Annotated in this window: 54 protein-coding genes and 1 tRNA gene; 40 read left to right on the top strand and 15 right to left on the bottom strand. The window is 72.8% G+C overall.

The window, feature by feature from the left end:
* The first annotated feature begins 59 nt into the window (after positions 1-59).
* Together ACWCYY_RS29285 and ACWCYY_RS29280 are read left to right on the top strand one after the other, a co-directional pair.
* Positions 60-2,369, top strand: coding sequence for an outer membrane protein assembly factor BamB family protein (locus ACWCYY_RS29285; protein ID WP_449797752.1), 2,310 nt, complete (start codon positions 60-62; stop codon positions 2,367-2,369).
* A gap of 17 nt (positions 2,370-2,386) precedes the next feature.
* On the top strand, positions 2,387-3,013 hold the full coding sequence (locus tag ACWCYY_RS29280; protein ID WP_449797751.1) for a hypothetical protein: 627 nt from the start codon (positions 2,387-2,389) through the stop codon (positions 3,011-3,013).
* Positions 3,014-3,020: 7 nt separating this feature from the next.
* Here the strand turns inward: ACWCYY_RS29280 and galE are convergent, their stop codons facing one another.
* The gene (gene galE / locus ACWCYY_RS29275) at positions 3,021-3,986 is read right to left on the bottom strand and encodes a UDP-glucose 4-epimerase GalE (RefSeq protein WP_449797750.1); all 966 of its coding nucleotides are present in this window, start codon (positions 3,984-3,986) and stop codon (positions 3,021-3,023) included.
* Between the two features lie 227 nt (positions 3,987-4,213).
* On the opposite strand from galE, the gene ACWCYY_RS29270 reads away from it, so the two are divergent.
* Complete coding sequence (locus ACWCYY_RS29270; RefSeq protein WP_345278956.1) at positions 4,214-5,272, top strand: S1C family serine protease; 1,059 nt, start codon at positions 4,214-4,216, stop codon at positions 5,270-5,272.
* Positions 5,273-5,345: 73 nt separating this feature from the next.
* Here ACWCYY_RS29270 and ACWCYY_RS29265 read toward each other — a convergent pair whose 3' ends face one another.
* Complete coding sequence (locus ACWCYY_RS29265) at positions 5,346-6,497, bottom strand: sensor histidine kinase (protein WP_449797749.1); 1,152 nt, start codon at positions 6,495-6,497, stop codon at positions 5,346-5,348.
* Between the two features lie 227 nt (positions 6,498-6,724).
* Here ACWCYY_RS29265 and ACWCYY_RS29260 point away from each other — a divergent pair, with 227 nt between their 5' ends.
* From ACWCYY_RS29260 to lpdA, 12 genes are all read left to right on the top strand, one after another.
* Complete coding sequence (locus tag ACWCYY_RS29260; RefSeq protein ID WP_345278880.1) at positions 6,725-7,132, top strand: NADH-quinone oxidoreductase subunit A; 408 nt, start codon at positions 6,725-6,727, stop codon at positions 7,130-7,132.
* A complete protein-coding gene (locus tag ACWCYY_RS29255) occupies positions 7,123-7,737 on the top strand; it encodes an NADH-quinone oxidoreductase subunit B (RefSeq protein WP_345278878.1) in 615 nt (204 codons plus the stop codon). The genes ACWCYY_RS29260 and ACWCYY_RS29255 overlap by 10 nt, the downstream gene beginning before the upstream one ends.
* Entirely contained in the window at positions 7,734-8,915 is a 1,182-nt protein-coding gene (locus ACWCYY_RS29250) for an NADH-quinone oxidoreductase subunit C (protein WP_449797748.1), read from the top strand. Before ACWCYY_RS29255 ends, ACWCYY_RS29250 begins: the two co-directional genes overlap by 4 nt.
* Positions 8,916-8,926: 11 nt before the next feature.
* Positions 8,927-9,871, top strand: coding sequence for a complex I subunit 1/NuoH family protein (locus ACWCYY_RS29245; protein ID WP_345278954.1), 945 nt, complete (start codon positions 8,927-8,929; stop codon positions 9,869-9,871).
* A complete protein-coding gene (locus ACWCYY_RS29240; RefSeq protein ID WP_345278874.1) occupies positions 9,871-10,416 on the top strand; it encodes a NuoI/complex I 23 kDa subunit family protein in 546 nt (181 codons plus the stop codon). The genes ACWCYY_RS29245 and ACWCYY_RS29240 overlap by 1 nt, the downstream gene beginning before the upstream one ends.
* Positions 10,413-11,051 carry an NADH-quinone oxidoreductase subunit J family protein gene (locus ACWCYY_RS29235; protein WP_449797747.1) on the top strand — a complete coding sequence of 213 codons (639 nt, stop codon included), beginning with the start codon at positions 10,413-10,415 and terminating at the stop codon, positions 11,049-11,051. The genes ACWCYY_RS29240 and ACWCYY_RS29235 overlap by 4 nt, the downstream gene beginning before the upstream one ends.
* A 4-nt stretch (positions 11,052-11,055) precedes the next feature.
* Entirely contained in the window at positions 11,056-11,403 is a 348-nt protein-coding gene (nuoK, locus tag ACWCYY_RS29230; RefSeq protein WP_345278870.1) for an NADH-quinone oxidoreductase subunit NuoK, read from the top strand.
* Positions 11,400-13,424: an NADH-quinone oxidoreductase subunit 5 family protein gene (locus tag ACWCYY_RS29225; RefSeq protein WP_345278868.1), complete on the top strand. Its 2,025-nt coding sequence runs from the start codon at positions 11,400-11,402 to the stop codon at positions 13,422-13,424. Before nuoK ends, ACWCYY_RS29225 begins: the two co-directional genes overlap by 4 nt.
* 31 nt (positions 13,425-13,455) lie before the next feature.
* A complete protein-coding gene (locus tag ACWCYY_RS29220; protein WP_449797746.1) occupies positions 13,456-14,976 on the top strand; it encodes a complex I subunit 4 family protein in 1,521 nt (506 codons plus the stop codon).
* Between the two features lie 39 nt (positions 14,977-15,015).
* A complete protein-coding gene (locus ACWCYY_RS29215; RefSeq protein WP_345278864.1) occupies positions 15,016-16,506 on the top strand; it encodes an NADH-quinone oxidoreductase subunit N in 1,491 nt (496 codons plus the stop codon).
* A gap of 104 nt (positions 16,507-16,610) precedes the next feature.
* Positions 16,611-17,474 carry a zinc metalloprotease HtpX gene (htpX, locus tag ACWCYY_RS29210; protein WP_345278862.1) on the top strand — a complete coding sequence of 288 codons (864 nt, stop codon included), beginning with the start codon at positions 16,611-16,613 and terminating at the stop codon, positions 17,472-17,474.
* A gap of 47 nt (positions 17,475-17,521) precedes the next feature.
* Positions 17,522-18,934, top strand: coding sequence for a dihydrolipoyl dehydrogenase (lpdA, locus tag ACWCYY_RS29205; RefSeq protein WP_345278860.1), 1,413 nt, complete (start codon positions 17,522-17,524; stop codon positions 18,932-18,934).
* 40 nt (positions 18,935-18,974) lie between these two features.
* Here lpdA and ACWCYY_RS29200 read toward each other — a convergent pair whose 3' ends face one another.
* A complete protein-coding gene (locus tag ACWCYY_RS29200) occupies positions 18,975-19,415 on the bottom strand; it encodes a DUF7144 family membrane protein (protein WP_345278858.1) in 441 nt (146 codons plus the stop codon).
* Positions 19,416-19,560: 145 nt separating this feature from the next.
* Between ACWCYY_RS29200 and ACWCYY_RS29195 the strand changes: the two genes are divergently transcribed.
* Positions 19,561-19,836, top strand: coding sequence for a hypothetical protein (locus ACWCYY_RS29195; RefSeq protein ID WP_345278856.1), 276 nt, complete (start codon positions 19,561-19,563; stop codon positions 19,834-19,836).
* Here the strand turns inward: ACWCYY_RS29195 and ACWCYY_RS29190 are convergent.
* Positions 19,825-20,736, bottom strand: coding sequence for a carbohydrate kinase family protein (locus ACWCYY_RS29190; protein WP_449797745.1), 912 nt, complete (start codon positions 20,734-20,736; stop codon positions 19,825-19,827). The genes ACWCYY_RS29195 and ACWCYY_RS29190 overlap by 12 nt on opposite strands.
* Positions 20,737-21,152: 416 nt before the next feature.
* Between ACWCYY_RS29190 and ACWCYY_RS29185 the strand changes: the two genes are divergently transcribed.
* From ACWCYY_RS29185 to ACWCYY_RS29155, 7 genes are all read left to right on the top strand, one after another.
* Positions 21,153-22,019, top strand: coding sequence for a helix-turn-helix domain-containing protein (locus ACWCYY_RS29185; protein ID WP_449797744.1), 867 nt, complete (start codon positions 21,153-21,155; stop codon positions 22,017-22,019).
* A 205-nt stretch (positions 22,020-22,224) separates the two neighbouring features.
* Positions 22,225-23,436, top strand: coding sequence for a L,D-transpeptidase (locus ACWCYY_RS29180; protein WP_345278850.1), 1,212 nt, complete (start codon positions 22,225-22,227; stop codon positions 23,434-23,436).
* Between the two features lie 291 nt (positions 23,437-23,727).
* Positions 23,728-24,201: a DoxX family membrane protein gene (locus tag ACWCYY_RS29175; protein ID WP_449797743.1), complete on the top strand. Its 474-nt coding sequence runs from the start codon at positions 23,728-23,730 to the stop codon at positions 24,199-24,201.
* 212 nt (positions 24,202-24,413) lie between these two features.
* On the top strand, positions 24,414-26,294 hold the full coding sequence (locus ACWCYY_RS29170) for an FAD/NAD(P)-binding protein (RefSeq protein ID WP_449797742.1): 1,881 nt from the start codon (positions 24,414-24,416) through the stop codon (positions 26,292-26,294).
* A 158-nt stretch (positions 26,295-26,452) separates the two neighbouring features.
* Positions 26,453-27,988 carry a vanadium-dependent haloperoxidase gene (locus ACWCYY_RS29165; protein ID WP_449797741.1) on the top strand — a complete coding sequence of 512 codons (1,536 nt, stop codon included), beginning with the start codon at positions 26,453-26,455 and terminating at the stop codon, positions 27,986-27,988.
* A gap of 93 nt (positions 27,989-28,081) precedes the next feature.
* The gene (locus ACWCYY_RS29160; RefSeq protein ID WP_449797740.1) at positions 28,082-28,486 is read left to right on the top strand and encodes an SHOCT domain-containing protein; all 405 of its coding nucleotides are present in this window, start codon (positions 28,082-28,084) and stop codon (positions 28,484-28,486) included.
* A 90-nt stretch (positions 28,487-28,576) separates the two neighbouring features.
* Positions 28,577-30,169 carry an alpha/beta hydrolase gene (locus ACWCYY_RS29155; protein ID WP_345278840.1) on the top strand — a complete coding sequence of 531 codons (1,593 nt, stop codon included), beginning with the start codon at positions 28,577-28,579 and terminating at the stop codon, positions 30,167-30,169.
* 59 nt (positions 30,170-30,228) lie between these two features.
* On the opposite strand, the gene ACWCYY_RS29150 is transcribed toward ACWCYY_RS29155, so the two are convergent.
* Positions 30,229-30,747: a hypothetical protein gene (locus ACWCYY_RS29150; protein WP_449797739.1), complete on the bottom strand. Its 519-nt coding sequence runs from the start codon at positions 30,745-30,747 to the stop codon at positions 30,229-30,231.
* Positions 30,748-30,905: 158 nt separating this feature from the next.
* Complete coding sequence (locus tag ACWCYY_RS29145) at positions 30,906-32,450, bottom strand: alkaline phosphatase (RefSeq protein WP_449797738.1); 1,545 nt, start codon at positions 32,448-32,450, stop codon at positions 30,906-30,908.
* Between the two features lie 206 nt (positions 32,451-32,656).
* Between ACWCYY_RS29145 and ACWCYY_RS29140 the strand changes: the two genes are divergently transcribed.
* From ACWCYY_RS29140 to ACWCYY_RS29130, 3 genes are all read left to right on the top strand, one after another.
* Complete coding sequence (locus ACWCYY_RS29140) at positions 32,657-32,785, top strand: hypothetical protein (RefSeq protein ID WP_449797737.1); 129 nt, start codon at positions 32,657-32,659, stop codon at positions 32,783-32,785.
* A 6-nt stretch (positions 32,786-32,791) separates the two neighbouring features.
* On the top strand, positions 32,792-33,040 hold the full coding sequence (locus ACWCYY_RS29135) for a hypothetical protein (RefSeq protein WP_449797736.1): 249 nt from the start codon (positions 32,792-32,794) through the stop codon (positions 33,038-33,040).
* A 102-nt stretch (positions 33,041-33,142) separates the two neighbouring features.
* Positions 33,143-33,616: a carboxymuconolactone decarboxylase family protein gene (locus ACWCYY_RS29130; RefSeq protein WP_449797735.1), complete on the top strand. Its 474-nt coding sequence runs from the start codon at positions 33,143-33,145 to the stop codon at positions 33,614-33,616.
* Between the two features lie 105 nt (positions 33,617-33,721).
* Here ACWCYY_RS29130 and ACWCYY_RS29125 read toward each other — a convergent pair whose 3' ends face one another.
* Positions 33,722-34,210, bottom strand: coding sequence for a ricin-type beta-trefoil lectin domain protein (locus ACWCYY_RS29125; RefSeq protein ID WP_449797734.1), 489 nt, complete (start codon positions 34,208-34,210; stop codon positions 33,722-33,724).
* A gap of 206 nt (positions 34,211-34,416) precedes the next feature.
* On the opposite strand from ACWCYY_RS29125, the gene ACWCYY_RS29120 reads away from it, so the two are divergent.
* A complete protein-coding gene (locus ACWCYY_RS29120; protein WP_449797733.1) occupies positions 34,417-34,818 on the top strand; it encodes a YccF domain-containing protein in 402 nt (133 codons plus the stop codon).
* Positions 34,819-34,822: 4 nt separating this feature from the next.
* Here the strand turns inward: ACWCYY_RS29120 and ACWCYY_RS29115 are convergent, their stop codons facing one another.
* On the bottom strand, positions 34,823-35,614 hold the full coding sequence (locus ACWCYY_RS29115; protein ID WP_449797732.1) for a helix-turn-helix domain-containing protein: 792 nt from the start codon (positions 35,612-35,614) through the stop codon (positions 34,823-34,825).
* Between the two features lie 128 nt (positions 35,615-35,742).
* Here ACWCYY_RS29115 and ACWCYY_RS29110 point away from each other — a divergent pair, with 128 nt between their 5' ends.
* From ACWCYY_RS29110 to ACWCYY_RS29070, 9 genes are all read left to right on the top strand, one after another.
* Positions 35,743-36,747, top strand: a complete 1,005-nt coding sequence (locus ACWCYY_RS29110) for a zinc-dependent alcohol dehydrogenase family protein (RefSeq protein ID WP_449797731.1) — start codon at positions 35,743-35,745, stop codon at positions 36,745-36,747.
* Between the two features lie 100 nt (positions 36,748-36,847).
* Positions 36,848-38,023 carry a branched-chain amino acid ABC transporter substrate-binding protein gene (locus ACWCYY_RS29105; RefSeq protein WP_380149583.1) on the top strand — a complete coding sequence of 392 codons (1,176 nt, stop codon included), beginning with the start codon at positions 36,848-36,850 and terminating at the stop codon, positions 38,021-38,023.
* A 19-nt stretch (positions 38,024-38,042) separates the two neighbouring features.
* Positions 38,043-38,963, top strand: coding sequence for a branched-chain amino acid ABC transporter permease (locus ACWCYY_RS29100; protein WP_380149584.1), 921 nt, complete (start codon positions 38,043-38,045; stop codon positions 38,961-38,963).
* Positions 38,960-40,237 (top strand): branched-chain amino acid ABC transporter permease, encoded by a 1,278-nt coding sequence (locus tag ACWCYY_RS29095; RefSeq protein ID WP_449797730.1) that lies wholly within the window; start codon positions 38,960-38,962, stop codon positions 40,235-40,237. Before ACWCYY_RS29100 ends, ACWCYY_RS29095 begins: the two co-directional genes overlap by 4 nt.
* Positions 40,234-41,022 (top strand): ABC transporter ATP-binding protein, encoded by a 789-nt coding sequence (locus tag ACWCYY_RS29090; protein WP_345286335.1) that lies wholly within the window; start codon positions 40,234-40,236, stop codon positions 41,020-41,022. The genes ACWCYY_RS29095 and ACWCYY_RS29090 overlap by 4 nt, the downstream gene beginning before the upstream one ends.
* The gene (locus ACWCYY_RS29085) at positions 41,019-41,786 is read left to right on the top strand and encodes an ABC transporter ATP-binding protein (protein ID WP_345286333.1); all 768 of its coding nucleotides are present in this window, start codon (positions 41,019-41,021) and stop codon (positions 41,784-41,786) included. The genes ACWCYY_RS29090 and ACWCYY_RS29085 overlap by 4 nt, the downstream gene beginning before the upstream one ends.
* Before the next feature lie 246 nt (positions 41,787-42,032).
* Complete coding sequence (locus tag ACWCYY_RS29080; protein WP_449797729.1) at positions 42,033-43,436, top strand: sulfatase family protein; 1,404 nt, start codon at positions 42,033-42,035, stop codon at positions 43,434-43,436.
* Positions 43,437-43,543: 107 nt separating this feature from the next.
* On the top strand, positions 43,544-44,473 hold the full coding sequence (locus tag ACWCYY_RS29075; protein ID WP_449797728.1) for a formylglycine-generating enzyme family protein: 930 nt from the start codon (positions 43,544-43,546) through the stop codon (positions 44,471-44,473).
* A 129-nt stretch (positions 44,474-44,602) separates the two neighbouring features.
* Positions 44,603-45,187 (top strand): GNAT family N-acetyltransferase, encoded by a 585-nt coding sequence (locus ACWCYY_RS29070; RefSeq protein WP_345286327.1) that lies wholly within the window; start codon positions 44,603-44,605, stop codon positions 45,185-45,187.
* A 66-nt stretch (positions 45,188-45,253) separates the two neighbouring features.
* Here ACWCYY_RS29070 and ACWCYY_RS29065 read toward each other — a convergent pair whose 3' ends face one another.
* Together ACWCYY_RS29065 and ACWCYY_RS29060 are read right to left on the bottom strand one after the other, a co-directional pair.
* Complete coding sequence (locus ACWCYY_RS29065) at positions 45,254-45,889, bottom strand: DUF4232 domain-containing protein (protein WP_449797727.1); 636 nt, start codon at positions 45,887-45,889, stop codon at positions 45,254-45,256.
* A 114-nt stretch (positions 45,890-46,003) separates the two neighbouring features.
* On the bottom strand, positions 46,004-47,044 hold the full coding sequence (locus ACWCYY_RS29060; protein ID WP_449797726.1) for an NADP-dependent oxidoreductase: 1,041 nt from the start codon (positions 47,042-47,044) through the stop codon (positions 46,004-46,006).
* A 139-nt stretch (positions 47,045-47,183) separates the two neighbouring features.
* On the opposite strand from ACWCYY_RS29060, the gene ACWCYY_RS29055 reads away from it, so the two are divergent.
* Entirely contained in the window at positions 47,184-48,116 is a 933-nt protein-coding gene (locus tag ACWCYY_RS29055) for a LysR family transcriptional regulator (protein WP_345286321.1), read from the top strand.
* 7 nt (positions 48,117-48,123) lie between these two features.
* On the opposite strand, the gene mug is transcribed toward ACWCYY_RS29055, so the two are convergent.
* Positions 48,124-48,687, bottom strand: a complete 564-nt coding sequence (gene mug, locus ACWCYY_RS29050; RefSeq protein WP_449797725.1) for a G/U mismatch-specific DNA glycosylase — start codon at positions 48,685-48,687, stop codon at positions 48,124-48,126.
* A gap of 118 nt (positions 48,688-48,805) precedes the next feature.
* Here mug and ACWCYY_RS29045 point away from each other — a divergent pair, with 118 nt between their 5' ends.
* Both ACWCYY_RS29045 and ACWCYY_RS29040 read left to right on the top strand, forming a co-directional pair.
* A complete protein-coding gene (locus ACWCYY_RS29045; protein WP_345286317.1) occupies positions 48,806-49,276 on the top strand; it encodes a hypothetical protein in 471 nt (156 codons plus the stop codon).
* Positions 49,277-49,585: 309 nt separating this feature from the next.
* On the top strand, positions 49,586-50,377 hold the full coding sequence (locus tag ACWCYY_RS29040; protein ID WP_345286315.1) for a hypothetical protein: 792 nt from the start codon (positions 49,586-49,588) through the stop codon (positions 50,375-50,377).
* A gap of 359 nt (positions 50,378-50,736) precedes the next feature.
* On the opposite strand, the gene ACWCYY_RS29035 is transcribed toward ACWCYY_RS29040, so the two are convergent.
* A complete protein-coding gene (locus tag ACWCYY_RS29035) occupies positions 50,737-51,225 on the bottom strand; it encodes a YajQ family cyclic di-GMP-binding protein (RefSeq protein WP_345286313.1) in 489 nt (162 codons plus the stop codon).
* A 218-nt stretch (positions 51,226-51,443) separates the two neighbouring features.
* Between ACWCYY_RS29035 and ACWCYY_RS29030 the strand changes: the two genes are divergently transcribed.
* Positions 51,444-51,524: transfer RNA gene (locus ACWCYY_RS29030), tRNA-Tyr, on the top strand.
* 54 nt (positions 51,525-51,578) lie between these two features.
* Here ACWCYY_RS29030 and ACWCYY_RS29025 read toward each other — a convergent pair.
* The 3 genes from ACWCYY_RS29025 to ACWCYY_RS29015 all read right to left on the bottom strand — a co-directional run.
* The gene (locus ACWCYY_RS29025) at positions 51,579-53,465 is read right to left on the bottom strand and encodes a DNA/RNA helicase domain-containing protein (RefSeq protein WP_449797724.1); all 1,887 of its coding nucleotides are present in this window, start codon (positions 53,463-53,465) and stop codon (positions 51,579-51,581) included.
* Complete coding sequence (locus ACWCYY_RS29020) at positions 53,462-54,544, bottom strand: hypothetical protein (protein ID WP_449797723.1); 1,083 nt, start codon at positions 54,542-54,544, stop codon at positions 53,462-53,464. Before ACWCYY_RS29020 ends, ACWCYY_RS29025 begins: the two co-directional genes overlap by 4 nt.
* Positions 54,545-54,678: 134 nt before the next feature.
* On the bottom strand, positions 54,679-55,025 hold a 347-nt coding region (locus ACWCYY_RS29015), incomplete at its 5' end, for a superoxide dismutase (RefSeq protein ID WP_449797722.1).

Here is a 55,025-nt window from a genome sequence, read left to right as displayed (position 1 = left end):
AGAATCGGGGGCGTCGCGCCCCCGACCGGGTGGCGGCAGGACGGGGAGGTGGCTGCGGAGTGGACCAGCTTTCGGCGCACGATCCGAGGCGGATCGGGCCCTTCGAGGTGCTCGGGCGGCTCGGCGCGGGCGGGATGGGTCTGGTCTACCTGGCACGCTCCGCCTCGGGCCGCCGGGTGGCGATCAAGACGGTGCGGGCGGAACTGGCCGAGGACGACCTGTTCCGGGTCCGGTTCGCCCGGGAGATCGCGGCGGCCAAGACGGTCGGCGGCTTCTACACCGCCGCCGTGGTGGACGCCGACGCCGACGCGCGGGTGCCCTGGCTGGCCACCGCGTACGTCCCGGCGCCCTCCCTGGAGGACCTGGTCGCCCACTGCGGGCCGCTGCCGGTGGACGCCGTCCGCTGGCTGATCGCGGGCATCGCCGAGGCCCTGCAGTCCATCCACGCGGCCGGGCTGGTCCACCGCGACCTCAAGCCCTCCAACGTGCTGGTGGTCGAGGACGGCCCGCGGGTGATCGACTTCGGCATCGCCGCCGGGGTCTCCAGCTCCCGCCTCACCATGACCAACGTCGCGGTCGGCACCCCCGCCTACATGTCGCCGGAGCAGGCCAAGGACAGCCGCAGCGTGACCGGCGCCAGCGACGTCTACTCGCTCGGCTCGCTGCTGGTTTTCTGCGCCACCGGCCACGCCCCCTACCGGGGCGCCAACCCGGTCGAGACCGTCTTCCAACTGCTGCGCGACCAGGCCGACCTGACCGGCCTTCCGGCCGAGCTGCACGACCTGGTCCGGGCCTGCATGCGGCAGGAGGCCGACCAGCGCCCGACCCCGGCCCAGATCCAGGCCGAGCTGGCCCCGCACCTGTTCTCGCGGGACGACGCGGCCGGGGAGGCGGGGGACTGGCTGCCCGTCAACGCGATCGACCTGATCGAGCAGAAGCGCAACCGGCGGCCCACCCCGCCGCCGCCCGTCCCGCAGCCCCAGCCCCAGCCCCAGCCGCACCCCCAGCCGCACGGGCAGCCCCAGCCGCAGGGGCAGCCGTACGAGCGGGCGACCGAGAAGATCGCGGGACGTCCGCCGCAGGGCGTCCCCGGCCAGGGGGCTCCGGACCACGGCGCGCCGGCCCAGGGGGCCGTCCGGCTGGCCGGGGCGGCGGTGCCGATAGGGCCCGGCCCCCGGGCCGAGGCGGCGCCCGGCGGCATGGCCGGACCGGGCACCGACTGGGTGCGCCGCGCGACGCCCGCAGGGGCCGGGCAGCCCGCCGAGGCCGAGCCGCCGGCTCCGCGCTGGCGTCCCTGGCGGTTCCGGATGTCCAACGACGTCTGGGGCACCCCGGTGGTCGCCGAGGGCACCCTGTTCGTCTCCAGCTTCGAGGTGCACGCCCTCGACATCGGCTCCGGCCAGCGCCGCTACAAGACCCGCGACGTGGCCTGGGCGCTCGCCGTGGACTCCGGCCGGGTGCACGCCGCCGACGGCCCGCACCTGTACACCGTGGACGTCCGGGACGGCACGGAGCGCTGGCGCAACTCGCTGGACGGCTGGATCTACTCCCTGGACGCCGCCGACGGCGTGCTCTGCTGCGGTGTCAGGGGCGGTGGCGTCCAGCTCCGTTCGGCCGCCAGCGGGGCCGAGCTCTGGCGCGCCGACGACGCCCAGCAGGACTACGAGAACCCGCAGTCCGGTCCGGCCCTGGTGGCCGGGGCGATGTACTACCACGGCGGCGGACGGCTGCGCTGCGTCGACCCGCGCGGCGGCGGCATCCGCTGGGCCATCCCGGTCGGCGAGGGCGTGCCCTCCCGCCCGGTCGAGCACGCCGGCACCCTCTACCTGACCTCCGGCACCCGGGTCTTCGCCCTGGACGCGGCCACCGGTGCCGAGCGCTGGCGGTTCGAGGCCGCCGTGGTGCTCTTCACCCCGCCCGCGGTGGACAACGGCGCGGTCTACGTCGCCGACTACCTCGGCACCGTCTACTCGCTGGACGCCGCCACCGGCCGCGACCGCTGGCGCGGGCGCACCGGCAGCCGCCAGGGCGCCGAGCCCGTGGTGGTCGCGGGCGGCACCGCCCTGGTCGGCGCGGGGGACACCCTGCACGCCTTCGACACCGCCTCCGGCCACGAGCGCTGGCGCTACCGCGCCCGGGGCGACCTGGTGGGCACCCCGGCCGTCGCCGACGGCCTGGTCCACCTCGGCAGCCGGGACCACTCCCTGCACACCCTGGACCTGAGCACCGGTCAGCTCCGCTGGGAGCTCGGCACCAAGGGCGAGCTCACCGGCTCCCCGGTGGCCGTCGGGGGGAGGGTCTTCGTCGGCTCCAAGGACCGGTGCGTCTACGCTCTGGACGCGTTCTACGGCACGGCCGTACCGAACTGACGGGGCGGAGCGGGGGGATGACGGAGATGGAGACGGCGTCGAAGGTCTCGGAGCCCAAGGCCTCGAAGCCCAAGGCCTCGAAGCCCAAGGTCTCGGAGCCGAAGGCCACGGAGCCCAAGGTCTCGGAGCCGAAGGCGACGGAGCCCAAGGCTTCGAAGTCGAAGGCCTGGACGAGACTGGAGCTCCCGGACCTGGCCGAGCAGCTGGAACAGGCGGCGCACCGGCGGCGGCGTCGGCGTGACCGCCGGCGGCAGGGGTGGGCACTGGGCTGCGTCGGGGTGGCCCTGCTGCCGGTGCTGGCGGCCGGTGGCGCGGTGGTGGCCTCCGCCGCGCGGGAACGGAACGCGAAGACCCGGGCGGTGGCGGAGGCGGACCGGGCGGCCGAGGCGTTCGTCGCCTCGGTCGCGGGCCTGGACTACACCCAGGGCGTGCCGAAGGACAGCCTGGCGTCCGCGGCGGCCGCCGGAAAGGTCAAGCTGAGCGACGTCCGGCCCGGGCCGGGCTGGTCGGTCGAGGTGCGGCTGCGGGTGGAGCGGGGTTACACCTCGTCGCCGGTACCGATGCACCTGACCGCCAAGCGCTGCTACCGCCTGGTGCTGGGCGTCCAGGGCCCGCCCCCGGCCCTCGTCGGATCGGACTGCTGAGCCCGCGTCAGCCGCGGCGCCGCCAGGCCTCCCAGGCCGAGGTGATCATCGAGTCCAGGTCGTGGGCGGCCTTCCAGCCGAGCTCACGGTGGATCAGTTCGGCGGAGGCGACCACGCTGGCCGGGTCCCCGGCGCGGCGCGGGGCGATCTCCGGCGGGGTGTCGAGGCCGGTGATCCGGGCGATCGCGGCGACCATCTCCAGCACCGAGACGCCCTCGCCCCGGCCGATGTTGAGGGTGAGCGCGAGCCGCTCCTCGGCGGCCTCCAGGCGCTCGACGGCGGCCAGGTGGGCGGAGGCGATGTCCGCGACGTGGATGTAGTCGCGCACGCAGCTGCCGTCGGGGGTGGCGTAGTCGTCGCCGAAGACCAGCGGGGCCCGACCGGACGTCAGCCGCTGGAGCACCATCGGCACCAGGTTGGAGACCCCGTCGTCGGCCAGCTCCGGGGCGGCCGTGCCGGCCACGTTGAAGTAGCGCAGCGAGACGGTGGACAGGCCGTGGGCACGGCCGACGGCCCGCACCATCCACTCGCCGGCCAGCTTGCTCTCGCCGTACGGGTTCATCGGGTCGCAGGGGGTGGCCTCGGTGACCAGGTCCACGTCCGGCATGCCGTAGACGGCGGCCGAGGAGGAGAACAGCACGTGCCGCAGGCCGCCGTCCACGGCCGCCTCCAGCACGGTCTGCAGGCCCGTGAGGTTCTCCCGGTAGTAGCGCAGCGGCTGCTCGACCGACTCGCCGACCGCCTTCTTGGCCGCGACGTGCACCACGCCGGTGACCCCGTGCTCCCGGATCACCGCGTCCAGCGCCGCCCGGTCCAGCGTGGAGCCGACCACCAGCGGCACGCCCTCGGGCAGCCGGGACGGGGAGCCGCTGCTCAGGTCGTCCAGCACGACCACCCGCCGCCCGGTCGCGACCAGCTCCCGCACGACGTGTCCGCCGATGTAACCGGCTCCGCCGGTGATCAACCAGGTCATGTCCGAGAGCCTATGCCGCCGACGCACCGCTCCGGGAGCGGCGGCTGACAGCGCGTCGGTTCGGGATATCGGGACATAAAGGTGCAATCCTGCCAAAGCTGCCCAGGCCCGACGGCAGTCGCCCGCGCACGGAACCGGAGGAATCCCAGGTGCACCCCAAGAAGGAACCCACCCGCCCGATCCCGGCCGGCCCCCGCCCCACCGGGCCCCGGCTGCTGCTCCCCGGGATGGCCCTGCTGGCGGCCGTCGCCCTGGTCAGCGGCTGCACCAGCAGCAGTTCCTCCTCGTCCTCCTCGTCCTCCGCATCCTCCTCCGCGTCGTCCTCCGCCTCCTCCACGGCGGCCGCGCCGTCGAGCTCCAACTCGCTCCAGGACGACTACCAGAAGGTGATCGCCAACGTGCTGCCCTCGGTGGTGCAGATCACCACCGGCACCGGGCTCGGCTCCGGCATCGTCTACGACGACAAGGGCCACGTCGTCACCAACGCCCACGTGGTCGGCACCGCCAAGACCTTCACCGTCACCCTGGCCAACAGCAGCAAGGCGCTCGACGCCACCCTGGTCGCCAGCTACCCCGAGTCCGACCTCGCCGTCATCAAGCTCACCAACCCGCCGAGCGGCCTCAAGCCCGCCACCTTCGGCGATTCCGGCAAGGTCGAGGTCGGCCAGATCACCCTCGCCATGGGCAGCCCGCTCGGCCTCTCCTCCTCCGTCACCCAGGGCATCGTCTCGGCCACCGGCCGGACCGTCTCCGAGCCCAAGGGCGGCGACTCCCCGGGCGCCACCATCGGCAACATGGTGCAGACCTCGGCCGCCATCAACCCCGGCAACAGCGGCGGCGCCCTGGTCAACCTCTCCAGCCAGGTGATCGGCATCAACACCCTCGCCGCCACCGACCCCGACATGAACGGCAGCGCCGCCCCCGGCATCGGCTTCGCCATCCCGGCCGCCACCATCACCAGCATCGCCGACCAGCTCATCAAGGACGGCAAGGTCACCAACTCCGGCCGCGCCGCCCTCGGCATCACCGCCCGCACCTACTTCGACGCGGACTTCCGCCCCGCGGGCGTCGTCATCGCCTCCGTCACCGCCGGCGGCCCCGCCGCCAACGCCGGCCTCCAGCCCGGCGACGTCATCACCAAGCTCGGCGACACCCCCATCACCACCATGAACAGCCTCACCACCGCCCTCGCCGCCCTCCAACCCGGCGCCAAGGTCCCCGTCACCTACCAGCGCGACGGCAAGACCACCACCACCGACGTCACCCTCGGCACCCTCCAGGGCTGACACCCCCTCAAGACCCCGGGCCCGGCAGCCCCACACCCGCGCAAGGGCAGGCCTGCCGGGCCCGGTCACGTCGTCAGGGCCGGTGGGTACGGGTGTGCCAGGGGAGTTCGACGGTGATGGTGGTGGGGCCGCCGGTGGGGCTGTCGATGAGGAGGAGGCCGTCGACGGCGGTGACGCGGTCGGTGAGGCCGGCCAGGCCGGAGTTGGGGTGGGGGGTGGCGCCGCCGTGGCCGTCGTCCTTGACCTGGAGGATGAGGCGGTCGTCGGAGCGCCAGGCCTCGACGGTGGCGGTGGTGGCGCGGGCGTGCTTGGAGATGTTGGTGAGCAGCTCGCTGACGGTGAAGTAGGCGATGCCCTCGACGGCGGAGGCCGGGCGGTCGGGGAGGTCGACGTGGACGGTGACGCCGCCGGGGACGGTGCAGCGGGCGGCGACGGCGGAGAGGGCGGCGTCCAGGCCTCGGTCGGTGAGGACGGCGGGGTGGATGCCGCGGGCGAGGTCGCGGAGCTCCTGGAGGGCGAGCTTCACCTCGCCGTGGGCGGCGTCGACCATGACGGCCGCGGCGGCGGGATCTTCGGTGAGCTTCTCCTTGGCCAGGCCGAGGTCCATGGCGAGGGCGACCAGGCGGGCCTGGGCGCCGTCGTGGAGGTCGCGCTCGATGCGGCGCAGGTCGGCGGCGGCGGTGTCGACGACCACGCCCCGGTCGTCCTCCAGTTCGCGGACCCGCTCGGAGAGCGCGCTCGGCATCAGCAGACTGTCCGTCAGGACCCGGTCGGTGGCGAAGAGGAAGCGCATCGCCCAGGGCAGGATCGGCCAGCCCACGACCAGCAGGAGCAGGGTGAGGGCGAAGGAGAGGACGCCCCAGGGGACCATCACCAGGCAGTAGAGGGCGGAGCGCCAGGACAGCGAGTCGGTGATCTGGGCGGTGACCCGGCCGGCCATCCCGGGCCGGGTGAGCTGCGGCGGTGTGGCGACCACCGGGGGCGTGCCGAGCACCAGGGCGGAGCGGCGCCGGCCGAGCGCACCGAGCGAGCGGCTGACGCCGAGGCCGAAGGCGAGCAGCGGCAGGCCGATGACGGTGATGGAGAGGCCGAGCCCGGCGACCAGCAGCACCGCGGTGACGGCGAACCCGAGGACCCCCACCGGCAGGTTGAGCAGCAGGTGCTGGACCTGGCGCCACATCAGCTTGCCGTACAGCGGGGGGCGGAGGTTCTGGTTCTCCTTCATCACGTGCCCAAGCCTCTCAGTAGGTCTTCCTGGTCGAGCATCGCGGGTCGGGCGGGCCGGAGGCCATGAGGGCTGTGGGTGTCCACAGGGTGGGGATATCCCCACCCCCTCCTGTCCATCCGGTGTCTTGCAGGTCGGGCACGGTCTGGCGGTAGGGGGCGGTGCACATAGACTCACGCTCTGACATTGCTGGGACGCGTGAGTAGTAGAAGAAGAGAGGCGGACGCATGGAGGGGCAGTTGGCCGCTGCCGACCCTGCTGCGGGAGCCGGCTATTTCGACGCCTACGCGGCCGTCGGCCTGCTCGCCGTGGTCGGCGCGCTGTTCGTCGCGGTCTCGTTCACGGTGAACCGCCTGCTCCGGCCGGTGGTCCACTCGCCGGAGAAGCTGCTCGCCTACGAGTGCGGCGTCGACCCGGTGGGCGAGGGCTGGGCGCACACCCAGGTCCGCTACTACGTCTACGCGTTCCTCTACGTCATCTTCGCGGTGGACGCGATCTACCTCTTCCCGTGGGCGACGGTCTTCGCTGACCCCGGGTACGGCGCGGCCACCCTGATCGAGATGTTCGTCTTCATCGGCTTCCTGGCGGTCGGTCTGCTGTACGCCTGGAAGAAGGGCGTTCTGGAATGGACCTGAGCCACAACCACGGCGGTCCGGTGCCCCTGGGCATCCCGGACCCGGCCAACCCCGGTGCGGTGGAGGTCCGCAAGGTCGGCCCGCTGGCCCGGCTGGCGCCGGACCCGGTCAAGGTGGTGCTCAACTGGGGCCGCCGGTACAGCCTCTGGTGCTTCAACTTCGGACTGGCCTGCTGCGCCATCGAGTTCATCGCGGCCTCGATGGCCAAGCACGACTTCATCCGGATGGGCGTGATCCCGTTCGCCCCCGGCCCGCGTCAGGCCGACCTGATGATCGTCTCCGGCACCGTCACCGACAAGATGGCCCCGGCCGTCAAGCGGCTCTACGAGCAGATGCCCGAGCCGAAGTACGTCATCTCCTTCGGCGCCTGCGCCAACTCCGGCGGCCCGTACTGGGACTCGTACTCCGTCACCAAGGGCGTGGACCAGATCATCCCGGTCGACGTCTACGTGCCCGGCTGCCCGCCGCGGCCGGAGGCGCTGCTCCAGGGCATCCTCAAGCTCCAGGAGAAGATCGCGGCCGAGTCGCTGCCGCAGCGGTACGCGGCGCCGGACGCCGCCCTGCGCCGCCCGCTGGTGGCCGGCCCGGAGGCTGAGCAGAAGTGACGCACCCCCAGATCACCGCCGAGAACGCCACCGAGGTGTTCGGCGAGTGGGCCACCGCCGCCGAGGCGTACCAGCTGCTGACGGTGGACGTGCCCGCCGAGCGCTGGATCGAGGCGCTCACCACCACCCGCGACGTGCTCGGTCTCGCCTTCTTCGACTGGCTGAGCGCCGTGGACGAACTGGCCGACGGCTTCTCCGTCGCCGCCCACCTCGCCGACGCGGGGTCGGGGCCGGTCCGCCACCTGCTGCTGCGCACCCGCGTGCCGCGGGACGCCGCCGTGCTGCCCACCGCCATCGGCGTGTACGCGGGCGCGGGCTGGCACGAGCGGGAGACGGCCGAGATGTTCGGCATCGACTTCACCGGGCACCCGCACCTGATCACCCTGCTGCTGCCGGACGGCTTCGAGGGCCACCCGCTGCGCAAGGAGTTCGCGCTCGCGGCCCGGGTCGCCAAGGCCTGGCCCGGCGCGAAGGAGCCCGGCGAGAGCGAGGGCGACGGCCCGGCCCGGCGCAAGATGCAGCCGGCCGGCGTGCCGGACCCGAACGAGTGGGGCCCGCTCAAGGGCACCCTGCCGCCCGTCGCCGAACGCCCCGCCCGGGCCGCCCGTACGCCGCGCGCCGCCGCCGGTGCGGCGGGTGCCGCCGCCGAGGGTGCGGAGGCACGTCCGCGCCGGACCCGCTCCATCAGCGACGGTTCGGTCAGCCAGGCGGGAGAGGGCGCACCAGCCACCGAGGCCGCACCGCGTCCGCGCCGGACCAGGTCGATCAGCGACGGCTCGGTGAGCCAGACCGCCGACACCCCGCCGACCGAGGCACCGTCACGTCCGGCCCCCCGCTCCTCGGACGCCCCGTGGCACAACCCGGCCCCGTCCACCGACCAGCCGGCCGCCGCCCCGACCCGCCCCGCACCCCCGGCCCCGCCGGTCAGCGGCGGCCCGGGCGCCCCGGCCGTCCCCGCGACGCCGACGCCCAAGCCGGAGCCCGCTGCCGTGCCGAAGCCGGAGGCCGGAGCGGCTCCCTCACCGGAGGCGGCCGCACAGCCTGAGCCCGCGTCAGCGGCCCAGCCGCAGGCGGAGCCCGCCCCCGCGCCGGAGGCGAAGCCCGCCGTCGAGCCCGAGCCCGCTGCAGAGCCCAAGCCCGCCGCCGAGTCCGGCCCGCAGGAAGGAGAGGGCGCGTGAGCCTCCTCGAGATGCTGCTGCGCTGCGTCGCGGTGCTGGTGGTCTTCCTGGTCGCCCCGCTGGTGATCGGTCAGACCGAGCACAAGGTGATGGCGCACATGCAGGGCCGCCTCGGCCCGATGTACGCGGGTGGCTTCCACGGCTGGGCCCAGCTGGTGGCCGACGGCGTGAAGTTCGTGCAGAAGGAGGACGTGGTCCCGGCCGACGCCGACCGCCGCGTCTTCCAGCTCGCACCGGCCGTCGCACTCCTGCCGTACCTGATCGTGCTCCTCGTCATCCCGGTCGGCCCGGACGGCTTCGTCGGCCAGACCGTCGACGCGGGCATCTTCTTCGTGCTCGCGGTGATGGGCGTCGGCGTGCTCGGCTCCCTGATGGCGGGCTGGGCCTCGGCCAACAAGTTCTCCCTGCTCGGGGGGCTCCGCACCGCCGCCCAGCTGATGGCGTACGAGCTGCCGATGCTGCTCGCCGCCGCCTCCGTGGCGATGGCGGCCGGCACCCTCTCGCTCCCCGGGATCCTGGAGGGGTTCCAGTGGTGGTGGGTGCCGTGGCAGATCACCGGCGCCTTCGTCTTCTTCGTCGCGGGCCTCGCCGAGCTCCAGCGGCCGCCGTTCGACATGCCGGTGGCCGACTCCGAGATCATCTTCGGCGCGTACACCGAGTACACCGGCATCCGCTTCGCGTTCTTCCTGCTCTCGGAGTACGCGGGCATCCTGGTCGTCTCCGCGCTCACCGCCGTCCTCTTCCTGGGCGGCTGGCACGGCCCGTTCGAGGACCAGCTCGGCTGGCTCTGGACGATCGTCAAGACCTTCGCCCTCGCCCTGGTGGTGATCTGGCTGCGCGTCACCTGGCCCCGCCTGCGCGAGGACCAGCTGATGAAGTTCGCCTGGACCACGCTGATCCCGCTGGCCCTGGCCCAGCTCGCGCTGACCGGCATCGTGAAGGTGGCGATCCAGTAATGAAGCTTCCCGGTTCCGGCCTGGCCAAGGGCCTCGCCGTCACGCTCCGCACGATGACGAAGAAGACCGTCACCGCGCAGTACCCGGACGTCCAGCCCGAGCTCGCCCCCCGCACCCGCGGGGTGATCGCGCTGCTGGAGGAGAACTGCACGGTCTGCATGCTCTGCGCCCGCGAGTGCCCGGACTGGTGCATCTACATCGACTCCCACAAGGAGACGCTGCCCGCCGCCGACCCGAACGCCCGCGCCCGCACCCGCAACGTGCTGGACCGCTTCGCGATCGACTTCTCGCTCTGCATGTACTGCGGGATCTGCATCGAGGTCTGCCCCTTCGACGCGCTGTTCTGGTCCCCGGAGTTCGAGTACGCGGAGACCGACATCCTGGAGCTCACCCACGAGAAGGAGCGCCTGCGCGAGTGGATGTGGACGGTGCCCGCACCGCCCGCGCTCGACCCGGCGGCCGAGGAGCCCAAGGAGATCGCGATGGCCCGCAAGGCCGCCGAGAAGGCGGCGGCAGCGCTCGCCAAGGAGGCTGACGACCAGTGAGCCCGCTCTCGACCGCCGTCGGCTCGCTGGAGCCGGCCACCCGTTCCTTCCTCTCCCCGACCGGGGCGGAGATCGTCTTCCTGCTGGTCGGCGTCGCCGTGCTGGGTGCGGCGGTGCTCACCGTGACCACCCGTCAGCTGGTGCACGCCGCGCTCTGGCTGGTGGTCGCGCTCGGCGGCCTGGCCGTGGAGTTCCTGCTCCTCACCGCCGAGTTCATCGCCTGGGTGCAGGTGCTGATCTACCTGGGCTCGGTGGTGGTCCTCGTCCTCTTCGGGCTGATGCTGACCAAGGCCCCGATCGGCCGCTCCCCGGACGCCGACTCGGGCAACCGCTGGGCCGCCCTCGCGGTCGGCCTCGGCTCCGCCGCCGTGCTGGTGACCCTGGTGGTGGACGCGTTCCGCACCACCTGGATCGACCTGGGCGCGGGCGGCGGCAGAGCCCGGGCCACCGGCCAGTACCTGTTCCGGCACTGGGTGCTGCCCTTCGAGGCGCTCTCGGTGCTGCTGCTGGCCGCGCTGGTCGGCGCCATCGTGCTCTCCCGCAGCAAGGGCGGCGGCAGGCCCAGGCCCCGCCCCGGCAAGCTGCGGGCCGGCAAGGCGACCAGCGCCAAGGCGACCACCCCGAAGGAGCACTGACGCGATGCACCTCGCCTATCCCGTCGTGCTCGCCGCGCTGCTGTTCAGTGTCGGCGTCTACGGCGTGCTCGCCCGGCGCAACACCGTCCTGGTCCTGATGTCCGTCGAGCTGATGCTCAACGCCGTCAACCTCAACCTGGTCGCCTTCGACGTCTGGCTGCGGGACACCCTGCACGCCGGTCAGGCGCTCACCCTGTTCACCATCACGCTGGCCGCCGCCGAGATCGGTCTGGGGCTGGCCATCGTGCTGCTGGTCTTCCGCACCCGCGGCACCGCCGACATCGACCGGGTCAACGGCCTGGGTGACGACGCGTCAGCGGACGAAGCAGAGCCGGCGGAGGCCGCCGCATGAACCTCGCCCTCCCGATCCTGGTCCCGGTGCTCCCCGCGCTGGGCGCCGCCGCCACCCTGGCGACGGGCAGGCGCGCCCCGGGCCTGACCCGGCCGCTGGCCGTGCTGCCGGTGCTCGCCTCGGCGGTGCTGGCCCTGGTGGTCGCGCTCCAGCTGGGCACCGGCGGCACCCTGGACGCCGCCACCCGGCTGGCCCCGACCGGCGGGCCGGACCTCTCCCTCGCCCTCCACCTGGACGGCTACAGCTCCCTGATCTCGGTGCTGGTCGGCCTGGTCGCCACCTGCGTGCAGGTGTACTCGACCGCCTACCTCAAGGACGACCCGCGCTACCCGTCCTACGCCGCGCTGGTCTCGCTCTTCACCGCCGCGATGTTCCTGGTCGTCTACTCCGGCGACCTGGTCGTGCTGCTGGTCGGCTGGGAGGTGATGGGCATCTGCTCGTACTTCCTGATCGGTCATCACTGGGAGACCGCCGACGCCCGCTCCGCCAGCCTCAAGGCCTTCCTGGTCACCAAGCTCGGCGACGTGCCGTTCCTGATCGGCATCTTCCTGCTCGGCGCCGACGCGGGCACCTTCCGGATCGAGGGCGTGCTCAGGGCCGCCACCGAGGGCCAGCTCTCGCACCCGACGCTCACCGCCCTGCTGCTGCTCGGCGGCGTGGCCGGCAAGAGCGCGCAGTTCCCGCTGCACACCTGGCTCCCGGACGCGATGGCCGGCCCGACGCCGGTCTCCGCGCTGATCCACGCCGCCACCATGGTCGCGGCGGGCATCTACCTGGTGGCCCGGCTGCTGCCGGTCTTCCTGGCCTCCACCGCCGCGCTGGTGGTGCTGGCCGTGATGGCCGCCGTCACCATGGTCGGCTCCGCGCTCTGCGCCCTCGCGCAGGACGACCTCAAGCGGGTGCTGGCGTACTCGACGGTCGGTCAGCTCGGCTACATGGCGGGCGCGCTGGCCGCCGGCGACCGGCAGGCCGCCGTCTTCCACCTGGTCGGCCACGGTGCCTTCAAGGCGCTGCTCTTCCTGGCGGCCGGTGTGGTCATCCACGCCGCGCACACCAACTCGCTCTCGGCCATGGCCCGCATCCCGGACCTGCGCAAGAAGGTCCCGGACGCCTACTGGACGATGGGCATCGCCTTGGTCGCCCTGGTCGGGCTGCCGCCGTTCACCGGCTTCTTCACCAAGGAGTCGGTGCTCACCGCCGCCGAGCACGCCGCCACCGGCGAGGCACTGACCAACGGCCTGGGCCCGGCCTCCGCCGTCCCGGCCGCCGCCGGGTGGATCGTGCTGGTCTCGGCCGGGCTCACCGCGCTGCTCACCGCCGCCTACGCGGCCCGGCTCTGGCTGCTGGCCTTCCACAGCTCGGACGTCCCGCTCGCCCGTCCGGTGCTCGCCCCGTACTCGCCGGAGGTCGACGAGGCCGACCCGGCCCACGCCGAGCCGGCCGCGATGCGCTGGCCGCTCTGGGTGCTGGCGGTGCCGACCATGGCCTTCGGCATCGCGGGCCTGCGCAGCGACTGGCTGCCCGCGCTGCTGGACGGCGGCGAGCTCCGCCCGTCCACCGTGACGGCGGTGATCGGCACCGGCCTGGCCGTCGCCGGCCTGCTGATCGGCTGGGCCGCCTGGCGGACCGTCACCTCCCGGGCGATCGACGCGGCCGCCCGGGTGCCCGAGCAGCCGGGGGCCCCGGCCGCCGAGTCGCTCACGCCCGTCGCCCCCGTGCCCGCCCCGGCCACCGACCCGGGCCGCCTGCTGCTAGGCCCGCTGTACCGGCCCGCGCTGCACGGCTTCCGGGTGGACGCGCTCTACTCGGCGCTGTTCGTCCGGCCGACCGCCGGGGCCGCCAAGCTGGTCCGCTTCCTGGACCGCGAGGTCGTCGAGACCTACGTCGAGGGCAGCGGCCAGGGTGCCAAGCTGCTCGGCTGGGCCGTCCGCCGCGCCCAGACCGGCAACGCCCAGACCTACCTGAGCGCGCTGCTCGCCGCCGTGGTGCTGCTCACCGTCCTGGTGGCGGTGGGCACGTGACCCTCTCTCACCTGATCGTCGGAGGCCGTCGGTGAACGTGCTCCTCATCGCCCTCCTGGCCGTCCCGCTGCTGGGCGCCGCCGCCACCCTGGCCCCGCTCGGCGAGCGGGCCGCGCTGCGGCTCGGCGTCGGCGTCACCGGTGCGGTGCTGCTCGGCTCCATCGGCCTGGCCGCCGCCTTCGACCACGACCGGCCCGCCGCGATCCAGGGCGTCACCGACGTGGCGTGGATCCCGGCGATCGGGGTCCGGTTCCACCTCGGCGTGGACGGCATCTCGCTGCCGCTGGTGGTGCTGACGGCGCTGCTCACCTTCCTGTGCGCCGTCTACTCCACCAAGCGCCTGCCGGACGGCCCGGGCGCCCGGGCCTTCACCGGGCTGGTCCTGCTCCTGGAGGTCGGCATGCTCGCCACCTTCCTGGTGCTGGACCTGGTGCTGTTCTTCCTGGCCTTCGAGATCGTGCTGATCCCGATGTACTTCCTGATCGCCCGCTGGGGCAGCGGTCAGCGGGTCCCGGCGGCCAACCGCTTCATCCTCTACACCCTGCTCGGCTCCGCCGTGATGCTGCTCGGCTTCCTGCTGATCGGCCATCAGGCGGGCACCTTCGACATGACGGCGCTGGCGCAGCGGCACGGCTCCGGCCTGAGCCACGGCACCCAGGTGATCGCCGCGCTGGCGATCCTGGCGGGCCTCGCGGTCAAGGCCCCGGCCTTCCCGCTGCACAGCTGGCTGCCGGACGCGCACACCGCCGCGCCCACCGCCGGCTCGGTGCTGCTGGCCGGCGTGATGCTCAAGATGGGCACCTACGGCCTGGTCCGGGTGCTGCTCCCGGTGGTACCGGACGGCACCGCCACGCTGGCCCCGTACCTCGGGGCGCTGGCCGCGGTCGGCATCGTCTACGGCTCGCTGGCCTGCCTGGCGCTGGCCCGGCCCGGCGCCAAGGGCGACCTCAAGCGCCTGATCGCGTACTCCTCGGTCGGCCACATGGGCTTCGTGCTGCTCGGCATCGCCTCGATGACCCCGGCCGGGGTGAACGGCGCGCTGTTCGCCAACATCGCCCATGGCCTGATCACCGGCCTGCTGTTCTTCCTGGTCGGCGCCGTCAAGGACCGCTACGGCACCGCCGACCTGGACACCCTCGCCGGGGCCACCGGCGCCGCGCTCTACGGCCGCGCGCCCCGGATCGGCGGGCTGCTGGCCTTCGCCGCCGTGGCCAGCCTCGGCCTGCCCGGCCTGGCCGGCTTCTGGGGCGAACTGCTCGCCATGTACGGCGCCTTCGACCCGGCCGCCGGGCTCTCCCGCCCGGCCTTCCTCACCTACCTGGTGCTCGCGGGGCTCGGCACCCTGCTCACCGCCGCCTACCTGCTGATCGTGGTCAAGCGGGTCTGCATGGGCGACCCGGAGCAGGACGGGCCGGAGCTCGCGGACCTCAAGGGCTACGAGGCCGCCAGCTGGACCCCGCTGGCCGCCCTCACCCTGCTGGCCGGGCTCTGGCCCGCGCTGCTGCTCGGGCTCTCCGACCCGGCCGTCAAGCACCTGCTCGGGGGTGGCTGACCCGTGCTCACCTTCCCCACCTCCCTGGGACGGACCGCCATGACTCCTCTCGCCGCCGCCGACCCGGGCTCGCTGATCCAGTCCGTCGACTGGGTGGCGATCGCCCCGCCGCTGATCGCCGCGCTCGGGGCCCTGGTCGTGCTGGTGGCGGATCTCTTCCTGAAGGGGAGTCAGAAGCGGCTGCTCTCCTGGCTGGCGGGCGGGTCGCTCGTCCTCGCGCTGGCGGCCCTGCTGCCGCTCGCCCTCGGGGACACCCGCTCCACCTTCTGCATCACCGGCACCGGCTGCTCCTACGTGGCCGACGACTTCGCGCTGGTCTTCCAGCTGCTGGCGCTGGCCGGCGCCCTGCTGGTCACCCTGCTCTCCGTGCACACCGTCAGCTCGGAGCAGCTGCCCGGCGGCGAGTACTGGTTCCTGCTGCTGAGCAGCGCCGCCGGCGCCGCCCTGCTGCCCGCCTCCCGGGACCTGGCCACCCTGGTGGTCGCCCTGGAGGTCGTCACCCTGCCGTCCTTCGCGCTGGTCGCGCTGCGCCGGGACGGACGGGGCGCCGAGGCCGCGCTGAAGTTCTTCCTCTCCTCCGTCACGGCCACCGCCGTGATGCTGCTCGGCGTCGGCTTCGTCTACGCGGCCTCCGGCGGCCTGCACTTCACCGCCGTGGCCGAGGGCCTGACGCAGGCTCCGGCCCAGCTGCGCCACCTGGCCGAGGCGGGCGCGGTGCTCACCCTGGTCGGCTTCGCCTTCAAGACCGCCGCCGTGCCCTTCCACTTCTGGGTGCCGGACACCTACGTCGGCTCCCCGGTCCCCGTCGCCGGCTACCTCTCGGTGGTCGGCAAGGCGGCCGGTCTGGCGGGCCTCGCCCTGGTCACCACGCTGGCCTTCCGCCCGTACGGGCACACCTGGGGCCTGGTGCTCGCGGTGCTGGCCGCCGTCACCATGACCGCGGGCAACGTCGCCGCGCTGCGCCAGCGCGGCGCGGACCGGGACGGCGCCGTCCGGCTGCTCGCCTGGTCCTCCGTCAGCCAGGCCGGGTACCTGCTGGTGCCGCTGGCCGCCGCCGGGTACGCCGGGACGGCGGAGCCGGTCGGGGCGACCGCCGCGTACGCGCTGATCTACGGGGCCGTCAACCTCGGTGCCTTCGCCGTGGTCGCGGTCGCCGGGGGCGGCTCGCTGGACTCCTACCGGGGCCTGTTCGCCCGCAACCGCTGGTCCGCGCTGGCGCTGGCCTTCTTCCTGCTCTGCCTGGCGGGCCTGCCGCCGGGCGTGGTCGGCCTGTTCGGCAAGGTGGTGGTCTTCCGGGCCGCGGTGGACGCCGGCCTCGGCTGGCTGGCCGTGGTGATGGCGGCCAACGTCGTCATCGCCCTGTACTACTACCTCACCTGGACCGCGAAGCTCTTCGCCCCGGGCGAGGGGACGGCCCGTCAGGTGCCGGGCCCGCTCAAGGCGACCATCGCCCTGACGGCCGCGGCCGCCGGTGTGCTCTCCGTCGCTCCGCAGCTCGTCCTGCAGGTGGTCGGCGGGTCGCTGTTCTGACGTACCACCGGTGCTCAGGGAACGAAGGGCCCGTGCGGGCACGTTGATCCCGTAGTAGGGATGGGGTCAGAAGGGCTTCCCACCGCACCACCTGGAGGGCCTGCGTGCACCGGCACAACGGGTTGAGGACGGCCGCGCTGCTCGGCGGCCTGTCGGCGCTGATCCTGGTGATCGGCAGCTTCTTCGGCCGGGCGGGCTTCGTCCTCGCACTGCTGGTCGCCCTCGGCACCAACGCCTACGCGTACTGGAACAGCGACAAGCTCGCGCTGCGCGCCATGCGGGCCCGCCCGGTCAGCGAGATCGAGGCGCCGCGGCTGTACCGGATCGTCCGCGAGCTCTCCACCTCCGCCCGCCAGCCGATGCCCCGGCTCTACATCTCGCCCACCGAGGCGCCGAACGCCTTCGCCACCGGCCGGGACCCGCGGCACGCCGCCGTCTGCTGCACCGAGGGCATCCTGCGGCTGCTGGACGAGCGGGAGCTGCGCGGGGTGCTCGGGCACGAGCTCAGCCACGTCCACAACCGGGACATCCTGATCTCCTCGGTGGCCGGGGCGCTGGCCTCGGTGGTGATGTTCCTGGTCAACTTCGCCTGGCTGATCCCGTTCGGCCGCAGCGAGGACGACGACGGCCCGGGTCTGTTCGGGATGCTGGCGATGATGGTCCTCGGCCCGCTGGCCGCCTCCCTGATCCAACTGGCCGTCAGCCGCTCCCGGGAGTACCAGGCCGACGCCGACGGAGCCCGGATCACCGGGGACCCGCTGGCCCTCGCGAGTGCGCTGCGCAAGCTGGAGGGCGGCACCCAGCGCCTTCCGCTGCCGCCCGAGCCCGCACTGAAGACCGCCAGCCACATGATGATCGCCAGCCCGTTCCGGACCGGTGAGGCCGGCACCCGGCTGTTCTCCACCCACCCGCCGATGGCCGAGCGGATCTCCCGGCTGGAGCGGATGGCCGGAGAGCGGCTGCCGTGACAATCTGATCACCGCCCTCATTCCAGCCATCACAGGAGCACATCCGCATGAGCAGCGCAGCACACTACGACGTCGTCGTCCTCGGTGCCGGGCCCGGTGGCTACACCGCGGCCGTCCGCTCCGCCCAGCTGGGCCTGCGCACGGCCGTGATCGAGTCCAAGTACTGGGGCGGCGTCTGTCTGAACGTCGGCTGCATCCCGTCCAAGGCGCTGCTGCGCAACGCCGAGCTGGCGCACATCTTCACCAAGGAGGCCAAGACCTTCGGCATCAAGGTCGAGGGCTCGGTCAGCTTCGACTACACCGAGGCCTTCAAGCGCAGCCGCTCGGTGGCCGACGGCCGGGTCAAGGGCGTCCACTACCTGATGAAGAAGAACGGGATCACGGAGTACGACGGCCGTGGCACCTTCGTGGACGAGCACACCATCCAGGTCGCGCTGAACGGCGGCGGCTTCGAGGTCGTCACCTTCGACCACTGCGTCATCGCCACCGGCGCCTCCACCCGGCTGCTCCCCGGCACCAGCCTGAGCGACCGGGTGGTGACGTACGAGGAGCAGATCCTCACCGACCAGCTGCCCGGCTCCATCATCATCGCGGGCGCCGGCGCGATCGGCGTCGAGTTCGCCTACGTGCTGCACAACTACGGCGTGCAGGTCACCATCGTCGAGTTCCTCGACCGGATGGTGCCGCTGGAGGACGCCGAGGTCTCGGCCGAGCTGGCGAAGCAGTACAAGAAGCTGGGCATCCAGGTGCTCACCTCCACCCGGGTCGAGTCGATCGACGACAGCGACCCGGCGGCCAAGGTGAAGGTCACCGTCACCAAGGACGGCGTCCAGCAGGTGCTGGAGGCCGACAAGGTGCTCCAGGCGATCGGCTTCGCGCCGCGCACCCAGGGCTACGGCCTGGAGAACACCGGGGTCAAGCTCACCGACCGCGGTGCGATCGCGGTCGACGGCCGGGGCCGCACCAGCGTGGACCACATCTTCGCGATCGGTGACGTCACCGCCAAGCTGATGCTGGCCCACGCGGCCGAGGCGATGGCCGTGATCGCGGCCGAGACCATCGGTGACGCGGAGACCATGGAGGTGGACTTCGCGATGATCCCGCGCGCCACCTACTGCCAGCCGCAGATCGCCAGCTTCGGCTACACGGAGGCCCAGGCCCGCGAGCTCGGGTACGCGGTGAAGGTCTCCAAGTTCCCGTTCACCGCCAACGGCAAGGCGCACGGGCTCGGCCACCCGGTCGGCTTCGTCAAGGTGATCAGCGACGAGACCCACGGCGAGCTGCTCGGCGCCCACATGATCGGCCCCGAGGTCACCGAGCTGCTGCCCGAGCTGACGCTGGCCCAGCAGTGGGACCTCACCGTGCACGAGGTGGCCCGCAACGTGCATGCCCACCCGACGCTCGGCGAGGCCGTCAAGGAGGCCGTGCACGGCCTGGCCGGCCACATGATCAACATGTGACCGGCCGGTTGGTCTGGGCCCTTCGCGCAGCCGCCGCGCGTCAGTCGCGGAAGGTGCAGAGGGCCCAGACCACGAAGGCGTCGATCGCGATGGCGATCAGCGACCAGAGCGGGTAGTAGGGCAGGAACAGGAAGTTCAGCACCAGGTGCAGCGAGACCAGCGCGATGCCGAGCACCCGGGCCCAGGCCGCGCCGGTGAGGATCCCGAAGCCGACCGCGGCGAGCACCACGCCGAGCAGCAGGTGGATCCAGCCCCAGGACGTCAGGCTGAACGAGAAGGTGTAGTTCGGGGTGGTCAGGTAGACGTCGTCCTTGGCGAGCGCCACCACGCCCTGCATGATCCCGATCACCCCGCTGACCACCATCATCACGCCGGCGAACAGCACCAGGCCGGTGACCGCCCCGGAGTTCGACCGGCGCGCACCGCCCGGTGCGGGGACGGGGCCTGACGGATCGTAGAGCGGGCCGGATGCCTGGGCCATGGCTGCCTCCTGGGGGCGAACTGACGGAGTGCCAGTTTTGTCCCAGTATGTGAGGGGCACCGGTGGACGGCACCCCGGACGGGGCGGCGGATGGACGGCCCCTCGGGGGCGCGGGACGATGGAGACCCCAGGAGAGGGGTGCGGTATGCGCCGTCACCGATTTCACCGCGACCACGGCGGGCACTCGGTCACCGTCTTCCTCCGGCAGGGCCTGCACACCGAGGCCGAGCTGCTGGTCGACGGCAAGGAGGTCGGCAGCACCCGGCTGACCGGCCGCGGCCCCTGGACCCTGGACGACTCCCTCCCCGAGGACCCGCCGGTGCCGTTCACCGTCCGGATCAGCCCGAGCGACCCGCCGGTCTGCGTCCTGGAGGTCGCCGGGGCCGCGCACCCGATGCCGCCGGTGCTCTCAGGCCGATAGCTCCGCGGCGGTCGGCGGGTTGGCGCCGGCCCGGGAGACGGTGAGGGAGGCGGCGCGGCCCGCGTAGCGCAGCAGCCAGGTCAGCTCCCGCTGGTCGAGCACCGCCAGTGCCGGGCGGGCCGCCGCCCCGAGCAGTCCCCGGGAGGCGAGCCGGTCCAGCACCGCCGCCGTGAACGAGTCCCCCGCCCCGACCGTGTCCACCACCTCGGCCGGGGCGGCGCCCTGCTCGGCCCCGGCGTACCGGGTGTACGCGGCGGAGCCGGCGGCGCCCCTGGTCACCAGCACCACGGCCGGGCCCAGCGCCAGCCAGTGCTCGGCCACCTCGCGCTCGGCCCTCCCCGGGTAGAGCCAGGCCAGGTCCTCGTCGCTGGCCTTCACCAGGTCGGCCACCGCGACGCAGCGCTCCACCTTCGGCAGGGCCTCGGCGGGGGAGCCGAGCAGGGCGGGGCGGACGTTGGGGTCGTAGCTGACGGTGGCTCCGGCGGCGCGCATCCGCTCCGCGAGGGCCAGCACCGCCGCCGCCCCGGGCTCCAGCAGGGCGGCGACCGAACCCAGGTGCAGGTGGTCGGCCGGCGCCACCCCGGTGTCGGTGAGGGTCCAGCGCACGTCCAGGTCGTAGGAGGGCTGCCCGTCCGGCCCGAGGGTCACCACGGCGGTGGGGGTCGGCACCCCGTCCTGACCGTCCGTCAGCAGCTCCACCCCGGCGCCGCGCAGGTGATCCGCGATCAGCCCGCCGACGGGGTCGGCCCCGAGCTGCGTCAGCAGGGCGGCCCGCCGCCCCAGCCGGGCCAGCCCGTACGCGACGTTCGCCGGGCTCCCCCCGGCGTGCACGACGTCCTCCCGGCCGGGCTCCCGGACGATGTCCGCCACGCTCTCCCCGACCACCACGAACGAACTCATCCCGCCACGGTACCGGCGCACCGGACCGCCCGGGGCGGGTCTCTGCCGATGTGCGGCTCCGCCGCGTGGGCGCGGGGTTGGTGGTCACCCCGGGGGCGCGGGGCTGTGTTGATGTGCGGCTCCGCCGCGTGGGCGCGCGGCTGGTGGTCACCCCGGGGGCGCGGGGAACTGCGCGAGGCGGAAGACGACGACCCGTGTGCCGGGTACGGGGATTCACTTGCACGTGGCCGTCCGTACCCGGCACATGGGTCTCCTCCTTCCGATTCGCGCAGTTCCTCGCGCCCCTGGGCGGGTGCCCTGCCGGGCGGGAGCGAAGAGCGCGCGCCCCTGAGCGCCCTCCGGGCGTCGGATGCCCCTGGGCGGGCAGTTCGTGCGGCGTTATGTTGGTCGCTCCTGGGGCGGGAGGGGCGTGGGTGGTGAGCACCGAGGAGGAGGCGGCCCGGCGGTACGGGGCGGCCGGGGCGGCGGAGGGGGCCGGGCTCGCGGCCGTGCTGGCGGGGTACCGGCGGGTGTGTCCGGGGGAGGGTCCTGCCGAGGTGGTGGCGGCCCTGGTGCACGGGCACCGGGAGGTCCTGGCCGCCCGGGAGCGGCTGGTGCGGCTGGCGGCCGGGGAGGGCCCGGAGGAGGAGCTGCGGGCGGGGGCCGAGCGGGCCGGGTTCGATCCGGCGGGCTCCTTCCAGGCCTGGCTGGCCGGCCGCGCGGCGGCCGCCCCGGGGGAGGAGGGGGCGGAGCGGCTGCGCGAGCGGTTGGGCCGGGTGCCGGGCCGGTTCGCGCTGGAGGCCGCGGAGCCGGAGCGCCGGCTGATCCTCGGTCAGGGCGCCGAGGAGCGGGCCGTGACGGCGCTGCTCGGCGGCGGCTGCGTGGCCGTCGGCCTGGAGCGGATCGGCCCGCAGGCGGCCCGCCGCTCGGTGCGCGACGCCCGCGCCGCGCACCGCCTGGCGGCGGGGCGCCCGGGCACGTGGCGGTACGCGGAGCTGTGGCCGCTGGCCGTGACGGCCGCCGCGGTGGACCGGCTGGACCCGCTGCTCGCCCCGGCGGTGGCGGCGGCCCGGACGTACCCGCACCTGGCCGAGGCGGTCCGGGCGTTCGCCGACCACGGCTTCGACCCGGTGGCGGCGGCCCGCGCCCTGCGGCTGCGGCCGGAGGCGTTGGAGCACCAGTTGCTCCGCTGGCGCAGGCTCACCGGCGCCGACGTCCGGACCCTCCCGGGCCTGACGGCCTCCCGGGCCGCCGTCGAGCTGGCCGCCGCCGGGCCCTGCGTCCGGCCGCCGGGGGAGTGGTGAGGGGACCCCGCCCGTCGCCGCCGAGGAATCGGGCCGCATGATGGGCCGGAGACCCGGCCCGGCCGCCGGGCGTTCACCGAGCCGTCGTGGGGCGGTCCGTGCAGCTGTTGCCCATTCGTGACCGAGACCGGGTCGTCTGACGCAACCTTCACCACCCGTGTGGACGTATACAGAGACCGTAGGGCGATGTGTGGGGAGTGTACGGATGAGGCGGGCAGACAGGGCCCTGGTGGCCGGCGTGGTCGGCGGCGTGCTGATGCTGACGGCTGCGTGCAGCGGTAGCACCGGCGGTGGCAGCGGCGGCAGTGGCGGCGACGGGGCCGGCAAGCCGTCGGCGGAGCCGTCGAAGACCTCGGCGGCCGTGGTGAGCGTGGAGCCGGCGGACGGGACCAAGGAGGTCAAGCCGTCCGGCGCGCTGAAGGTCGCGGTCGCGGGCGGGAAGCTGACCACCGTCAAGGTGACCGGCAAGGACGGCGCCGAGGTGCCGGGCGAGCTGACCGCGGACGGCCTGGGCTGGGCCCCGAAGAACAACCTGGCGGTCTCCACCGAGTACCAGGTGGACGCCCAGGCGGTGGACGACAAGGGCGTGGCGACCAGCAAGAAGAGCAGCTTCACCACGCTGACCCCGAAGAAGGGCGCGGGCCCCCGGGACAACGTGGCGGAGAACCAGACCTACGGCGTTGGCATGATCGTCTCGCTCACCTTCACCACCCCGGTGAAGGACAAGGAGGCGGTGGAGAAGGCGGTCACCTTCCAGACCGCCGACAACGCCGTGGTGAAGGCGCACTGGTTCGGCACCCAGCGGGTGGACTTCCGCCCGGAGAAGTTCTGGAAGTCGAACAGCAAGGTGACGGTCAAGTACAACCTCAAGAGCGTGGAGACCTCGCCCGGCGTCTACGGCGAGGTGGACAGCAGCCAGACCTTCACCATCGGCCGCTCCCGGGTGAGCGTCGCGGACGCCGAGTCCAAGCAGATGGTGGTGACGGAGGAGGGCAAGGCGCCGTTCACCGTGCCGATCAGCGCCGGTGCCACCTCGCCGGCCTCCCAGAACACCTTCAACGGGACCATGGTGGTGATGGCCAAGGAGGGCACCACCGTCATGGACTCCAGCACGGTGGCCAACCACGAGGGGCCGGCCTACAAGGTCGAGATGCCGCACGCGCTGCGGCTCACCCCGACCGGCACCTACGTGCACGGCAAGAACGTGGCCCGGTCGGTCTTCGGCAGCCAGAACACCAGCCACGGCTGCATCGGTCTGTACGACACGGCCGGTGACGGTTCGTCGGACACCCCGGCGGGCAGCTTCTACGACGCCTCGATCGTCGGCGACGTGGTGACCGTGAAGAACTCCGTCGGCAAGCAGGTGGACCCGTCGAACGGCATGAGCGGCTGGAACATCGACTGGAGCAAGTGGTGATGACGGCGCGTCAGCGCTAGAGCGCCGCCTCGGGCGGGGGTGCCCATCGGGTTTGCCGGGCACCCCCCATCGAAGGGACGAACGGCCACGGGTCGTGCGTGGACCGTACATTTGTGGAAGTAGAACCCCACAGGAAATGGAGACGCAGTACCAACGCTTTCCATTTCGGTGCGGACTCCCCGTCCCTCGGAATTCCCGAGAAAGCGAGAACCCGATATGACCACGACCGGAGAGCGTGCATCCGCCGCCCCGATCAGAAGGCGCCTCCGCGCTGAATTCCTCCCTGTCAGCGTGGAGGCCCGACTCTCGCTGATGCTCCGGGTGAGCGTGGCCCTGGTGTTCATCTGGTTCGGCCTGCCGAAGTTCTGGCCCGGGCTCAGCCCGGCCGAGCCGCTGGCGGTCCGCACCACGGAGGCGCTGACCTTCGGGGTGCTGCACGGGCACCTCGCCTGCGTGCTGATCGCGGTCTTCGAGGTCGGCTTCGGCCTCCTCTTACTGACCGGCCGGATCCCGCGGCTCACCTACCTGGCCTTCCTCGGCCACATGGCCGGGACGGCCACCCCGCTGATCCTGTTCCCCGAGGTCACCTGGGTGATGCCGACGGTCGGCACGTTGGAGGGCCAGTACATCCTGAAGAACGCGGTGCTGATCGCGGCGGTGACCTCCGCCCTGGTGCTGACCCGTCAGGACCAGCGTCAGCGCCTGCAGCTCCGGCAGCAGATCGAGGAGCTGGAGCACGCCCGGCCGGCCACCGTCGCGGCCTGACCGACCCTCGTACCACCGCCCCGCACCACCCTCCCGTGACCGGGGGACGGCAATGACGCCGTCCTCCGGTTCTTGCATTTCCCGGGGGAATTGCCGGAATGCGATCACCGGATTGTCCGCGATCCCCCATCGGCGGCACCGGAGAACAATTCAGCGAATTCGGCCATACGTTTGTGTCATCGAACCGGAACCCCTCACCAAGGACGGAAACCGTGACCACGAACGCCACTGCCACCGAGCCCCTCTCCATCGCCATCGTCGGTTCCGGTCCGCGCGGCCTCTCGGTCCTGGAGCGCCTGGCCGCCCGGCTGAACGGCGGCGAACTGAGCGGCCGTCAGGTCCGCATCCACGTGATCGACGCGGTGGAGGTCGGCTCGGGGCGGGTGTGGCGCACGGACCAGGACGACTGGTTCACGATGAACACGGTGGTCGGCCAGGTGACGATGTACTCCGGTGACCCGGACGGCGGCCCGGCCCGCCCCGGCGCGGGTCCCTCGCTGGGGCAGTGGATCGCCGAGCGGGCCAGAACCCACGGCGAGCCGCTGCTGGGCCCGGACGACTACGCCTCCCGGCAGCGCTACGGCCAGTACCAGCAGGCCGTCTACCGCAGCATCCTGGCGAGCCTGCCGGAGCGGGTCCAGGTGGTCGAGCTGAACGGCCGGGTGGAGCACGTCGTGCCGCGCGGCGCCGGCGGCCACGTGCTCCGGGTGGACCTCGCCCCGTACCACGTGCCCTACCTGATCGAGGCCGACAAGGTGCTGCTGGCGACCGGTCACCCGACCAACCAGCCCGACGAGTTCGAGCAGCGGATGCTCGCCTTCACCGAGCGCCACCCCGGCACCGCCTACCTGTGCGGGGACTCCGCCGCCGACATGGCGCTGGACAAGGACACCATCGCCCCCGGTTCGACGGTCGCCATCCGCGGCCTCGGCCTCTCCTTCTACGACGTGATGCTCAGCCTGACCATCGGCCGCGGCGGCACCTTCGCCACCGACGCGGACGGCACCCTGCGCTACCTGGCCAGCGGCCTGGAGCCGAAGATCGTCACCGGCTCGCGCAGCGGCCTGCCGATCCCGGCCCGCGGCCGCAACCAGAAGGACCCCGACCACACCCACACGCCGGTCTTCCTCACCAAGCAGGCGGTGGCCGAGGCCCGGGACCGCCGGCTGGCCGAGACCGGCAGCGGCCAGCTGGTCTTCAACGAGGACGTGCTGCCGCTGCTGATGCGGGAGGTGGAGCACGTCCACCAGGAGGTGCACCGCCGCAGCGGCGCCACCACCCCGGCCGAGCCGATCGACCTGCAGAAGCTGGCCCGCCCGTTCCAGGGCGAACTGTTCGCCGACGGCCGGGAGTTCCGGGCCCGCCTGCTGGAGGTGATGCGGGCCGACCTGGCCGCCGCCGAGCAGGGCAACGCCGAGGGCCCGCTGAAGGCCGCGCTGGACGTGCTGCGCGACATCCGCAACGTGGTGCGCGAGGCGGTGGACTTCGGCGGTCTGCGCCCGGACAGCTACGCCCGCGAGTTCCAGCGCGACTTCCTGCCCGTCAACTCGCTGCTCTCGGCCGGCCCGCCGATCGCCCGGGTCGAGCAGCTGGTCGCCCTGATCGAGGCCGGGGTGGTCGAGGTGGCCGGCCCCGCGACGGACTTCGCCGCCGACGAGCAGAGCGGCACCTTCCGGATCTCCTCCCCGCAGGTGAACGGCTCCGAGCGGACCGCCACCGCGCTGATCGACGCCCGCATCCCCACCCCCGACCTCTACCGCGACTCCTCCCCGCTGACCCGCTCCCTGCTGGCCGACGGCACCATCGGCGAGTACCGGCACGTCGACGAGGTGAGCGGCGAGATTGTCTACACCGGCGGCCTGAACGTCACCCGGGCCCCGTTCCACCTGATCGCCGCCGACGGCACCGTCCACCGGGACCTGTACGCGCTGGGCATCCCGACCGAGCACACCCGCTGGTTCACCCAGGTCGGCAGCGGCAAGCCGGGCCTCAACACCCTCTTCCGCCAGGACGCCGACGCGATCGCCTCCGACATGCTGAGCGCCGCCGACCGCGCCCCGCTGCGGTCCCTCACCTCGGCGGCCGCCCGCTGACCCACCCGGCACCACCGCTGAACTGCCCGTCCACCGGAAAGGAAAACGGCCCCTCCGGTCGGCTCTGACGAAGTGTCGGAAGCCGACTGGAGGGGCCGTCGCGCGTCGGTCGAGAGTGTCCCGCGTCTGAGGTTCACCCGATCGAAGGGAAGCGGTAGATGCGATCCACCCTCGCCACCGGCCTGCGCCGGAGCACCGTCCTGGCCCTGGCGGCCGTCCTGTCCGTCACCACCCTGGCCACCGGAGTGGCCGGCGCGGCCGAGGACACCACCGACTCGGCCGCCAGCCAGTTCGCCCTGCAGGAGAGCTGGGCCGAGTTCGAGGACGGCGGGGCCAACCTGCTGCTTGCCTGGAACGAGAAGACCGTCCAGGCGACCATCGCCCAGGTGGATCTGAACGGCGCCACCGGCATCCTCCCGCCGGTCGCCGCCCGCTACCACGCGATCGTCTCCACCTGTGCCTACGACGCCTGGGCCGCCTACGACGCCCGGGCGATCGGCACCCGGCTCGGCGGTCAGCTGCGCCAGGTCTGGTGGAAGCGCAGCTACGCCAACCGCAAGGCCGCGGTGGCGTACGCCTCGCACCGCGCGCTCAAGGACCTGTTCCCGCAGCAGACCGCGAGCTTCGACGCGCTGCTCCAGCAGCAGGGCTACGACCCGGCCAACGCCGAGGTCAACACCTACACCCCGGCCGGCATCGCGCACACCGCCTGCGACGCGGTGCTCAACTACCGCCACGGGGACGGGGCCAACCAGCTCGGCACCCCCGCCTACTCGGACCCGGGCAGCGGCTACACCCCGGTCAACCCGGCGCAGGACGTCAACGCCTTCGACAAGTCCAAGGTGGTCGCCCCGGACCGCTGGGCCCCGCTGATCGTCAACGGCGCGACCCAGCAGTTCGCCGGCCTCCAGTTCGCGGCCACCAAGCCGTACGCGCTGAAGAGCAACAGCCAGTTCCGCCCGGTCGTCCCGCCGGCCTACGGCACCCCGGAGGCCAACGCCGCGGTCGAGGAGCTGCGCCAGATCAGCGCGGGCCTGACGGACCGCCAGAAGGCGATAGCCGAGTTCTGGATCGAGCCCAAGGAGGGCCCGACCGGTCACCAGAACCGCCAGGCCCAGTGGGTCGCCCGCCGCGACTTCCACACCCTGAGCCAGGACGTGAAGATGTTCTTCGGCCTCAACATGGCGATGGGCGACAGCGGCAACGCGGCCTGGGAGTCGAAGAAGTACTTCGACTACGCCCGCCCGCTGACCATGATCCGCTACGCGTACGACGGCCAGCAGATCCAGTCCTTCGGCGGCCCCGGCCAGGGCACCGTCACCATGGACGGCAAGAACTGGAAGTCCTACCTGCCGACCCCGGCCTTCGCCTCGTACATCTCCGGCCACTCGATCTGGGGCGCCACCTGGGGCGAGTACATGAAGCTGTGGACCGGCAGCGACGCCTACGGCGAGAGCGCCGTGGTCAAGGCCGGCAGCCTGAAGTACGACACCAACGCCCCGGCGGCCGACGTCACGCTGAAGTGGGACACCTTCAGCCAGGCGGCCGACGAGGACGGCATGTCCCGCCTCTACGGCGGTGTGCACTGGCGCTTCGACAAGGAGCAGGGCGCGGTGCTCGGCCGCAACGTGGCGAACAACGCGTACAACGTCGCCCGCCAGTACTTCGCCGGGATCACCCCGAACGTCGGCTGACCTCCCGGGCGTGGCTGACTGATATGTCCTGAATGTCTCCCTATGATCGGACCGCCGTCCGCACGGTGCGGGCGGCGGTCCGAGGGAGTTCCGATGGACGATTACCCGCTGCTCAACCTCTTCTGGACGATGCTCTGGCTGTTCCTCTGGGTGCTCTGGTTCTTCCTGCTCTTCAAGGTGATCGGGGACATCTTCCGCGACCACTCGATGGGCGGCTGGGGCAAGGCGGGGTGGCTGGTCTTCGTGATCCTGCTGCCCTACCTCGGGGTGCTGGTCTACCTGATCGCCCGCGGCAACTCGATGGCCCAGCGCGACCGCGAGCAGGTGCAGCGCAGCGAGGCCGCCTTCCGGTCCTACGTCCAGGAGGCCGCCGGACAGCAGACGGGCGGTCAGAAGCCAACCCAGGCCGACGAGTTGGCGAAGCTCGCGCAGCTGCGGAGCAACGGCACGCTGACCGAGGAGGAGTTCCAGCAGGCCAAGACCAAACTGCTGGCCTGAAACGGAACCGATCACGCCCGGGGCCTTCCTCGACGATCTCCGAACTGGCATGCTGGCCGCGCCTGATTTGGACATGTCGAGGGGGGTTCCGTGTCTCGTGTCTGGAGTGCGGGCCTGGCTGCGGCCAGTGCCCTGCTGTTGGTCCCCGGTGTGGCCGTCGCCGCACCGTCCGCCGGAGGAGCTCCGGCCAAGGTCGACCCGGTGTCCTGGACACCCTGCAACCCCGATCCGAGCAAGCCGGATCCGGGCATCTACGACTGCGCCACCTACCCGGTGCCGCTGGACTACGCCAAGCCGAACGGCGAGAAGATCGGCATCGCCATGCTGCGCCGCCGGGCCTCCGACCCGGCCAACCGAATAGGCTCGCTCTTCCTCAACCCCGGCGGCCCGGGCGGCAGCGGCTACCTCTGGGCCACCACCACCCGCTTCCAGAAGAAGGTCCAGGACCGCTTCGACCTGGTTGGCTTCGACCCGCGCGGCGTGGCCCGCAGCAACCCGCTGCGCTGCTTCACCAGCAACGAGGAGTCCGACGCCCTCTGGGGCCGCGCCACCGGCGTCCCGGTCACCGCGGACGAGGTCCGCGACACCATGGCCGCCAACCGCGACTACGCGGCCGCCTGCGGCAAGAACGCCGGCCCGCTGATCAAGCACATGTCGACCATCAACGTGGTCCGCGACCTGGACCGGATGCGGCAGGCCGTCGGCGACGCCCAGCTCACCTTCGCGGGCTTCTCCTACGGCACCCTGATCGGCTCCACCTACGCCAACATGTACCCGTCCAAGGTCCGCGCCGTGATCGTCGACGGCAACGTCGACCCGCAGCTGCGCCTGGCCAACGGCCTGGAGTACGACCGCCAGCGCGCCGACGGCTTCGAGATCTCGCTGGACGCCTTCCTGGAGCACTGCGCCACCGCCGGGATCCAGCGCTGCGCCTTCGCCGGCGGCGACAACCGGGCCCGCTTCGACGCCATCCGGGACCACCTGCGCACCAGCCCGGTGACCCTGCCCAGCGGCGCCGTCGTCACCCTCTCGACCTTCACCAGCCAGGTCGCCAACGCGCTCTACGCGCAGACCCGGCTGGCCCCGCTGGCCAAGTCCATCCAGGACCTGGACACCGCGATCAACGCCCAGGGCGCCCGCTCGCTGACGGGCGGTCAGCCGTCCACCGGCGACGCCGACCAGCTGGCCGTCCAGGCCCCGAACGCGCTCCGGGAGGCCCCGGCGGAGACCCCGTACACCTCGGACGACTCCTACTACGGCGTCAACTGCCAGGACAAGCCGTACCCGCCGGTCCCGCAGCTCTTCCCGCTGGTGGCGAAGGCCTGGGAGAAGGAGTCCCCGACCTTCGGCCGCTACCAGGCCTTCGACGCGCCGCCGTGCGCCAGCTGGCCGGCCCCGGCGCTCACCTCCGAGCGCTACAGCGGCCCGTGGAACAAGAAGACCGCCAACACCGTGATGGTCATCGGCAACCTCTACGACCCGGCCACCCAGTACAAGTTCGCCCAGCGCATGCAGCGCGAGCTCGGCAACGCGGTCCTGGTCACCGTCGACTCCATCGAGCACTGCGCGGTCGGCCGCAGCGCCGCCCTCAACGCCCTGGTCACCGACTACCTGGTCGACAGGACCCCGCCGGCCCCGGGCCAGACCCTCAAGACGGACCTGGACCCCTTCCCGGCGGTCTGATCCGACGTCACCACCGCCGTGCCGCGTGCCCGCTCCTCCTCACCGGGGGGCGGGCACGCTCATTCGTTGACGAGCACGGGGAGGGAGAGCACCGCGGTGACCGGGGCCGAGGTGAGCTTCTCGGCCGGGATGGAGAAGTCGATGCCGCCCTCGGCCGCGCGCGGGCCCAGGTGGGCGCCCTCGGACTCCTCCTCCTGGTAGTGGAAGGTGCCGGTGCCGGCCAGCCGGCCCTGCTGGTCGTAGAAGGCGGCCCGCAGCTCCATGACCAGCACGTCGCTGATGTCCGAGGTGATGGTCAGGTGGCCGCCGACGGCCGAGCCCTTGTCCAGTGCCAGCCCGGTCAGCGTGACCCGGTCGGTGAACGGTCCCGGCTCGATCCGCACCTCGCCCGGGCGGACCTCGCCGCCCAGCGAGGCCGGGGCGGCGGGCACCTGCTTGGGCTCCGGCAGCGTCACCTGGCTCGGGGCGGGCAGCGGCCCGGCGTCCTGCGCGGCGTCCTTCGACCCGGTCGAGGTGCACCCGGTCAGCAGGGCCAGGGCGAGCAGCGGGAGGACGAGGGCGCGGCGGGTCGGGTTCACGGCGGGGGTCTCCTGGGGAGCGGGGGCGGGAGTACGGGCCGGGGGCCGGGAGGGGGCGTGTGCCCTCCCGGCCCCCGGTGTCGGACGGGTCCGTCAGCCGTCCTGACCAGGCTTCGGCCCTCGTGACGGGGCGTCAGCCGTCCTGGTGCTGCTGGGTGTCAGCGCGGCGAGCGGTTGAACAGCGAGCGGTACATCTTGCCGTAGAGCTCGGTGTTGTCCTGGCTGGCGGCGTAGCGCTGCGAACCGGGGCCGAAGGCGAACAGCGGCACGTCGGCACCGGTGTGGTTGCCGGACAGGTAGGTCAGCCAGAGGCTGGCCTCCGGGCTGCCGTCCACCACGCCCGCGGCGTCGTCCGGGGTGCGGAAGGTGGCCGGGGCGAAGTTCTTCGGGTCCTTCGAACCGGCGCCGTTCACGATGCCGGTGGAGCGGGTGGCGTCCTTGGTGTTGCCACCGGTGCGCGACGGGGCGCTGTTGTTCGCCGGGTTGCCCGGGTCCACGTTCACCGGCGGGGCGGCGGCCTCCGCGTTGGTGAAGGTGCCCTTCTCGATGATGTTGAAGCCGGCGCACTCGTGGTCGGCGGTGACGATCACCAGGGTGTGGCCGTCGCGCTTGGCGAAGTCCACGGCCTTGGCCACGGCGTCGTCGAAGGCCTTGATCTCGCCCAGGGTCTGGGCGGCGTCGCTGGCGTGCGAGCGCTTGTCGATCTGGGCGCCCTCGACCTGGAGGAAGAAGCCCTTGCGGTTGCGCTTGCCCAGCAGGTCGATCGCCTTGGTGGTGAGGTCCGACAGGGTCGGCTCGGCCTTCTCCGGGGCGCCGGCCGGCAGCGCGGACTTGGCCGCCTCCACCGTCAGGTTGCCGCGGTTGAACAGGCCGATGACCTTGCCGCTGCGCACCGCGTCCAGCTCGGCCTTGGTGGCGACCTTCTGGCTGGCGGCGGTCTGGGCCGGCAGCGCGGCGTCGCCGAAGCTGCCGAGCACCTGGTAGCCGCGGTCCTTCAGGGCCTTCTGGTCGTCCGGCTCGAAGCGGGCCAGGCCGCCGCCGAGGATGACGTCGGCCGTGCCGTTGCGGGCGATCTGCTCGGCGACCGGGGTGATCAGGGTGGCGTCCGAGGGCTTGGCCTCGTACGTGCCGTCGGCGTTCTTCGGCAGGCAGGCCGCGTCCGAGTAGACCGGGCCCTGGCAGCCGCGCAGCAGCACGTGGCTGAACTGGCCGGCCGGGGTGGCGTCGGTGATCTCGGCGGTCGAGACGTTGCCGGTCGAGAAGCCGGCCGCCTTGGCCTGCTCCATCAGGGTGGCGACGCGCTTCTCGTACGAGTCCACGCCGAGCGCCGCGTTGTAGGTCTTCACGCCGGAGGACCAGGCGGTGGCGGAGGACGCCGAGTCGGTCACCAGGGCCGGCTTGTTGCTGCCCTTCTCGACCGCGTAGGTGGCGACCTGGCCGACGACCGGCATGCGCTCCATGTTCAGGCGGCCCGCGGCGCCGTAGAAGCGGTCCCGGCCGGCCGTGACGTGGGTGCGGCCCATGCCGTCGCCGACCATGTAGATGACGTTGCGGATGTCGTTGCCGCCGCCGTACCAGCCGTCGTGGCCCTGGTCGTTGCGGTACTGCTCGGACGGCTCCGAATTGGCGGTGACCGCCGCGCCGCCCACCAGGGCGCTCGCGGTCACGAGCACCAACGCGGCCTTGAAGGCCTTGCGCTGCATAGGGGTTCGTCTCCTCGACAGGTTCAGCGCACCCGGCCGGCTCCCCACCCGCGCACGCACCCGGGACAGCGCCGGGCGGTGCGACCGTAGCGACGGCGCGTGAACGCGCCACCCGTGGTGGGTGTCCGTTGTCCGAACAACTTCCCCCCGGGCCTCCACCGTGCGGCACGATCGGGCACGGAGGACAACGAACGAGGGGGGATTCCGTGGAGACCGCGGCGGGGCTGCGGACCGTGACCGAACTGCTGGCGCCGGGGGACGGGAACCTGGTGCACGACCCCTTCTCGGTGCTGATCTCCCGCCGGGTGACGCTCGGTCAGGACAACCTCCTCTAACCGGGCGTGACGCTGGAGTGCGGCGAGCTCAGCAGCTGCTCGATCGGCGCCGTCGCCGTCCAGTCCGTCCGGCTGGCGGGTGGCGGCGAGCACGCGTACCCCGACCCGGACGGGCGGGGCGCGGTGCTCAAGGGGAGCGGCCTGGCGCGCGGGCTGTCCCTGGAGGCGGGCGAGGTGGTGAACGGCAGCGGCGACTTCGCGGCCGCCCCGGTCGAGCGCCAGCGCGCGTACCACCCGGACGCGCCGAGGATCTGACGCGGCGTGACGCGGGTCACGTCCGCCGGTTGTCACACCCGGCCCGGCCGCTCCGTCGAAGGGATGACAGCGCAAGACGAGCACCGAACGAGGGAGCACCCCGTGGAGATCCGCCTCAACCCCTACACCAACCCGGTCCTGGGCAAGGTCTTCAAGCACATCATCGCGGCGGGGAAGGTCCTGGAGGACTCGGGCCTGCCGGCCACCACCCAGGAGCTGGTCAAGCTCCGGGCCAGCCAGATCAACGGCTGCGGCTTCTGCACCGACATGCACTTCAAGGACGCCGTCCACCACGGCGAGAACCCCGAGCGGCTCAACCTGGTCGCCGCCTGGCGCGAGGCCACCGTCTTCACCGAGGCCGAGCGCGCCGCGATCGAGCTCACCGAGGAGGCCACCCGGATCGCCGACGCGGCCGGTGGCGTCAGCGACGAGGTCTGGCAGCGCGCCGCCCAGCACTTCGACGAGGACCAGCTCGGCGCGCTGGTCGGCGCCATCGCCCTGATCAACGCCTTCAACCGCGCCAACGTCATCCTGCAGACCCCGGCCGGCGACTACCGCCCGGGCCAGTTCGCCTGACGCCGCCTCGGTCCGGGCCGTCTGCCGGTCTGCCCGTCTGCCCGTCTGCCCGGCGCCGCCTCGGCCCGGCCCGGGGCCTTGCGGCCCGGGCCGGGTGACGGTGGGTCAGGGGGCGACGGCGGCGAGGCTGATCTGCTCGTTGAAGACCGCCCAGCGCTGGCCCGGGTCGTTGGCGTCGCACGGCCGCACCGCGACGTCCGGCGTGCCCCAGGCGTTGGTCAGGCAGTAGGCCGGGGCGAAGGTCAGCGCGATCTGCTGGCCGTTGAAGGTCCAGTACTGGCCCTGGTCCTTGGGGTCGCAGGGCTTGGTGGAGACGTCCGGCTTGTTCCAGGTGTTGGCCAGACAGTAGGCCCGGGCGTTGCTCAGCGCGATCTGCTGGCCGGAGAGCGTCCAGTGCTGGCCCTGGTCCGAGGTGTTGCACGCCTTGCTGGAGACGGTCGGCGTGTTCCAGGTGTTGGCGAGGCAGTAGAGGCCCGGCGCGCGCTTGGCCGGCTGCGGCCCCTCGACGGCGGCCCCGGCCCCGGCGGCCGGAAGGATGGAGGCGGTCAGAGCCAGCGTGGCGACGGCGAGCGTCCTGCGAACTGCGATGGCCATCAGGCGGATTCCGTTCTCGCGAAAGGCCGTACGCTCCGTGTACGACCTCGGCGGATTCCCCAGGTCGAGCCCGGGGCAAAGCCATTGATAGCAGCGTGAGTTGGTGGACGAACAGTCAGGTCACCGCCTTTCATCCGAACGTGTGGCGGTGGACTCGCCGTGACCGGATCTGCCGCCGGGGGCCCGGTCCGTGGGAGGGTTGGGGCATGAAGGTGATCGGTTTCGTCCTGAACGTGCTCTGGCTGATCCTCTGCGGGATCTGGATGGCGCTCGGCTACGCGGTGGCCGGGATCATCTGCTGCATCCTCATCGTCACCATCCCGTTCGGCATCGCCTCGTTCCGGATCGCCGGGTACGTGCTCTGGCCGTTCGGGCGCACCACGGTGGAGCGGCCGGATGCGGGGGCGCCGTCCTGCATCGGCAACGTGATCTGGATCGTCTTCGCCGGCTGGTGGCTGGCGATCGGTCACATCGCCACCGCCATCGCGCTGGCGGTCACGATCATCGGCATCCCGTTCGCCTGGGCCAACCTCAAGATGATTCCGATCTCGCTGATGCCGCTGGGCCGCGAGGTGGTCTCCACCGACGAGAAGTTCGGCTACCGCTGATCCGTCAGCCGGCCGCCCGGGCCCGGAGGATCTCCGCCGTCGCCTCGTCGGCCGGGAGGAAGGCCTCCAGGTGGAGCTCGGCCAGGGTGACGTCCAGGGCGGTGGCGAAGGACGTGATGGTGGTGATCAGGCGCAACTCGCCCTCGGGGACGGCCAGTCGGAGCGGCACGGCGAAGCCCAGGTGCTCCGGCCCGGGGGCGGCGTCCGGCAGGTAGGTCTCCAACTCGGCGACGAGGGCGGCCAGCCGGGTGTCGTGGCCCCTGGTCTCCAGCGTGCGGCGCATGTTCTCGGTGACGTGCCGGCCCCACTCGGGGAGGTTGCGGACCCGGCGGGCCAGCCCCTCGGGGTGGAGCAGCAGCCGGATCATGTTGACCGGCGGGCGGAGCAGCTCGGCGGACACGTCCTCGGTGAGCAGGCCCACCGCCTCGTTGGCGGCGACCAGTTCGCCGTACGGGCGCAGCACGATCGCCGGGTACGGGAGGTGCCCGCGGAGGATGACGTCCAGGGCTTCGCGGACGGGGCCGAGCATCGCGGCCTCCAGCCGGGACTCGGGGTAGACGGGGGCGTAACCGGCGGCGTGCAGCAGGGAGTTGCGGTCCCGCAGCGGTAGCTCCAACGACTCGGCGATCCGGATCACCATCGCCCGGCCGGGGCGGGAGCGGCCGCGCTCCATGAAGCTCAGGTGCCGCTGGGTGGTGCCGGCCCGCAGCGCCAGGTCGAGCTGGCTGATCCGCCGCTCGGCCCGTCGGCGGCGCAACTCGGCGGGGAAGCCGGTCTGTTCGGTCACGGTGCTCACCCGGGGGATCCAACCACCGCCGGAGCGCCCGGGCCATTCCCTGTGCGGAATTGTCCGCCGCCCCGGGCCGCCGCAGGATCGTCGGGACAGCGTCCGACGCGCCCCGAGCGAGAGGCTTCCGAGCAGCGATGAAGAGCTACCACATCACCGAGGGCGGCCGTCTGACGCTCCGTGAGCACCCCGTCCCCGAGCCCGGACCGGGGCAGGTGCTGGTCCGGATGCGGGCCAACGGGCTCAGCTTCCGGGACCTGACCGTGCTGGCCGGCGACTACCCGCTGCCGGTCCGCCCGGAGGTGGTCGCCGGGTGCGAGGGGGTGGGGGAGGTGGTCGCGGTCGGAGCGGGTGTGACCACCCTGGCGGCCGGTTGCCGGGTCGCGTTCACGGTCTTCCCGGAGTGGCTGGACGGCCCGTTCGGGCTGGACCGCGCCGCGCAGCTGGGCTCCGCGCTGGACGGCACCCTGACCGAGTACGCGGTGGCCGCGGAGCGCGGCCTGGTCCGCCTGCCGGAGCACCTGTCGTACGAGGAGGCGGCCGCGCTGCCGCTGACCACCCTGACGGCCTGGAACGCGCTGACCGGCGGCCGTCCGCTGCTCCCCGGTGAGACGGTGCTGACCTCGGGCACCGGTGCGGTCAGCCTGGCCGCGGTACAGCTGGCCCTGCTGGCCGGGGCCCGGGTGATCGCCACCACCTCGGGGCCGGCGAGGGCGGACCGCCTGAAGGCGCTCGGTGCCCACGAGGTGGTTGACCGCTCCGAGCACGCCGAATGGCAGCTGAGGGTAAGGGAGTTGACTGACGGCCGGGGCGCCGACACGGTCGTGCACGTGGCGGGTGACCTGGAGCGTTCGGTGCGGGCGGCCGCCCTCGGCGGTGAGATCGCCTACGTCGGCCACCGGGTGGGTGCCGCCCCGACCGGCCGTCCCCTGGAGGCCGGCCTGCTGTTCGGTGCCGGGGTCCGGGTGCGGCCCCTCGCGGTCGGCAGCCGGGCCCAGTTCACGGCCCTGAACCGGGCCCTGACGGTCCACCGGATCCGTCCGCTGCTGGACCGGGTGTTCCCCTTCGGGGAGCTGTCGCGGGCCCTCGGCCACCTGCGGGAGGGGACGGCCTTCGGCCGGGTGGTGCTCACCCACGGGTGAGCGGGGAGGTGACAGACCACGGGCGCGACGCTCCCTCCGGCGGATCGGGGCTGCATAGAGTCACGGGCGTTCCGAACCGCCGTGCCTCCAGGGGGAATTCGTGCTGCCCAGAAGACTGCTCACCGCCGCCGCACCGCTGCTCGTCGGCGCCCTCGCGCTCACCGCGAGCGGCTGCGCCAAGGACGAGGGCGAGACCGGCGCGGACGGCAAGAAGGTGGTCAAGATCGCCTACCAGGGACCGCTGAGCGGGGACAACGCCGCGCTCGGGGTGCACATGGAGAACGGCGTGAAGCTGGCGGTCAAGCAGGCCAACGAGCGCGGCGACCTGCCGTTCTCGCTGGTCTACGTGGCGACCGACGACGCCGGCAGCGCCGACCAGTCCCCGGCCGCGGCGCAGAAGGTGATCGACGACGAGAAGGTGCTCGCGACCATCGGCCCGGCCTTCTCCAGCCCGACCAAGGCGGCCGGCCAGCTCTACTCGCAGGCGAACCTGCTGGCGCTGACGCCCTCCGCGAGCAGCCCCTCGCTGACCACCCTCGGCTTCGGCTCCTTCCTGCGCGGCATCCCGAACGACAACGCCCAGGGCGGCGGGATGGCCGCGTACTACGCGAAGAAGCTGAAGGCCAAGAAGGTCTTCCTGGTGGACGACAAGACCGAGTACGGCATCGGCCTGTCCGCCGTGGCGGAGAATGACCTCAAGGCGGCCGGGGTCGAGGTGGTGCGCCAGAGCGTGCCGCAGAAGACCCCGGACTACACCGCGGTGGCCACCGCCGCGAAGAACTCGAACGCGGACGCGCTGATCTACGCGGGCTTCTACGCGGACGCCGCGCCGTTCGCCAAGAAGCTCAAGGAGGCGGGCTTCGACAAGCCGAGGATCGCCTCGGACGGCGTGAACGACAAGAAGTTCATCGAGCTGGCCGGCGCCGCCTCGGAGGGCTGGCTGGTCACCTGCCCGTGCGTGGACGCCTCGGTGGAGGAGGGCATCAAGAAGTTCACCGCCGACTACCAGGCCGAGTTCAAGACCGCGCCCGGCACCTACTCGGCGGAGTCCTTCGACGCCACCAACCTGGTGATCGAGCAGCTCAAGGCGCTCGGCCCGGACGCCACCCGCGACCAGGTGCTGGCCAAGGCGAAGCAGGCCGACTACAAGGGCCTGACCAAGCGCTTCCGCTTCGACGCCAAGGGCGAGTTCCCGGACAAGACCGCGTTCCTCTACGAGGTGACCGGCGGCACGATCGTCTACCGGGGCAACATCGAGACGCTGGCCGCGAGTTGAGTCAGGGGAGGACCCTCCGATGCCGCTCCACGAGTTCTGGGACTACCTGATCCCGGGCGTCGCCCTGGGCGCGCTCTACTCGGTGATCGCGATCGGCTACACGCTGGTCTACGGCGTGCTCCAGCTGATCAACTTCGCCCACAGCGAGGTCTTCATGCTGGGCGGCTTCGGCGGCCTGGTCGTGCTCCAGCAGCTCACCCCGGCGCACCCCTCGGCCACCGCCTCGGTGCTGCTGGTACTGGCCGGCCTGCTGGCCTCCGGCCTGGTCGGCGGCGCCACCGCGTACGGACTGGAGCGGGTGGCCTACCGGCCGCTGCGGCGGCGCGGCGCGCCCAAGCTGATCTTCCTGATCAGCGCGATCGGCGCCTCCTTCTTCCTCTACAACCTGGCCGGCAAGCTGTTCGGCCGGGATCCGGTGCCGATGCCGGAGATCTACCGGAACGACGTGCTGTTCACGGTCTTCGGCGCCCGCGTGACGATCACCCAGGTCCTGCTGGTGGTCTGCGCGTTGGCGATGATGGGCGGGCTCGACCTGCTGGTGCACCGCACCAGGCTGGGGGCCGGCATCCGGGCCCTGGCCCAGGATCCGGAGACGGCCGGGCTGATGGGAGTGGACACCGACCGGGTGATCTCCCGGACCTTCGTGATCGGCGGCCTGATGGGCGGCGTGGCCGGCTTCCTGTTCGGGCTGAACACCCAGGTCTCCTTCACCATGGGCTTCAACCCCGGCATCACCGCCTTCGCGGCGGCGGTGCTCGGCGGCGTCGGCTCGATCCGCGGCGCGATGCTCGGCGGTCTGCTGCTCGGCCTGGTGGAGACCTTCAACGTGCCGCTGTTCGGCGAGGAGTGGCGCTACGTGGCCGCCTTCGTGGTGCTGGTCGGGGTGCTGATGCTCCGTCCGACCGGCATCCTCGGCGTCCGGATCGGGAGGACGGCATGACCACCCTGCTCCAGCGTCCGGGCGCGGACCGGCTGGCCCGGCTCCGCACGCCCAGGTGGTACCGGCTGCCGCGCTGGCGGCGGCTGTCCGCCCTGCTCGGGGCCGGCCTGCTGCTGGCCGTGATGACCGGCGAGCAGGGCAACGGCCGGGACCTGCTGTACTCGCTGCGCGGGACCCTGACCGGCGCCCGGCTCTGGCTCTGCCTGGGCCTCGGCGTCGCGGTCTGGGCGGTGGCCGAGCTGGCACCCCGGGCCGCCGCCGGACGGGTGGCGGCCGTCCTCCCGAGGCCGCGGCTCCCGCGCGCCGCGAAGCCCGTGCTCGTGGTGCTCGGACTGGCCGTCGCCGTGCTGGCCCCGCTCGGGCTCAGCCGGGCCACCAACCAGGTGCTGGTGGACTGGGTCGGCATCTACGTGCTGCTCGCCCTCGGCCTGAACGTGGTGATCGGCTGGGCGGGCCTGCTCGACCTCGGCTTCGTCGCCTTCTTCGCCATCGGCGGCTACAGCGCGGCCTTCTGGACCGGCCACCTGCCGGTGAAGCCCCCGTTCGAGCTCAACCCCTTCCTGGTCATCCCGGTCGCGATGCTCACCTGCCTGGTCGCCGGGGTGCTGCTGGGCGGGCCGACGCTGCGGCTGCGCGGCGACTACCTGGCCATCGTGACCCTGGGCTTCCACGAGATCATCTACCTGGTCGCCAAGAACGCCGAGGGCCTCACCCACGGCTCCAACGGGGCCTTCGGCATCCCGCACTTCTCGGTCGAGCTCGGCCCGGTCTCCTACCGCTGGAAGCTGGACCCGGTCGACTACTGGTGGCTGCTGCTCGCCCTGATCGTGCTGGCGGTCGTGGTGCTGCGCCGCCTCCAGCACTCCAAGGTGGGCCGCACCTGGGCGGCGATCCGCGAGGACGAGATCGCGGCCGCCGCCCACGGCGTGGACACCGTGAAGTACAAGCTGATGGCCTTCGCCATCGGCGCCTCCACCTCCGGCGCGGCCGGGGTGGTGTACGCCAGCAAGGTCGGCTTCGTGAACCCGGAGAACTTCCCGCTGCTCTACTCGGTGCTGGTGCTGGCCTACGTCATCTTCGGCGGCATGGGCTCGCTGCCGGGCGTGCTGCTCGGCGCCGGACTGCTGGCCTGGCTGCCGCACGCGCTCAAGGACGTGGTCGACCAGAAGGACCGCTTCATGTACCTCGGGGCGCTGCTGGTGGTCATGATGATCTACCGCCCGCAGGGGCTGATCCCGGCCGGTGGCAAGCGAGTTGGGGGTAAAGGTCGATGAGCGTGGTGCTGGAGGCGGAGGGGCTGACGCTGCGGTTCGGCGGGCTGACCTCGCTCGCCGGGGTCGGCCTGCGCATGGAGCGCGGCGAGGTGCTGGCCGTGATCGGCCCGAACGGCGCGGGCAAGACCTCGCTGTTCAACTCGCTCACCGGTGTCTACCGGCCCCAGGAGGGCCGGGTCACCTTCCACCCTGAGGGCGGTGGCACGTACGAACTCCTTGGCCGCAAGCCGCACTTGGTGAACCGGGCCGGGGTCGCGCGGACGTACCAGAACATCCGGCTGTTCGGAGCGCTCACGGCCCTGGAGAACGTCCAGGTGGCGGCCGAGAGCCGGCTGCGCAGCGGCCCGCTGGGCATCGCGCTCGGCCTGCCGCACGCCCGCCGGGCGGCTCGGCGCAGCGCCGAACGGGCCGGGGCGCTCCTGGAGTTCGTGGGCCTGGCGGCCAGGGCGGACGAGCCGGCCGGGGCGCTCGCCTACGGCGACCAGCGGCGGCTGGAGATCGCCCGCGCGCTGGCCACCGACCCCCGGGTGCTGCTGCTGGACGAGCCCGCGGCCGGGACCAACCCGACCGAGAAGCTCGAACTCACCGCCCTGATCCGGCGGATCAACCGGGAGCTGGAGATCGGCGTGCTGCTGATCGAGCACGACATGAAGCTGGTGATGTCGGTGGCGGACCGGGTGCTGGTGCTGAACTTCGGCAAGGTGATCGCCGAGGGCACCCCGGCCGAGGTCCAGCAGGACCCGGCGGTGGTCGAGGCCTACCTGGGCTCGGAGGTGGCGGCGTGACGAGCGTGGTGGAGCCGGTCCGGGAGGCCCCGGGCGGAGCGGGCGGGACCCCGGCGTTGCTGGAGCTGGCCGGGCTGCGGGTGGACTACGGGGCGGTCACCGCGCTGCGCGGGATCGACCTGACGGTCCGCCGGGGCGAGGTGGTCGCCCTGCTGGGGGCCAACGGCGCGGGCAAGTCGACCACCCTCCGGGCGGTCTCCGGCCTGCTCCGCCCGGCGGCGGGGGAGGTGCGGTTCGCCGGCGCGCGGATCGACGGCCTGCCCTCCCACGAGGTGGTCGGCCTCGGCGTCGCCCACTCCCCGGAGGGGCGGCGGGTGTTCGCCGAGATGACGGTGCTGGAGAACCTGCACCTCGGCGCCTACCGCTTCGGCCGGGTGGACGCCGCCGACCTGGAGCGGGTGTTCGGCCTCTTCCCCCGGCTGGCCGAGCGCCGCCGCCAGGTGGCCGGCACCCTCTCCGGCGGCGAGCAGCAGATGCTGGCGATCGGCCGGGCCCTGATGGCCCGCCCGGACCTGCTGCTGCTGGACGAGCCCTCGATGGGCCTGGCCCCGATCATCGTGGCCCAGCTCTTCGAGATCGTCCGGGAGATCAACCAGCAGGGCACCACCGTGCTGCTGGTCGAGCAGAACGCCGCCCAGGCCCTGCGCCTGGCCGACCGGGGCTACGTGCTGGAGACGGGCGAGATCCGGATGCACGGCCCGGCCGCCGAGCTGCTCCACGACCCCCGGATCCGGGCCGCCTACCTCGGCGAGGGAGCGGCCTGACGCCCCGTCCGATACCCCCGCAGCCGCGTGATGTGTCGCCACGTCACGCGGCCGTGTCGTTCCCGCGTACTTCCCGACCTCGTCCTTGTGGGCCCGGGCCGGCCGCTCCTAGGGTCGCGTGCATGGCAACCGGAGTCCACCTCGTTGCCCGCCGCCACGTCGACCACGGACGTCTGGCCTGCGGGCTCTGTCCCTCCCGCTGATCCCTCCGTTCCCGTCCACTCCGCGACATCGGAAGGCACAGCCATGCCCGAGCACACCTCCCCCAGCCGCCGCGGCTTCCTCACCGGAGCCGCCGCCGTGGCCGCCGCCACCGCCGTCCCGCTGGCCGCCGGCCGGGCCGCGGCCGCCGAGCCCGCCGCGAGCGCGGCCCGTCCCAACATCCTGCTGATCGTCACCGACGACCAGCCCAAGCACACCAACTGGGCGATCCAGAAGACCATCGCCTGGCTCGGCGACCACGGCGTCGAGTATCCGAACGGCCACGTCGCCACCCCGCTCTGCGCCCCGTCCCGCTCCTCGGTCTTCTCCGGCCGCTACGCCCACAACCACGGCGTGCGCAACAACGGCGCCTCGGCCGCGCTGGACCAGCACACCACCGTGCAGCGCCACCTCCAGCAGGCCGGCTACCGCACCGGCCTGTTCGGCAAGTACCTCAACTCCTGGACGCTGGCGGACAACCCGCCGCACTTCGAGGACTTCCTGCTGCTCCAGCCGAGCTACAACAACAACGCCAACTACAACGACAACGGCACCGTCCGGCAGATCACCGGCTACCCGACCAACGTGATCAAGAACCACACGCTGGCCTTCCTGGACGAGGCCGCCACCGACACCCGGCCCTGGTTCGCCTACGTCACCCCGTACGCCTCGCACGAGCCCAACGTGCCGGCCCCCAAGTACGCCGACACGCCCGTCCCGGCCTGGAACGGCCGTCCCTCGGTGCCGGAGGCCGACCGCAGCGACAAGCCCGCCTACATCCGCGACGCCACCGCCACCCTGGACGACGCCCGGGCGCTGCGCCAGCGTCAACTCCGCACCCTGCTCTCGGTGGACGACGCGGTGCAGGCCTTCCGGGACAAGCTGGAGGCGCTCGGCCAGCTCGACAACACCCTGGTGATCTACATCGCCGACAACGGCTACACCTGGGCCGACCACGGCTGGCTGAAGAAGTCGGTGCCCTACTCGCCCAGCCACCAGGTGCCGTTCTACCTCTCCTGGCCGGCGGGCGGGCTGGCCGCGGGCACCGTCGACAACCGGCTGGTCGCCAACATCGACATCGCCCCGACGATCCTGGACGCCGCCGGGATCACCCCGAACACCCCGCAGGACGGCCGCTCGCTGCTCACCGGGTACTCCCGGGACCACCTGCTGGTCGAGTGGTGGAAGCAGGGCACCGCCGCCGGCGGGCCCAACACCTGGGCCTCGTACGTCGACAAGGAGCGGCAGTACACCGAGTACTACGCCCTGCACACCAACGCGGCGGGCGTGGTGAGCGGCACCGGGCAGGTGCTGTTCCGCGAGTACTACGACCTGGTCAGCGACCCGTACCAGCTGCAGAACCTGCTGTACCAGGCCACCCCGGCCCAGGAGCAGGCGCTCGGCATCCCGGCCCTGGCCGCCGCCCTGGCCGCCGACCGGACCAGTTGACCCGGACGGGCCCTGCCCGCGCGGGGGCAGGGCCCGTCCGACCACCCGTCACACCGGCACCCGCCTGACCACCACCCGTCCGACCACCCGAAGGGAAGCGGCGCGCGATGACCGTCACCGAGCACAAGTCCTGCTGCACGCCCGGCCGGTCCGCCGCCCCGCTGACCCTGACGGCACCGTCCGCCCGCACCGCCCGTCCCGCCCGGGGGCTGCTCCAACTCCCGGGCGGGCGCTTCCTGATGGGCACCGACGACGGTCTCGGCTACCCGGCCGACGGCGAGGGCCCGGTCCGCGAGGTCGAGGTCGGCCCGTTCCGGATCTCGCCGACGGCCGTCACCAACGCGCAGTTCGCCGCCTTCGTGAAGGCCACCGGGTACGTCACGGAGGCCGAGGCCTTCGGCGCCAGTTTCGTCTTCGAGGGCTTCCTGGCAAGGGAGTTGGCGGTCGCCTCGCCCTCGGTGGCGGCCGTCCCCTGGTGGCGCTCGGTGGCCGGCGCGTCCTGGCGCAGCCCCGAGGGCCCCGGCTCCTCGGTCGGCGAGCGGCAGAACCATCCCGTGGTGCACGTCTCCTGGAACGACGCGCTGGCCTACTGCGCCTGGGCCGGCACCCGGCTGCCCACCGAGGCCGAGTGGGAGTACGCCGCGCGCGGCGGCCTGGAGCAGCGCCGCTACCCCTGGGGCGACGAACTCGCCCCGGGCGGACGGGAGATGTGCAACATCTGGCAGGGCGTCTTCCCGACCGTCAACACCGGCCACCGCGGCACCGTCCCGGTGAAGTCCTACCGCCCGAACGGCCACGGCCTGCACAACGTGGCCGGCAACGTCTGGGAGTGGTGCGCCGACTGGTTCAGCCCCGACTTCCACCGCACCGGCCCCCGGCAGGACCCGGTCGGGCCGCCGAGCGGCACCGCCCGGGTGATGCGCGGCGGCTCCCACATGTGCCACGACTCCTACTGCAACCGCTACCGGGTGGCCGCCCGCAGCTCCAACACCCCCGACAGCTCCGCCGGCAACATCGGCTTCCGGGTGGCGGGCTGAGCGGCCGTACGGTGCCGGCCGGCACCGTAGGGGAGACGGCCCCTCGGCCCCGGCCCCTCGCTCCGGTCCCTCGGCCCGCCGCCGGAAATCGCCTGGTGGTGCCGTTCGTACCCGTGTACACAGGTGCGCATGAGCACCGTGGACCCGAACGACCTCGCCCCGACCTTCCGCCCCGCAGAGCTGGACGGCGACGGCTTCCGGGCCGTGCCCTGGACCCTGGTCGACGACCTCGAGCGCCGGGCCCGCGAGATCGCCGCCATCGCGGCCGACCCGGCGGTCGCCCTCTGGAACCCGCTGCCCGCCGGGACCCCCGCGCACGCCGAACGCTGGATCGCCGGCCGCACGGCGGCCTGGGAACGCGGCGACGCCGGCTCCTTCGCGCTGCTCGACCCCGTCCGGGACGACCTCCTCGGCGCCGTCACCATCCGCTGGGTGGACCGCTTCGACGGACTCGCCATGATCGGCTACTGGCTCGACCCCGCCGCCCGCGGCCGGGGCCTGGCGACCCGCGCCACCCGCACCGTCACCGAGTGGGCCTTCGCCCGGGCCGACGCCCGCCGCATCGAACTCGCCCACGCCACCGGCAACGCCGCCTCCTGCGCCGTGGCCCTGCGGGCCGGCTACCCCCTCGAAGGCACCCTCCGCGCCAGCCACCGCTTCGGCGACGGCCGGCACCACGACGAACACCTCCACGCCCGGCTCGCCACCGACTGACGGCCGGTCGGCGACGCGGACCCGGGCCGTCGGCGCCCGCCCGGGCCGGCGGCGACCGCCGGGCCGTCAGCCGCCCTGGCCGGCGCTCCCGACCGGGCCGATCCGCACCGGCGATCCGCCGCCCTCCGTCACGGGCAGCGAAGCCGCGCCCGGCCAGGCCAGGGTGACCGGATGGGTCTCGTCCGGCGGGGTCACCACCAGCCCGGTGATCCGCACGCCGGAGCCGCCCGAGCCGTTGGCCGGGTATCCGATGCCGAAGTACGTCGACTTCCCGCTCGCCAGCACGCCCGTGACCACCGGTTCGCCGGAGCGCTTCGCGGAGACCGTCCCCGCGGAGGTCTTCAGGTCGACGCCCGCGTACCCGGCGAGCGTGCAGGCCCTGTCGCCGTGGTTCTTCAGCTCGACCACGACGGTGTTCTCGCCGTCGCCGGTGATGGTGCGGTCCGCGGCGGTGACGGTCAGGTCCGCGGTCCGGCACTGGGCGGCCTTCCCGGCGGTGGCGGTGGCAGGGGCCGGGGTGCTCGGTGCGGTGGTCCTCGGGGTCCCCGAGGCGGTGGCGGACGGGGACGAGGACGAGGCCGGGGCGGCGGCGGTCGGGGTCGGTGCGCTCGCCGCGGAGCCCGTTCCGCCGTCCTGGCAGGCGGTGAGCAGCAGTGCGGCGGCGACGGCCAGGACGGCGACGGCGGGCTTGCGGACGCGCATGGGGTTCTCCTCCGGGTGGGACGGTGGCGCTCGGTGCTCTCCCACCTCAGGACCGCCCGCCCCCGGTGGACCGTTCCGCCCGTTCCACCCCCAGGACAGTCCTGTGACACACCGTCATGAACCGCTCTCCGCCACCCGCACGACGGCCTTCCCCAGGTTCCCCCCGCCCAGCATCCCGAGGAACGCCTCCACCGACCGGTCGAACCCCTCGGTCACCGCCTCCTCCGCGACCAGCGCTCCCGAGCGCAGGTGCGGGGCCGCCCACTCCTCCAACTCAGCCTGCGCGTCACGGTGGTTGCGCACCAGGAACCCCTCCACCCGCAGGCTCTTGCCCACCACGTCGTACAGGTTGTACGGGGCGGCCGGCGGGTTGGCCGGATCGTCGTACTGCGCCACCGCGCCGCACCACGCGACCCGCCCGCCCTCCCGCAGCACCTCGATCGCCCCGGCCAGGTGGTCCCCGCCGACGTTGTCGAAGTACACGTCGATCCCGTCCGGCGCGGCCGCCCGCAGCTGCTCGCCGACCGGCCCGTCCCGGTGGGAGAACGCCGCGTCGAAGCCCAGCCGCCCGGTCAACTCCCGGACCTTCTCCGCCGATCCGGCGCTCCCGATCAGGCGCCCGGCCCCCATCAGCCGCGCGAACCGCCCCACCGCCGTCCCCACCCCGCCCGCCGCCGCGCTGACGTACAGGTCCTCGCCGGGCTGCAGCCGGGCCACCCGGGTGAGTCCCACGTACGCGGTCAGCCCCGTCCCGCCCAGCACGCTCAGGTAGGCGCTCGGCGGCACCCCGTCGGCCGGCCGGATCCGCCGCACCCGCCCCGGGTCGGGCAGCGCGCCGGGCGCGGGGACCTCCGCCTCCGTCAGCACCGCGTGGGTGCGCCACCCCTGACGGTGCGCCACCAGGTCCCCTTCCGCCAGGTGCGGCGACCGCGAGGCCACCACCCGCCCGACCGCCCGCCCCTCCAGCGGGGCGTGCAGCTCGCCGACGTCCATCACCTCGCGCATGTACGGGTCCACGGAGAAGTACAGGTTCTCCACCAGCGCCCCGCCCGCCGGCACCTCGGGGAGCGCCCGCTCCACGAAGGCGAAGTCGGCGGGGGAGGGGCGTCCCTGCGGGCGGGCGGTCTGGTGGACGTAGCGGGCGGTGCGGGTCATGGTCTCTCTCTCCTCCGTGCTCGGTACGGACGGAACGCTAGGCACCGGCTCGCGGGCGTGGCAGGGGCGCACGTCGATGGTTCCCGTCGTTCCATGAACCCTCTTCATGGAAGGCGCCCCCACCGGCTAGGTTTCACCGGTGACGACCGACTCCACCGACCCCACCCGCTCCGATCTCACCCCCGCCGACCTCCGGATCCTGGTCGCCGTGGACCGAGAGGGCAGCTTCACCGCCGCCGGAGCAGCGCTCGGCCTCTCCCAGTCCGCCGTCTCGCACGCCGTGCGCGGGTGCGAACGCAAGCTGGGTGCCGTCCTGTTCGAACGAGGGCGTCACGGGGCGCGCACCACCCCGGCGGGCGCGAAGGCCGCCGCCCACGCCCGGCAGGTCCTCCACCTGCTCACCGTCCTCGCCGCCGAGACCCGGGCCGCCGCCGCCCCGGCGGGCGGCGAACCCACCGGCCCGGTCCGGATCGCCGCCTTCCGCAGCGCCGCCGCCCACCTGCTCCCGGCCGTGCTGGCCCGGCTGGCGGCCCGTCACCCGGGCCTGCGCCCGGAGGTCAGGATCGTCCGCGACCTCGGCCGGGGCACCGCCGGCGAGGTGGCCGACGGCCACGCCGACCTGGCCGTCGCCACCCTCGACGCGGCCACCGGCAGCGTCCCCTCGCCCGCCCTGCCCGGCCTGGTGGCCGGCCGTCTGTTCAGCGAGCCCTACGCCCTGGTGCACCCCGCCGGGCACCCGCGTCCGCGCACCCTCCCGCTGGTCGACTGGGACGAGAACTGCGGCTCATACACCCGCGCGTGGTGGCGGAGGCAGAGCTGGATCCCGGCCGCCACCGTCAACGTCTCGGACGACACGGTGACCCTCTCGATGGTCGCCCAGGGCCTCGGCATGTCGATCATGCCTGCCCTCACCCTGCTCTCCGCCCCGCCGGGCGTCACCGTCGCTCCGCTCGACCCCGAGCCACCGACCCGGCACGTCGGCTACGTCACCACACCCGCCCTGGCCCGCACCGCCGCCGTCCGCGCGGTGATCCGCGAACTGCGCGCGGCCCCGCCGCCCGTGCTCGCCTGACGGTCCGTCAATCCACCTGCGGCGGCAGCGATTCCCGGAGCGCGCGGAACTCCGCCGCGATCCCGTCCAGGGTGAAGTGCGCGTTCAGCCCGCTCGGGTTCGGCAGCACCCACACCTCGGTGGCGCCGATCCCCTCCGGCTGCCGCCCCACGGCGGCCTTCCGCCGCCCGAAGGCCGTCCGGTACGCCCCGATCCCCAACACCGCCAGCACCCGTGGCCGCAGCTGCTCCACCCGCTCCACCAGGGCCGCCCCGCCGAGCCGGTACTCCTCGGCGGTCAGCTCGTCCGCCTTCGCCGTGGTCCGGGCCACCACGTTGGTGATCCCGAGCCCGTACGGCAGCAGCTCCAGCTGTTCCTGGGGCCGGAGCCGGCGCGGGGTGAAGCCGGAGCGGTGCAGCGCGGGCCAGAACCGGTTGCCCGGCCGGGCGAAGTGCAGGCCGGTCGCGCCCGACCACAGCCCGGGGTTGATGCCGCAGAACAGCACCCGCAGCCCGGGGGCCACCACGTCCGGGACCGTCCGCTCCCGCGCCTCGGCCAACTCCTCCGCCGTGGGCCGTCCCTGACTGACCATCCACCCAGTCTGCCTCCTGGGGGCGTGCGGTGTCATATTCACAACGACCATGCCACGAAGGGAGAGTGAGTTCGATATTCCGCTGCCACGCCGTCGTTGGAGGGCGCAGAATGGCTGGATGTCCTACGAACTCAAGGCACTCATCGGCTCCTGGGACCTGCTCAAGGTGGTGGCCGCAGAGGTGCCGGTCGCCCGTGTGACCAGACTGGAACAGGGATTGGCGCTGATCCCGATGACGGACCTTCTGTTCGACACCGTCGCCGAGCACGGCGGCGTCCTGCAACCCGGCTTCACCGCCTTCCCCGGCGGCTTCGGCCGCCGCCTGGTGGCCTGGTCCCAAGCCTCCCCGATCGGCTACGTCGAGGCGCACTACGTCGACGGCGACGGCACCCAGCGCGCCGCCGTCTGGGTGGACGGGCGCCTCGTCCTCGGCCCGCTCGCCTGCACCTCCGAACCCTTCCCGGAGGACGGCAGCCCCATCTCCCAGGCCCTGCGCCGGATCGGGGCCCGGCGCACGCCGGCCGCGGACGAGTTCGAGGAGGTCGGCCTTGGCCGCCACAGCCGCCTGGTCGACTGGCCCGCCGACTGACCCCCGCCCTCCCGCTGCCCGCTGCCCGCTCCGTCCCCGCCGCATGCCGCCGTACGGCCCAGCGCGCCCCCGTCACGCCTCCCCGGCGCGTGCCCGGCGTCCCGCCGTACGGCCCACCGGCCCGCCCCTCCGTCTGGCGGACCGTCACCCACCCGCCCGGAGCACGCTCTTGCTCCCCCGGAGGCCCCGCCGGCCGCACCGCTGCCGGGCGGCGAACCGTTCGGCCTAGGCGCGGTGGCCCGTCACCCTGGGGTGCACCAACGTGTGATGCAGGCGACAACGCCTGATCACACGAAAGGAAACGCAAGAATGCGTGCCACCTGGACGGCCGCCGTGCTGACCGCCACCCTGGGCCTCGCCCCGGTCATCACCACGTCCGTCACCGTCGCGAACGCTGCCGACTCCGCCTCCGCGACCAGCCTCCGCCTCCTCGCCTCCCACCCCGAGCGCGTCCTCCCGGACCTCGCCCGCCCCGGCCTCTCCCTCCCGGACCTGGCCGGCATCATCCCGCCCGCCCCGGACCTCCCGGTGAAACCCCCGGTCCCCGACCTCCCCGTCAAACCGCCGGTCCCGGACCTCCCCGTGAAGCCCCCCGTGGACGTCCCCGCCGTCCCCGACCTCCCGGCCGTCCCCGACCCGGGCGCGAACCTCGCCGTCCTCGGCTCCCTCGGCGACGTCCTCGGCCAGATCACCAAACTGGTCGGCTCGGCCACCGCCGGAGCCCCCGACCCGGCCGCCCTGCAGAAGCAGCTCGACGACCTCCAGGCCGCGATCAAGGCCCTGCTCGGCAAGCTCCCCGCACCGCCGGCCCCGTCCACCCCGACCCTCCCGGTCGACCAGACCCGCGGTGCCCCCGCCGACCTCGCCCCGGCCCTCCCGCCGGCCCCGGCCCTCCCGGAGACCCCCGCCGTCCCGGCCGCCCCGCTCCCGCTCAACCCGGCCGACGCCCTCGCCAAGGTCCAGAAGGACCTCACCGACCTGGTCGCCAAGGCCACCGCCGCCAAGCCCGACCCGGCCGCCGTCAAGGCGGCCATCCCCGGCCTCTCCACCGACACCGTCGCCGCCACGGCCGCCACCGCCACCAGCCTGGCCACCGGCTGACCCCCCGTCACCACCCACCCCGCGCCCCGGGCCCGTGCACGGCCCCGGGGCGCGGGCGCGCACTCAGCCCACCCGCCCGCAGACGGCGATCCGCTGTGCCGGCTCCACCGCCGGACGTCCAGCGGGTCGTGGTCGGCGGGCGTGAGTGCACTGTGCGGGTGAGACCGGTGGGGCGCTGGAGCTGTGCCTGTACAGCCCACGGGTCGCATTCGTCCGCAGGTCCGGCATCGTGTACCGCCAGAAGTCCGGCACCGTCCCCGCCGCCGCACCCCCGACGGAGAGGGCCCGCCGAGGGGCGGCACGCCGTACGACCAGCGCCGCGCCCTCGACGGGCCCTCTCCTCTCCGACCAGCCCGCTGCTAGCGGTAGTTCACGAACTGGATCGCGAAGTCCAGGTCCTTGCCCTTGAGCAGGGCCTGCACCGCCTGGAGGTCGTCCCGGCTCTTCGAGCTGACGCGGAGCTCGTCACCCTGCACCTGCGCCTTGATGCCCTTCGGGCCCTCATCGCGGATGATCTTGGCGACCTTCTTCGCGTCGTCCTGGGAGATGCCCTCCTTGACGTCCGCGAAGATCTTGTACTCCTTGCCGGACAGCTGCGGCTCACCCGCGTCCAGCGCCTTCAGCGACAGGCCGCGCTTGATGAACTTGTCCTTCAGCACGTCCAGGATCGCCTTGGCGCGCTCCTCGCCGTTGGCCTTCATCTCGATCTTCTCGCCCGAGCGCTTGATCTCCCCGCCGACGTTCTTGAAGTCGAACCGGGTGGCGATCTCGCGGGAGGTCTGGTTGATCGCGTTGTCGACCTCCTGCCACTCGACCTTCGAGACGATGTCGAAACTGGAGTCGGCCATGGTGTGTTGGTCTCCTTGATGCTCTGACTGCACGGTCACCGCCCGCCCCCGAGGGCAGGCGCCGCCCCAGCCTATCCACCCCCGCCCCGCCCCACCCCCGACAGCCACGCCTCACCGCCTTGATCATCACGTGACCAACCAAGTGGCGAAGCACCCCCATCCATCAGGTATCGTTTACGAGGTCGAACGGGGCAGCGCCCCGCAAGACGAAACATCCTGGCTGGTTGCCCGAGCGGCCAAAGGGAGCAGACTGTAAATCTGTCGCGCAAGCTACGCAGGTTCGAACCCTGCACCAGCCACAGGATAAAGAAGGGCCCGGTAAGCGGAAACGCTCACCGGGCCCTTCTTCGTCGTCAGTCGGTATGGGCGGGCAGGACCGTACGGAGGTAGGCCTGGGTGCTCGGCTCCGTGGAGAAGACCCGGGTGGCCTCGGTGCCCCGGGTGAGTAGGACGCGGTAGGTGTTCAGGGCGTACCGGAGGTACTGATCGGGCGTCAGGTGGCGCAGGGCCTTGTCGTGGCTGGCCGCAGGGCGGGCGACCCACCGCCCTTTCTCGCGCGCGAGGTCGTCTCCGAGGATCACGACGCTGTGGGAGTACTCCAGGCCCTGGGCCGTGTAGACGCAGCCCACCTGGCCGCTGCCGCCCTCGTCGGTGGCCCAGTACGGGCGTCCGGGGACGCCGTCGACGTCCAGGGCGGTCCGGTCAGCCGCGTAGTTCCAGGGGCGGGCCCACACCTCGTCGCCGTTCGCTCCGTGCCAGGTGACCTCGACCTCCAGTGGGAGCGGTTGCTGCTCCTTGCGGCTCCAGTGCCAGCAGTAGCCGGCCGAGATCCGGGCCACCCGCCCGCCGTGGATGTGGCCGTCGACCCACGGGCTGAACTGCCCGGGATCGGCGTGGGCCAGGTCGTAGGAGGAACCGGTCCAAGGGGCGGCGCTGCCCGTGGGGGACAGGAAGGCGTCGACCCAACGGTGGTAGTCCGCAGACCCGTTGTTCCGGAACTGACCACGCAGTTCGACCAGGGTGACCTCGCGACCGAGGCGGCCCGCGAGGGCCCGGAGCTCGGTGACGGTGATGCCCTCGGTGGGCCTGATGATCTGGTTCTCGTCCAGGAAGACGACCACGCTCCCTGCCCGTTCCAGCAGTCGCGTCCACAGGCGGCTGTCCCCGTGAATGCCGCCGCTCTGCGCGCGGTGGGCCTCGTCGAGGATGACGGTGGTGGCGTCGTCGACGGTCCTGGGCACCTGGTCCATGAGGGTGTGGATCAGTGACTGGTGGTCGGGGCCGACGGCGCGCCGCAGTTGATGGCTCATCGTCGCCGAAGGGAAGAGCAGTCGCGGATCGGCGTCGGGGAGCCGGCAGAGCTCCCCGAGGGTCCGGGCCGCGACCGCAGTCTTGCCGGTGCCCGGTCCGCCGGTGACGATCACCAGCGGCCGCGGCAGGGCCCGGTCGTCGAGGTACCGCAGCACGGCACCCCGGATCCGCTGCAGTGCCACGTCCTGTTCCTCGATGAGCCGGAAGGACGGATGCCCCTCGATGGCCGAGCTCGCCAGGGCGAGGAAGGTCGCGGAGGGGCGGTGGGCGGTGCGGAGGAACGCCTCGGCCCGCTCGTCGCCGACCGGTGCCAGGGAGTCGCAGGACAGGTGGGTGGCCAGGGCCTCGGCGGTGTGCCGCTCCAGCTCGCTGCGGCCGAGCAGGGGGAAGTCCGCTGACGGACCGTTGGCCACGGCGCTCCGGAGTTGCTCCACCAGGTGTTCGTCGGCGTTGTGGAGGATCGCCGTACCCCGGACTCGAAGGTCCTGGCCGGAGTCGGTGACCCAGCCCTGGAGGTAGCTCGCGTAGAGGCCCACCTGTCGGGCCGGGTGCAGGGTGACGCGGCCGCCGACCTGGACCAGTCCGGGGTAGTCCGCCCGGGTGAGGGCCCGCGTCCACTGCTTCAGTTCCACGACGACGGGAGCGAGGCGTCCGTCGGGGTCCGCTCCGAGCAGGAGCGCGTCGATGCGCTGCCCGGTGCCCGGCAGGCCGTACTCCAGCACGATGTGCAGCTCCCCGAGGCCTGCGGCCTTCAGGGCGGCCGTCAGTATCGGCCAGCCGGCTCGCCAACTGGCCAGCTCCGAGCTGTTCGGTGCTGTGCCGTGGAGGGACCGGAAGCGATCGGCGCACTCGTCGACGAACTGACGTCTGTTCACCTCCCGGTCGGCGTCGGCGATTCTGGCGCGGTAGAGATAGGTGGCTGTCGTCACGGGGTCACCGCCGGCTCCGGCACGGCCGCGGGTGCCGCGTCGCCGCTCTGGACGGCGCGGGTCCAGGCCGAGCGCATGTGGGCCCGCGCCTGCTCGGGTGCCTCCTCCCGTTCGAACGCACCCGGGCCGACGCGGAAGACGCAGTCGATCCCGTAGTGGTGGAGCAGGGCGATCTCCGGAGCGGCCGGTCGGTACGGGAAGAGCCCGGTGAGCCGGTCGGCCGGCTCGGGACTGTGGGGTGCGTAGTCCAGGAGCTGGGCGAGTGCTTCCCGGACGAAGGAGCGGGTACTGCTGCGCTTGGCCTCGATCATCTCGGTGCGGCCCGGACGCGTGACGTGGATGTCGGTGATCCCGGCAGGGGTGTGGAGACGGTTGACGGTGGTGTCCGGCGCCTCGATGGTCGGGAGGTACTCATGGACCAGCATGGCCTCGATGCGTTGGGCGGTGAGGGTGGCGGCGGGCTGCTGGTAGCTGGTCCGCGGGGTGTGGAGCCGTTCGACGGGAAGGAACTGGGTCCCTGTGCCGAGGGCCTCCGCCACGGCGGATTCGAGTGCGGACAGATCGCGGGACTCGGCCGTGGTCCGGATGCGGAGACCTTCGAGGATCTCGTCGCTCGCGGCCTGACCGAGGATGCGCAGACTCCGGAAGACGTCATTGGCCTTGAAGCTCGGCAGCTGCCAGATCTCCTCGTAGGGGATCTCCACCTCGGTGAAGGAGAGCAGGCTGTACACGTTGTGCCAGCTGCCCTTCTTTGTGTGCGGCGCCCAGAGGGTGTCGGCGAAGTTCGCGTTCCGGAAGGCGGTGCCCACCTCGCCGATGGCCCGGACCTTGTTCTGACCGGTGAACAGCACCACGGTGCCGGTCGTGAAGTCGGCGAGTTTCCTGTCCCAGGTCGACACCGTTCCCCAGAACGGCGCGCGTCCCTCCGGGTGGAGTTCCTGGAGCGTGCGGTACTGGACGTCGGAGAGCGTGGCGACCCTGGCGTCCGTACCGAACTCGACGTCCTCGAGCAGCGTCTGCCGGGCGTTCCGCCGTCCCACGGAATCACCGAAGGTCGGCTGGATTGCGACGATGGGCACGGGCGAGCCTCCGGAGTGAGGTGCGGTTACTGACGATCCGTCCGGCGCAGCCTATGCGGGACCTCCGACGACGCACCGGAGCCCTGCCTCCCGTCGAGGGAAGGCAGGGCTCCGATGTGCCAGGAAGCCGGTCGTCAGGCGTTCTTGGCGGTGGTGAAGCGGTTGGTGACGTCGGTCCAGTTGACGACGTCCCAGAGGCGGGTGACGTAGTCGGGGCGGACGTTGCGGTACTGGAGGTAGTAGGCGTGTTCCCAGGCGTCGAAGGCGAGGAGGGGGGTGGTGCCCTGGCCGACGTTGCCGTGGTGGTCGTAGACCTGTTCGACGATGAGGCGCTGTCCGAGGGGTTCCCAGGAGAGGATGCCCCAGCCGGAGCCCTGGACGCCGGTGGTGGCGGCGGTGAGCTGCTTCTTGAAGGCGGTGAAGGAGCCGAAGTGTTCGCCGATGGCGTCGGCGAGGTCGCCTTCGGGTTCGCCGCCGCCTT

The organism is Kitasatospora sp. NPDC001664, from assembly GCF_053596675.1.
Note: the sequence above shows the minus strand (reverse complement) of the source record. Positions and strands in the feature narration are given on the sequence as shown.

What these genes read in the sequence shown, in the direction of transcription:
- ACWCYY_RS29095 (WP_449797730.1), top strand. Translation starts at nt 38,960, where the DNA reads ATGACCACCCTGCTCCAGCGTCCGGGCGCGGACCGGCTGGCCCGGCTC.
- ACWCYY_RS29245 (WP_345278954.1), top strand. Translation starts at nt 8,927, where the DNA reads ATGCTGCTGCGCTGCGTCGCGGTGCTGGTGGTCTTCCTGGTCGCCCCG.
- ACWCYY_RS29240 (WP_345278874.1), top strand. Translation starts at nt 9,871, where the DNA reads ATGAAGCTTCCCGGTTCCGGCCTGGCCAAGGGCCTCGCCGTCACGCTC.
- ACWCYY_RS29265 (WP_449797749.1), bottom strand. Translation starts at nt 6,497, where the DNA reads ATGAAGGAGAACCAGAACCTCCGCCCCCCGCTGTACGGCAAGCTGATG.
- ACWCYY_RS29120 (WP_449797733.1), top strand. Translation starts at nt 34,417, where the DNA reads ATGAAGGTGATCGGTTTCGTCCTGAACGTGCTCTGGCTGATCCTCTGC.
- ACWCYY_RS29090 (WP_345286335.1), top strand. Translation starts at nt 40,234, where the DNA reads ATGAGCGTGGTGCTGGAGGCGGAGGGGCTGACGCTGCGGTTCGGCGGG.
- galE (WP_449797750.1), bottom strand. Translation starts at nt 3,986, where the DNA reads ATGACCTGGTTGATCACCGGCGGAGCCGGTTACATCGGCGGACACGTC.
- ACWCYY_RS29280 (WP_449797751.1), top strand. Translation starts at nt 2,387, where the DNA reads ATGACGGAGATGGAGACGGCGTCGAAGGTCTCGGAGCCCAAGGCCTCG.
- ACWCYY_RS29270 (WP_345278956.1), top strand. Translation starts at nt 4,214, where the DNA reads ATGGCCCTGCTGGCGGCCGTCGCCCTGGTCAGCGGCTGCACCAGCAGC.
- ACWCYY_RS29075 (WP_449797728.1), top strand. Translation starts at nt 43,544, where the DNA reads ATGACCGTCACCGAGCACAAGTCCTGCTGCACGCCCGGCCGGTCCGCC.
- ACWCYY_RS29070 (WP_345286327.1), top strand. Translation starts at nt 44,603, where the DNA reads ATGAGCACCGTGGACCCGAACGACCTCGCCCCGACCTTCCGCCCCGCA.
- ACWCYY_RS29215 (WP_345278864.1), top strand. Translation starts at nt 15,016, where the DNA reads ATGACTCCTCTCGCCGCCGCCGACCCGGGCTCGCTGATCCAGTCCGTC.
- ACWCYY_RS29125 (WP_449797734.1), bottom strand. Translation starts at nt 34,210, where the DNA reads ATGGCCATCGCAGTTCGCAGGACGCTCGCCGTCGCCACGCTGGCTCTG.
- mug (WP_449797725.1), bottom strand. Translation starts at nt 48,687, where the DNA reads ATGGTCAGTCAGGGACGGCCCACGGCGGAGGAGTTGGCCGAGGCGCGG.
- ACWCYY_RS29260 (WP_345278880.1), top strand. Translation starts at nt 6,725, where the DNA reads ATGGAGGGGCAGTTGGCCGCTGCCGACCCTGCTGCGGGAGCCGGCTAT.
- ACWCYY_RS29040 (WP_345286315.1), top strand. Translation starts at nt 49,586, where the DNA reads ATGCGTGCCACCTGGACGGCCGCCGTGCTGACCGCCACCCTGGGCCTC.
- ACWCYY_RS29145 (WP_449797738.1), bottom strand. Translation starts at nt 32,450, where the DNA reads ATGCAGCGCAAGGCCTTCAAGGCCGCGTTGGTGCTCGTGACCGCGAGC.
- ACWCYY_RS29195 (WP_345278856.1), top strand. Translation starts at nt 19,561, where the DNA reads ATGCGCCGTCACCGATTTCACCGCGACCACGGCGGGCACTCGGTCACC.
- ACWCYY_RS29165 (WP_449797741.1), top strand. Translation starts at nt 26,453, where the DNA reads ATGCGATCCACCCTCGCCACCGGCCTGCGCCGGAGCACCGTCCTGGCC.
- ACWCYY_RS29225 (WP_345278868.1), top strand. Translation starts at nt 11,400, where the DNA reads ATGAACCTCGCCCTCCCGATCCTGGTCCCGGTGCTCCCCGCGCTGGGC.
- ACWCYY_RS29255 (WP_345278878.1), top strand. Translation starts at nt 7,123, where the DNA reads ATGGACCTGAGCCACAACCACGGCGGTCCGGTGCCCCTGGGCATCCCG.
- ACWCYY_RS29065 (WP_449797727.1), bottom strand. Translation starts at nt 45,889, where the DNA reads ATGCGCGTCCGCAAGCCCGCCGTCGCCGTCCTGGCCGTCGCCGCCGCA.
- ACWCYY_RS29190 (WP_449797745.1), bottom strand. Translation starts at nt 20,736, where the DNA reads ATGAGTTCGTTCGTGGTGGTCGGGGAGAGCGTGGCGGACATCGTCCGG.
- ACWCYY_RS29035 (WP_345286313.1), bottom strand. Translation starts at nt 51,225, where the DNA reads ATGGCCGACTCCAGTTTCGACATCGTCTCGAAGGTCGAGTGGCAGGAG.
- ACWCYY_RS29180 (WP_345278850.1), top strand. Translation starts at nt 22,225, where the DNA reads ATGAGGCGGGCAGACAGGGCCCTGGTGGCCGGCGTGGTCGGCGGCGTG.
- nuoK (WP_345278870.1), top strand. Translation starts at nt 11,056, where the DNA reads ATGCACCTCGCCTATCCCGTCGTGCTCGCCGCGCTGCTGTTCAGTGTC.
- lpdA (WP_345278860.1), top strand. Translation starts at nt 17,522, where the DNA reads ATGAGCAGCGCAGCACACTACGACGTCGTCGTCCTCGGTGCCGGGCCC.
- ACWCYY_RS29060 (WP_449797726.1), bottom strand. Translation starts at nt 47,044, where the DNA reads ATGACCCGCACCGCCCGCTACGTCCACCAGACCGCCCGCCCGCAGGGA.
- ACWCYY_RS29100 (WP_380149584.1), top strand. Translation starts at nt 38,043, where the DNA reads ATGCCGCTCCACGAGTTCTGGGACTACCTGATCCCGGGCGTCGCCCTG.
- ACWCYY_RS29110 (WP_449797731.1), top strand. Translation starts at nt 35,743, where the DNA reads ATGAAGAGCTACCACATCACCGAGGGCGGCCGTCTGACGCTCCGTGAG.
- ACWCYY_RS29200 (WP_345278858.1), bottom strand. Translation starts at nt 19,415, where the DNA reads ATGGCCCAGGCATCCGGCCCGCTCTACGATCCGTCAGGCCCCGTCCCC.
- ACWCYY_RS29045 (WP_345286317.1), top strand. Translation starts at nt 48,806, where the DNA reads ATGTCCTACGAACTCAAGGCACTCATCGGCTCCTGGGACCTGCTCAAG.
- ACWCYY_RS29160 (WP_449797740.1), top strand. Translation starts at nt 28,082, where the DNA reads ATGGACGATTACCCGCTGCTCAACCTCTTCTGGACGATGCTCTGGCTG.
- ACWCYY_RS29080 (WP_449797729.1), top strand. Translation starts at nt 42,033, where the DNA reads ATGCCCGAGCACACCTCCCCCAGCCGCCGCGGCTTCCTCACCGGAGCC.